Raw genomic sequence first — 57671 nt, 5'->3', positions numbered from 1 at the left:
CGGTCAGGAAGTTGCAGGCAATGCGCAGGCGAACCTGCAACAGATAGTCCGACGGCGTGACCTGCATTTCATGCTTGAAACGCCGCAGGAAATTGCGCTCGCTCATCGCCGCGACCTGCGCGGCGTCGGCCACCGAAACCGGACGGTCGCAATTGGCCTCCATCCAGCGAGCTGCAGCGCGGATCTTCTCGGCCACGCTGAGCGTGCCGCCTTCTGCCGGCAGCGGCACCCACGTAGCAGCCATGCCGGGCATCACACGGTCGGCGACGCTGCGGGCCAGCTCGGCACCGAGATCGCGTTTGATGAACATGAGCGCGCTGCGGGCGCAGTCATTACGGTCGTTGGACGCGTTGAGCGCGGACTCACCCGTAACACTGCTGAGATAGCGGTTCACCTGCGGTCCGTCGCTATCCGTCGGGCCGGCCGCTTCCAGCACGAGCCGCCCTTCACCGATCGTTTCGATCGCACGTGTGCGCGATTGCACCGAGCGCAGCCAGCCAAGCACCCGCTCGTCGCGCGCGGCCACATGCGCGCCGTAGCCGCCCGCGATGAACAGCACGTCGAAACCGCTGGCAAAGCGCGCGTCGATACGGTCAGTCCAGATGCGCGCGGAAGAGGAACTGGCGACGCTGCCGCCGTCCATGGAAAGGAATTGCACTTCGTAAGGCTGCTCTTCACCGGCGCGCGAACCCGAGAGTTCGTTCGCGGTCTGGAACATTTCCACCACCGTGCCTGGGCCGAGCAGCCAGAAGCCGTCGAACAGCAACACGCCGATGCGCCGCGTTGCACTACGCACATTCAGCGTGGGCGTATGTAACCAGGTGATCCTCGCAGTATCAAGGTGCATGTGCGGCATGATATTTCCCCAAACTGTCGTACATTGTGGACCCCGATCGCCGTTAGCGGCCGGTATGAGCGGAATGATTATTGCCAGCTGAAATCGCGGCACGCCACTTAACGGATTAAGCGTGATGGTAACGGAATGGATCGCTATAGTAAATTTGAAAAACAATTTACATCGAGAAACAGAATGTATGAAGAAAACCGTTATCTCGCGTTTGATATGAGAACAAACGGTTGCGTGCGCGCCACAGCAAATGATACCGGCGCGATTTCGCCTCTTTACCGCGAAGCGGCTACCAGCCTGCCTCTTCAGGCATCGACAGGTGGCATCCAGACGCGTCGGACGGCAGCCGATTTGTGACCTGCGTATGGCGAAGCAACATCCAAAAGTGTTTCAAACCTGAACTGCGAACCTCTCAGATAATGACCATTCAATAGCGGTTTTATTCGCAAATTGGGAATTTACCGAGTGCCCGATGCAATCAACCTCAATTTAACGAAGCAGTCTGCATTAAATCTTTCCAAACGCATTTCTCGAAGGTCTGAAAACGTTTCTATATTGAAACATTGGCGGATTTATACGTATGAACATTTAGTCGTTGCAGCGCACAATCAACGCAAACATCAGAGGATTGAATGCCGGTTGCGAGAAGTGCAACAGGCGCGTTTCTTAAACAAAGTTTCATCCATGGATCGTGCTCTTTAAGGATTCGCGAGGCGCGGCAGCGACATAATTTGTGCATCGTGATAGCCCCAAGGAGCCAGCACATGTCGCGCCCCATGAGCATCGAGAGAGTCAACGAATATGGTCAGCACGCGGTTCGTATCGCCATCGACGATAGCGCCGTGTTGCTCGAGGTGGCCGATCTGGACGCCGTGATCGAACACCTCAGCGCGCTGCGCGCCGGTATGCGCCCGGAGGTGCCCAAGGAGCCGCTGCGCACCCACCAGTACGTGATCGAGATCGACCCGTGCTGGCATGCGGAAAAGCATCCGCTGCACGATGGCGCCGTGCTGTTCCTGCGTCACTCCGGTCTCGGCTGGGCCGGTTTCGCACTGCCCACCGCAAGCCTCGCCAAACTGCACCGCGCGCTTACGCAGCAGCTCGAAGCCTCGCTGGAAGTGCATGGCATGCTCAACTGAAACACCGGCACGCGCGCTTGTTGCGTTTCACGCAGGACTGCGTTTCAGATCACACGCGCAACGCGCCAGGCAACGCACCTATACTTCAACCGCCGCGTAGCTGCGGTTACTTTCATTCAAGTCTCTTTCGCAAGCGCGGCTTTGGCCGCGCTCTTTTTTTGTCTATTGCTTAGCGTTGCTGATGGTTCGTCTGGAAACGGCAGGCAGTCCGCGCATACAGTTCATGAACATTGCACAAAATTAAAAAAGACTTAATGCACCTAGCAGCGCGGATTTATCCGTCATCGCCGATGATGCACCCATCGCACTTCTCTACTGTTCCAACATGAACCAGCTACAAGCGATGCGTGTCTTCACACGAGTAGTCGATCTCGCCAGCTTCAATCTCGCGGCGAGACAGTTAGGCATGTCCGCGGCCGCGGTTACGCGCAGCGTCGGCACGCTCGAAGCGCATCTGAACATGCGCCTCCTGAACCGCACCACGCGCAGTCTTTCGCTGACGGACGTGGGCCGCGAATATCTTGACGGCTGCCGCGCGATCATCGAAAAGCTCGACGAAATGGAATCGAATCTGCTGGAGACCACACGCGACCCGCAGGGCACGTTACGGATCGCCACGCCCATGACCTTCGCCACCGCGGGTCTGGGCGCACTGCTGGCCGCCTACCGCACGCTGCATCCGCGTGTGGACTTCGACGTGACGACGTTCGACACGCACATCGACCTCGTGGAAGGAGGCTTCGACGTGTGCTTCTGCGACGACCGGCGCCTCGCCAATTCCACGCTGGTGAGCCGCACGCTCACCAGCGTCGATGAACTCACGGTTGCGTCGCCGACCTATCTGGCACGCAACGGCACGCCGCGCGATCCCGCCGCCCTGAACCGCCATGGCCTGCTGACGGTGTCGGACGGTTCATCGCGCGCCTGGGAGTTCGCGGACGCCGACGGCATCTATCGCGTCAATACCGGCAGCGCGCTCACCGCGACCAGCAGCGCGATGGTGCGCGTGGCCGCGCTCAACCATATGGGCATTGCCTTGCTGCCCATGCCGATCATCGCGGACGATCTCGCGCGCGGCACGCTGCTCCCCGTGCTCGAACAGTTCGAGATCAACGGCGGCCCGCGTCAGGTGTCAATCCTGTACTCCGGCCGCAATTACCTGTCGATGCGCGTGCGCAGCTTCATCGACTTCGCGGTCAGCCAGTATCGCGCGCCGGACCGGCCGGTTGCACTGCGCGCGGTTGCGTGAAGCGGGCGCGCGCATCATGCCCAGGATATTGACGATTGAAGATGACGAGCTGATCGCTCACGACATCGTTCGCACGCTCAGCGCGAGCGGCTTTTCCGTCGATGTGGCGCACACCGGCCGCGAAGGCATGGCGAAGGTGATGGCGGGCGATTACGACGTCGTCACGCTCGACCGCATGCTGCCCGACCTCGACGGCCTGACGATCGTCGCGACCATGCGCGGCGTCGGCATGGAAACGCCCGTACTGGTGATGAGCGCGATGTCCGATGTCGATCAGCGCATTCAGGGCTTGCGGGCCGGCGGCGACGACTATCTGACCAAACCCTTCTCGCCAGAGGAAATGTTCGCGCGCGTCGAGGTGCTATTGCGGCGACGCCCGCGTCACGCGAAAGCCGAAACGATGCTGCGCAACGGCGCGCTCGAACTGGACCTGGTGCGCCGCAAAGTCACCCACCGGCAGCGCGAACTCGATCTGCAACCCACGGAATTCCGCGTGCTCGAATTCATGATGCGCCACACCGGCCAGGTGCTTACGCGCACCATGATCTTCGAAGCCGTATGGGGCTGCCGCTTCGATCCGGGCACGAATCTGATCGACGTCCACGTGGGGCGTTTGCGCAAGAAAGTCGAGATGCCCGGCGAGCGTCCGTTGATTCGCACGATTCGCGGCTCGGGCTACCTGTTCGGGTGACACAAGCGCGTTCGCGTGTCTGAACAACAAACTTTGGCGCCGCATGCGGCGCCAAAGCTGCTTGAGCACACCTATCGACGCAAGCGCACATCACACGCCGCTTCCTAAAACTAGTTTCATTTGTTTTGTCCGCGCCTGTTAGGACCCGCTCCCCAGAATGTCGTTACCGGACCGCGCCGCTGGCGCGAGTCCTCATTGCCACACGCCCGCGCAGATTCAACCGCGCCTCTGAACGGAGCAGCCTTCGATGTTAAAAATAGTCCGGTTAGCTTTGACCCGGCCCTACACGTTCATCGTGCTCGCGATGCTGATCCTGTTGATCGGCCCGCTTGCCGCGTTGCGCACGCCGACGGATATCTTTCCCGACATCCGCATTCCCGTGATCAGCGTGGTCTGGAATTACGCCGGCCTGCAACCGGACGACATGTCCGGGCGCATCGTCACTTACTACGAACGCACGCTCGGCACCACCGTCAACGACATCGCGCATATCGAGTCGCAATCGTTTCGCGGCTACGGCATCGTGAAGATTTTCTTTCAGCCGACGGTGGATATCCGCACCGCGACCGCCCAGGTGACTTCGGTTTCGCAGACGGTGCTCAAGCAGATGCCGCCCGGCACCACGCCGCCGCAGATCCTGAACTACAACGCGTCCACGGTGCCGGTGCTGCAATTGGCGCTGACCAGCAATACGCTGGACGAACAAAAGCTCGCCGATTACGCGACCAACTTCATTCGTCCGCAATTGCTGAGCGTGCCGGGCGTGGCGATTCCCACACCGTACGGCGGCAAGACCCGTGAGGTGCAGATCGATCTCGACCCGCAGGCCTTGCAGGCGAAAAAGCTCTCGGCGAACGATGTCGCCACCGCACTCGCGCAGCAGAATCAGATCATTCCGGCGGGCACGGAGAAGATTGGCCGCTTCGAATACAACATCAAGCTGAACAACAGTCCGCTCGCGCTCGACGAGCTGAACGCGCTGCCTATCAAAACCGTGGATGGCGCCACCATCTATATCCGCGATGTGGCGCACGTACGCGACGGCTATCCGCCGCAAGGCAACGTGGTGCGCGTGGACGGACACCGCGCGGTGCTGATGAGCATCCTGAAGAACGGCTCCGCCTCCACGCTCGACATCATCGCCGGCGTGAAGGCGCAACTGCCGCGTATCGAAGCGACCTTGCCGCCGGGGCTCAAGCTCGTCACGATGGGCGATCAATCGACCTTCGTAAAAGGCGCCGTCAGCGGCGTGGCGCGCGAGGGCGTGATCGCCGCCGCACTCACCTCGCTGATGATCCTGCTGTTCCTCGGCAGCTGGCGCTCCACGCTGATCATCGCGGCGTCCATTCCGCTCGCCGTGCTGGCCGCCATCGCCGGGCTCGCGGCGATGGGCGAAACGCTCAACGTGATGACGCTCGGCGGCCTCGCCCTGGCGGTGGGGATTCTGGTCGACGATGCCACCGTCACGATCGAGAACATCAACTGGCATCTGGAACAGGGCAAGGACGTAAAGAGCGCGATTCTCGACGGCGCCGCGCAGATCGTCGCGCCCGCGTTCGTGTCGCTGCTGTGCATCTGCATCGTGTTCGTGCCGATGCTGCTGCTCGACGGCATTGCGCGCTTCCTGTTCGTGCCGATGGCCGAGGCCGTCATCTTCGCGATGATCGCCTCGTTCATCCTCTCGCGCACCTTCGTGCCGATGATGGCGCAATATCTGCTGCGCGCCCATGCATCGGGCGGCCACGCATCCGGCGAACTGGCCGCGACGATGGACCCGCACGGTGGCCACACGAAAGCGGCGCCTTCGAGCAATCCGCTGGTGCGCTTCCAGCGCGGCTTCGAGCAGCGCTTCGAACGCGTGCGCGGCGTGTACCGCATCGTGCTCGGTCTCGCGCTCACACATCGCAAGCGCTTCGTGAGCGGCTTTCTGATCGTGGTCGGCGCGTCGTTCCTGCTCGCACCGTGGCTCGGCCGCAATTTCTTCCCCGATATCGACTCCGGCGAAATCGCGATCCACGTGCGCGCGCCGGTCGGCACGCGGATCGAAGATACCGCCGCGCAGTTCGATCTGATCGAGAACGCCGTGCGCCGCGCGATTCCGCCGAACCAGTTGCGCAGCATCGTCGACAACATCGGTTTGCCGAATAGCGGGATCAACCTTACGTATAACAATAGCGGCACGATTGGGCCGCAAGACGGCGACATTCTGATCTCGCTGAACGAAAAGCACCAGCCCACAGCGGGTTTCGTGCGGACATTGCGTGAAACGCTGCCACGCCAGTTTCCGGGTACGACGTTCGCGTTCCTGCCGGCGGATATCGTCAGCCAGATTCTGAATTTCGGTGCACCCGCGCCGATCGATCTGCAAGTGGCCGGCCCGAATCAGGCCGCCAATCACCAGTACGCGAACGATGTCATGCGCCGCATGCGCATGATTCCCGGCATTGCCGATACGCGCATGCAACAGGCGTCGACGTATCCGCAGTTCACCGTCTCCGTGGACCGCTCGCGCGCCGATCAGCTCGGCATCACCGAACAGGATGTCACCAACTCCGTGGTGGCGAGTCTGTCCGGCACGAGTCAGGTGTCGCCGACGTACTGGCTCAATCCGAAGAACGGCGTGTCGTATCCGATCGTCGCGCAGACCCCGCAATACCGCATGACGTCCCTGTCGGATCTGAACAACCTGCCCGTGACCGGCAAGAGCGGCCAGGCGCAGATTCTCGGCGGCATTGCGACGATCACGCGCGGCGTGGGCAATGCGGTGGTCTCGCACTACAACATCGAACCGCTCTACGACGTGTTCGCGACAACCCAGGGCCAGGATCTCGGCGCGGTGGCGGCGAAGATCCAGAACATCGTGCACGCGACTTCGAAGGATGTGCCCAAGGGTTCCATCGTCACGCTGCGCGGCCAGGTGCAAACCATGAATAGCGCGTTCCTCGGTTTGTCGCTCGGCCTGGTCGGCGCGATTCTGTTGATCTACCTGCTGATCGTCGTGAACTTCCATTCGTGGAGCGACGCGTTCGTGATCGTCACCGCATTGCCCGCTGCTTTGGCGGGCATCGTGTGGATGCTGTTCACCACGCACACGCCGCTTTCGGTGCCCGCGTTGACCGGCGCGATTCTCTGCATGGGTGTCGCGACCGCCAACAGCATTCTGGTGGTGAGCTTCGCGCGCGAACGGCTGGCGATTACCGGCAATGCCCTGGTGGCCGCGATGGAAGCGGGCTTCACGCGCTTTCGCCCCGTGTTGATGACCGCGCTCGCGATGATCATCGGCATGGCGCCGATGGCGCTCGGTCTCGGCGACGGCGGCGAGCAGAACGCGCCGCTCGGCCGCGCGGTGATCGGCGGACTGATCTGCGCGACCTTCGCCACGCTGCTGTTCGTCCCCGTCGTGTTCAGCATCGTGCACCGGCGCGACGCCGCGGCACACCGTTCTTCTCACGATCACTCATCTTCCGAATCCGGAGTCCATCATGTCCACTGAGATCGAGATCAATTCGCCGAAACGGCTGCGCCATCTGAAGCTCGCCGGCATCGTCGCGCTGCTGGCGGCAGCCGGCATCGTGGCGAGCGGCATGGCCAGCCGCGTGCATGCGAAACAGGAACTCACTACCTGGTCCGCTCAGCAAGCCGTGCCGACCGTGGTGGCGTACACGCCGAAGCACGACCTCGACGCTCAGGCGCTGGTGCTGCCCGGCCGCCTGTCCGCCTTCGTCAATGCGCCGATCTATGCGCGCGTGTCCGGCTATCTGCATGCGTGGTACGCGGATATCGGCACGCATGTCAAAGCCGGCCAGTTGCTCGGCGAGATCGACACGCCCGATCTCGATCAGCAATTGCAGCAGGCGCGCGCCGATTTGCAGAACTCGGTGGCCAACGAAAAACTCGCGGCTTCCACCGCGCGCCGCTGGACGCAGATGTTGCAACAGGACTCCGTCTCGCAGCAGGACGCCGATGAGAAGACCAGCGATCTCGTCGCCAAACAGGCCACCGTCGCCGCTAACGAAGCCAACGTGCGGCGCCTCGAAGCGCTCGAATCGTTCAAGCGCATTACCGCACCGTTCGACGGCGTCGTCACGGCACGCACTACGGACATCGGTGCGCTCATCAATGCGGGCGGCGGCAACGGGCCGGAATTGTTCTCGGTGTCCGACGCGCATCAGTTGCGCGTCTACGTGAGCGTGCCGCAGGATGAAGCGGCTGCGATCCAGCCCGGCATGAGCGCCACGCTCACGGTGCCCGAACGGCCGGGCGTGAAGTTCAATGCGAAGCTCGTCGATACCGACGACGCCATCACGCCGTCATCCGGCACCTTGCTGGTTCAACTCGCGGTCGACAATCACGACGGCTTGCTGATCCCCGGCGAGTACACCGAGGTGCATTTCGCGTTGCCCACCAACGAACACGCATTGTCGATTCCGGCAAGTTCGCTGATCTTCCGGCAGAACGGTTTGCAGGTCGCGGTCGTGGGCAAGGACAATCGCGCCGAACTCAAGCCCATATCGATAGCGACGGATCTCGGCACGCACGTCGAGATCGCCTCGGGTTTGAACGCGACGGATCGCGTGATCGACAACCCGCCCGACTCGCTCGCATCAGGCGACGAAGTGCGCCTGCAGGCCGGCGCAACCGGCACGAACGACACCGCGCTCGCCGGCCGGCGCGCGGCGGAGCGCACTCATGGATAAACGCCGCCTATGCATCGCGTTGGCGGCCGCGGCATTGCTGAACGGCTGCTCGTTCGCGCCGACCTATCATGCGCCGCCCACCAGCATCCCTACCGCGTTCAAGGAAAGCGGCCCCTGGCAGCTCGCCCGCCCCGCCGACCGCGTGCCACGCGATGCGTGGTGGCGCGTGTATCGCGATCCCGTGCTCGACCGCCTCGAAGAACAGGTGGCGGTCGCCAACCCCGACGTCGCCGCGGCCGTCGCGCGTCACGATGAAGCGACGGCCTATCTCTCGCAGGCGCGTGCGGGTTTGTTCCCGACGATCGGCGCCGAAGCGTCGGTCGAACGCCAGCGTCAATCGGATAACCGGCCACTGCGCGGCGCGGGACAGCCCGCGGTGTACGGCACCAATACCGTCGACGTCGGCATCGCCTACGACCTCGACCTGTGGGGCAAGATCCGCAATGAAGTGGCCGCCGGCCGTGCCGCGATGCAGGCAAGCGAAGCCGATCTCGAATCGGTACGCCTGAGTTTGCAGGCGAATCTCGCGAGCGCCTATTTCAACCTGCGCGGACTCGACGCCCAGCAACAACTGCTGAACGATACGATCGACACCTATCAGCGCGCCCTCACGCTCACACTGAGCCGTCACGCCGGCGGCATCGCGTCGGATCTCGACGTGTCACGCGCGCAGACGCAACTCGACACGGCGCGCGCTTCCGCCGACGACATCGCCGCGCAGCGCGCACTCTACGAACACGCGATCGCCAGCCTGACTGGCGCGCCCGCGTCGAACTTCACGCTCCGCGCCGTGACCGAATCGGCTTACCTGCCGTCCATCCCGGCCGGCGTGCCGGCGGCGCTGCTGCAACGGCGGCCCGACATCGCCGCCGCTGAACGGCGCGTGGCCGAGGCCAATGCGCAGATCGGCGTCGCCAAGGCGGCGTTCTTTCCGGACATTTCGCTCGGCCTCGACGGCGGTTATCAAAGCGACACGCTCTCGCCGTGGCTGATGGCGCCGAATGAAATCTGGTCGGTTGGGCCGAGCCTCGTGTTCACGCTGTTCGACGGCGGCCGCCGCGCCGCGATGACCGGGCAGGCCCGCGCCAGGCTCGCGGAGAATGGCGCGAAGTACAAGACCGCGGTGCTGCTCGCCTTCCAGCAAGTCGAGGACAATCTTGCGCAACTGCATCATCTCGGCGACGAAGCCACGAAACAGAACGAGGCGCTCATCGCCGCGCAGCGCACGTTGACGCTGTCGATGTCGCGCTACCGTGACGGCGTGGTCAGCTATCTGGACGTGGTGACGGCGCAAACCACCGAGCTCGATACGCAGATCGCCGCGTTGAACCTCAATACGCGGCGTTTGCTGGCCTCCGTGGGGTTGATCCAGGCATTGGGCGGCGGCTGGTCGGCCGAGGGCACCACGCGCGCGCCTGACGTCCAGGCGGCACAGTCGCAAGCGCCCGCTGTTAAGAACCATGTTGCCGACGCCGCGAGTTAAAGCGTCACACAATGCATAAACAAAGTCGCCGGCTCACCACCGGCGACTTTTGCGTATTGGCGTTTGTGCTGGCACCTGCGCCGAGCGGATAGTCCGCTCGCTTCGCTCAGAACCTGTGCCGGATCCCCACAGCCACCACGGCCTGGCGGTCGCTCGAAGAAGCCGCCAGCGAATAGATCGAAGCATTGTCGAGCACCGCGATGCCGTCCGCGCCCGACACGTGCTGATAAACGCCTTCGAGATACAGATCGGTGCGGCGCGACACGGCGTAGTCCGCTTGCAGCATGAACTGATTCCATTTCGGCGACACGCTCTTGCCCGCATCGCTGAAATGTCCGTCGGTAAATGTGTACGAACCGCCGAGTGTGAACGCGGGTGTCAAAGCGTAGCGCGCGTTCAGCTCGTAGTTATTGAAGGTCAGCAGGTCGCCGTCTAGTGTCGAATAAGCGCCGCCCTGCGTGATCTGATGCGGATCGTCGAGCATCGTACGCGTAAAGACGAGGCCTACCGTCGCCGCGCCGAACGTATAGCGTCCAGCCGCACCGAAGATGCGTTGACGCGCGCCGGTAAAGGTCGCATCGCCATCGCTGCTGCTCACTGCACCGCCCGAATTGGTGGGCTGATTGACGCCACCCGGCTGATCGATCTGCAGATACGCGACGGCCAGATTGAACGGACCACCTGCCCATTGCGCGCCGAGGCTATAGGCGTTGTTGTTGCTGAAGCCGCCCGCTGCGTTGCTGAACGCATAGGCGCCGCCGACCGTTAAACCGTCGTAGGTCGCGCTGCGGAATTTCAGCGCGTTGTTCATGCGCAGATCGTTGTTGAGGTTGTCGTTATCGAACGGATGATCGGCGATATTTCCGCCGAAGCCCGAACCGGTCGCCGACAGCGGTGCGACGAAATCCACCAGAAAGTCGTACTGCCGGCCCAAGGTCACGGTGCCCCACTGCTTGCTCGCGATCCCGACCCATGCTTGCCGGCCGAACTCGTCGCCGCCGTTGGAGAATTTGCCGCTGTCGATATTGAAGCCGTTCTCGAGATCGAAGACCGCGCTCAATCCGCCGCCCAGACCTTCGTTGCCGCGCAGGCCCCAGCGATCGGTGCTCAGGTTGCCGCTTTCCAGCATCGCGTTGCTTTTCCCGCCGGCGGCCGTTTTCTGATTGCTGATGTAATCGAGGCCCGTATCGAGCGTGCCGTAGAGCGTCACGCTGCTTTGCGCATGCGCTGCCGCGCAGCAAGTGCCCGCGAGCGCGACGAGTGTGGTTGCCAATGCTTTATTCATGTCTGATTCCGGGTAAGAGAAGGCGCCGGTCCGCGCATCGCCGGACCGATCCCGCACACCGTGCGGGTAGCCGCAATGTAGATAGACGCGGTGACACACCCGTGATCAAAACAGGCCGCTTCATGAAACGTTTTTTATCTTCGTGAAATGCATGCGGCGAGTGCCTGATTCATCGTCTCATCGACGCTTGAACGGATAAATATCTCTTCATGCACACACCGCCGATCCGCTAAAGCCGGTTGACTATCCTTCTCATCAACCGATCCACGAATGCAACGAGATTCGCGAATCGGCCCCATCCAATCTGATTTTTGAGGATTACGAATATGAAATCACTGACGCTCGCCATCGCTTTCATCGGCGCGACCGCAACGGCATCCGCCTTCGCTCAATCGAACGCGGCGCCGACTCAACAGACCGCCGCACCGTCAATGCAAGTCGCTGCGAACACCACTGCTGCCGTCAACGCCGCGGGCTCGTGGGTTCCGCCTTACGGCCAGGCCACCGGCGAAAAGACGCGCGCACAGGTTTATCGGGAGCTGGTGCATGCGGAGAAGGATGGCCAGCTTGCGTATCTGAATTCGACGATTTACGCGCACTGAGGCGCCGACGATGCATAAGCTTCGACAAAGCGCCGCTCTCACGCTGCTGCTCGCCACCGGCTTCGAGATCGCGGCCACATCGGCCGTCGCCGCGCCGCCGGTGGGCGGCACGCTCGACCGTTTCACGACGCTCTCATCGGCCGGCAAGTGGAATTCGCCGAAGGCTGCCGATGTTCATGGCAAGACGCGGGCTCAGGTCTATCGGGAACTGATCGAAGCCGAGGAAGATGGCCAGATGAACTATCTGAACCAGCTCTATCGCTAATCGCACCGCTCTCTTTCCCACCGGCGATATCGATGACACTTCGCTCCGCGATCAAACGCTCCGCCCGTTTCGCTGCCGCAGCAGTTGCCGCCGGACTGCTGCTATCCGGTTGCGCGACTACTCCTTCGAGCACTGCCGACAATTGCGTCGGCCCACCCAGTTACTGCAACGTCTACTTTGGTTCCTGAAAAAGAAGAGCGCGCTACCCTTGCGGATAGCGCGCTTTTTTGCTGATGCCTTCGTTCTAGAAAGAGTGCCGCACGCCGACCCGGCCGACCACTTGCTTACCGTCGGACGACGGATCGAACCCGGCAATCTGCGCGACCGCGCCACCGCTTGCTTTCTGAAGGGCGGCGAGTGCATACACGGCGGTGCGCTTCGACAGTTCGTATTCCGCGCTCAGGTTGAGTTGCTGATACTTCGGCTCCTGATTGGTCGCGTGATCCCGGCCATCCGTATAGGTGTAGCCGGCGGCGAGATTGAGCTGACTGGTTGCGGCGAAAGTGCCGGCGATTTCATAGTTCTGAAATTTGACGTCCTGACCCGCGTCGCCCTGTTGAAAATTGACGTTGGTGAAGTTGCCCATGACCTTGAACTTGCCGAGCTGATACGAGGCGCCCGCGGCAAAGATGCCCTGACTGCGAGCATTGGCGAGATAGTTGCCGTACACCGCATTGGTGAAGCCGGAGCCGTTCTGATAGCTCTGAATAGATGCCTCAGGATCGTTGACGCGCAAATAGCCCGCACCCATGGAGAACGGTCCATTGGTGTAAGAGGCCGCAGCGCTATAGGCCGCATTATTCGAGAACTGCCCTGCCTGGCCGCCGAACGAATAAAGCGCTTCACCGGTAAATCCGCCGATGGTGGGACTCGTGTATTTCACGGCATTGCTGATTGCGAAGCCGTTATCGAGGTTATCCATATCGTTGGGATGGGAGAAATACCATCCGCCATAGGTATCGTTGAGCGAGAACGGTTCGATGAGATCGACGAGTGGATCCCACTGCCGTCCCAGCGTGACCGTACCGGCCGTCTGACTGGCGATGCCCACATAGGCGTTACGAGAGAACGCGAGCCCGCTGCCGAGACTACCGTTAGTCGAATTGAAGCCGCTTTCGAGATCGAAAATAGCGGACAGCCCGCCACCGAGATCCTCTTTGCCCCTGAGTCCCCAACGGCTACCGGCGCTCACACCACTGGCCATTTGATAGAGATGGCTGCCATTGACGTTACTAGCGAAATCGATACCGGTATCGAGCAGACCATAGAGCGTGACACTACTTTGCGCGTGCGCCGACGACGCGATGCCGACGCAAAATAGTGCCCCGACAAGACGTGCCAGCTTCATCTTCTGATTCATGAATCACCTTCCATTTAATTGAGGATGCCTGATAACAGAAGCCGCATCGCAACGGATGCAGCCACGAACCGAATATATCGAGTTCAGAAAACAGCACCCCTGCAAGACAGACTTTCAAAAAATGCGTTGGATTTTCATGAACAGGACATTGACCCACGCCGCAAGAGCAGATTGAAGAAACGGAGAGCTCAAAAGACCAGACGAAGCGCGCACGTGCAGCACGTGACGCACGTGACGAACAAAAACAACTGGTTCTGAAGAAGTACCGCGGGGGCGCGCGCAGCGCCGCCGGAAGAATGACAGTCTTGTCACAGGAGTGGAATGTGCGAGAACACGGATTCCAGATGCACCACTACCGTGGCTGCGCGGGGGACCCGCTTATGGGCTAGCGGTGCAAAGCCGCTTTCTTTGCTTACTTTCTTTGCGGCGGCAAAGAAAGTAAGTGCCGCCCCGCACAGGGGCGACCCTAATAGACCACTAAAAACGTAAAAAAACCCCAACACAAACCCAAACTAAACACCAACAGAAACCTGATACCCAAACCGACTAACCGTCTCAATCCGAACCTCAGGCAAATCCCCCCCGAGTTTCCTTCTCAGCCGAGAAACAACAAGATTGACACTAGAAGGATCGACATCCTCCTTCTCCGGCCAGGCGTACCGAATAAGCTGATCCCGCGCCACAGGTGCATTAACCTGTTTGATGAGACATTCGAGCAGAAGAAACTCTCTTCGGGTGACCCCAACCCTACGCGCACCAAAAACCAGCTCCCGAGTAGCGGCATCGAGAGAAGGCCCATCGACCGAAGAAAACGCAGAAGAAGCAGAACCGCCAACACCTGCGCGCCCACCCCCAATACGTTGCAAAGCCTGCATCCGCTCATGCATTTCGATAAACGAATAAGGCTGACAGAAACAAGCATCCGCGCCGGCGCGCAAAACTTTGGTGCGATCCTGAGCGGTGGCCACCCCCAACACAGCCACAATCGCGGCCCCACCCCCACCCGCAGCAAACTCGCCAACAAACTCCGTCAAGGCGGAATAAAACCCCACCTCCAACACCATCAAAACAATCGCATCAAACGGTTCCTGAGCCGCGAGAAAGATCCCATCCCGCAGATCATCAGCCCGCTGCAGACTATGCGCGCTCTCCTGAAGCGCCTTGAAAAGCCAAGCCGCTTCCGGATGAGCAGGACCCACGAATAGAATGCGCATTCAATCCCCAGCAAGAACGAAAAAAGATCGCATGCTCATGCCAGCGTCCTCGACCAGCATTCAATAGAAATCCGCGTGCCCGGCTGCGCATTGCCGATCTTCATCGTGAAGTCATGCACCCGCATCACTGCGGAGACGATACTCAACCCCAGCCCCGACCCGGCGAGATGCCGCGTACTCTCCCCACGATAAAACCGCTGCAAAACCGCATCGCGCTCATCCGCGGCAATCCCGGGGCCGTTATCGACAATGTCCACCTGCGGCCCCGCCGCTGTCTGCCGCAACTCCATACGCACCACACCGCCTTCAGGCGTGAACTTGATCGCGTTATCCACCAGATTGCTCAACGCTTCAAAGAGCAACGCGCGGTCGCCATAGATCGCATCCACCGGCTGCGCATGAACGGAAAGCCGGATCGACCGGCTCTCAGCGAGCGGCTCGTAAAGTTCGCCGACTTCTTCGATCAGCGTCTCCAACTGCATCTCGCCGAAGCCGCCACGCCGCTGCAACGTACCAATCTCGGAGATCCGCAGCATTGCGCGAAAGCGATCGAGCAGCGCATCCGTCTCAGTACGCGCGCGCTCCAGCAGTTTCGCCAATTCGCCATCGTCGAGCGTTTCGGTGCGCTCGGCCGCGTGCGCAAGCAAGGTCCGCACATGCGCGAGCGGCGTACGCAAATCATGCGCGATACCATCGCACGCACCCTTCACTTCATTCATCAGACGCTCGACTTCGGCGAGCATATGATTCACGAGATGCGCGAGCATATCCACTTCGTCGCGTCCGCCTATCGGCAGACGTTGCGCAAGATCGCCCTGCGCGATGCGCTGCGTGACGCGCCGGATCGCTTTCAGCCGGCGCATCTGCCGCACGCTCAGCGCAAGTCCGCCCGCCACGCCGGCGAGCAGACAGAAAACACCGCCGCCCACCAGTGCGTTGATGATGGTTTCGCGAATCCGCAGAATGTGCGTGAGGTCGCGCGCGATCACGAGCGTCGAGCCGTCGTTGCGCCGCTCCGCCATGGCCCGCACCACCGGCGCCTGATCGTTGCGCCCGAGCGCAAGCGTCAGATCGAGCGTCTTGCCGGTGCGATTGGTGGGCAGCGCGGCGGGATAGGCGAGCACGTCGCCGGCGAGCAGACGGCCGTCGGCGGCAAACAGCCCGTAGTAATTGGTGTGCATGCGCTCATGCTCGATGCGCCGGTGAATCGCGTCCGCGAGACCCGAATCGGGCAGCGAATCGAAGTAGATCAGTTGCCAGTCCATTACCACATCGGTCTCGCGTTCCATGTCGCCGGTCACGGCCCAGCCGATGAAGCCCAGCAGCAGCATCACGGAAAACGAAAAGATAACGGCGTAGACAGAGAGCAGCCGAAAGGTGGTGGAATGCCAGCGCCGCCCGAGCGCAGATTGAGCGGGGAAGGTTGTGTCCATCAAAATGTGTCGCTCATGCAAGGATATAACCCGAGCCTCGCACGGTCTGGATCAGCGGCGTCACGCCGGGCGGGTCGATTTTCTTGCGCAAGCGCCCCATATGCACGTCGATCAGATTGGTGCCCGGATCGAAGTGATAACCCCACACGGCCTCGAACAGCATGGTGCGCGTAATGGTCTGTCCCGCATGGCGCATCATGAATTCGAGCACGCGGTACTCGGTGGGCAGCAGCACGATTTCCTCGCCGTCGCGCTGCACCTTGCGTGAAATGAGATCGAGTTCGAGCGGGCCGACGCGCAAGTGCGTTTCGAGTTGCGCGGCCGGCGTCTGACTGCGGCGCAGCAGCACTTCGAGGCGCGCAGTCATCTCTTCTGGGTCGAACGGTTTGGTCAGGTAATCGTCGCCACCGGCGCGCAGGCCGCGCACCCGCTCATCCACGTCGCCGAGCGCACTCAACATCAGCACCGGCGTCTGGATGCCGATGCTGCGCATGGTGGTCAATATCGTGAGGCCGTCCACGCCGGGCAGCATGCGGTCGAGCGTGATCACGTCGTAGTCTTCGCTGATCGCGCGCGCCATGCCGTCGCGGCCGTTGGCCACCCAGTCCACGGTGAAGCCGCGGCTTTTCAGTTCACCGACAATTTCATTCGCGGTAATTTCATCATCTTCGATCGTCAGTACTCGCGACATGATCATTGCATGCGCCGCAGCCTGCTCTACCGATGCAAGCGGCGGGCGCGACCGGTTATCAGTAGAAGGACATGATGCCATATTCGGCTTGCGCGTTCAGAGCACGGGCGTGCGGTTCGACGGATGCCGACGCTGCGCCGAGTGCCTGCGAGCAGGCTACACAGGGGTTGTTAGCGGAGGAATATCCGCTTCATGAAGAAAAATTTAAGTTCGCTGCAAGGCCACGAAATTGCGCAAAGCCGCGCCACCCTAAAACAAGTTTCATGTTCCCGACGCCGCCGCGGTAGGCGGCCTCCACTAGTCTGACGTCAACCCGCAGCCTTCAGCGCGGGACGACTCGAACCCTCTCGTGGATGACATCAACATGAAGCTTGCAACGAAAACCCTGCTCAGCGCCCTTCTTCTGATTGGCAGCGCATCGGCTATGGCCGCGCCGCATCTCACGCCGCAGCAATGCAACGACTATCCGTTCAAACCGTTGAAAGCCGAAGTCACGCACAAGCAATTGATGCGCGAGCTCGGGGAGCTCGAAGCAGTCGGCTATCAACCGGGCGGCGACGACGACAACTATCCGAGCGACCTGAATCACGCGGAAAAGTCATTGCAGGCCGAATATCGCGCGGACTGCCTGCCTGCCGCGCCGCATGTGTCGGCAAGCAATGCGCAGACCTCAGGGGGCGCGACATCGGTGCAAGCGGCAAATCAGCCGGCCGGCTGAACGCCGTGCGACACGCGGGCACGGCGCAGTCGGAGCACGCTCAGGCCGTCGGCGATTCGTCGAACGATTTGCGTTCTATCGCGGTCGCAGCACTGCGCGTGCGCCGCTCCGCGCGCATGCGATGCAGTTCCGCCAGCCGTCGCCGTCCGTGCGTGAGCGATGCGACCGCATGGAACGCGACCGGCGCGAACACCAGTCCGAACAGTGTGGCAGCCAGCACGCCGCCGAACACGCCCGTGCCGATCGAGCGGCGGCTTTCGGCACCCGCGCCGCTCGACACCACGAGTGGCACGACGCCCAGCAGAAACGCCGCCGAGGTCATCACGATCGGCCGGAAGCGCGCGCCCGCGGCTTCGGTCACCGCACGCGTCAGCGGCATGCCGCCCTGGTATAGATCGCGGGCGAACTGCACGATCAGAATCGCGTTTTTCGCCGCGAGGCCGATCACCGTGATCATGCCGACCTTGAAGTACACATCATTAGGCATGCCACGCAACAGCACCGCCGCAACCGCGCCGATCACACCGAGCGGCACGACCATCAGCACGGCAAGCGGAATCGTCCAGCTTTCGTAGAGCGCGGCCAGCGCCATGAACACCGCCAGCAACGAGAGGCCGATCAACAGCGGCGTGAGTTTCGCGGCCGCGGTTTCCTCGCGTGCCGCATCGACCCAGTCATAGCTCACGCCGACCGGCAACGAAGCGGCCAGCCGCTCAAGCTCCGCCATGGCCGCGCCGGAACTGTAGCCGGGCGCCGCGTGGCCGCTCACATCGAGCGACGGATAGCCGTTGTAGCGCGTCAGCATCACCGGGCCGATCGTCCATTGACGCGTTGCGATGGCCGAGAGCGGCACCATGCCGCCCGTCGAGTTAGGTACGGAGAGCGCGAGCAGATCGTCTTCGGTCATGCGCGTGGCGGCGTCGGCGGCGATCATCACGCGGCGCATGCGGCCGCCGGCCGGGAAATCGTCGATATAGGTCGAGCCAAAGGTGCTGCCCAGCACGTCCGCGATTCGATCGAACGACACACCGAGCGCGTACGCCTTCGCGCGATCGACGATCAGCTCGACGCGCGGCGCGTCAGGCAGATCTTCCGAGTGCACCGAGGCCAGCACCGGACTCGCCTTGGCTTGCGCGGACAGTTGCTCGCGCGCGGCCTTCAGCGCGTCGAGCCCCACTCCGCCGCGATCTTCGAGGCGGAACACGAAACCGTCGGAATGTCCGAGTCCCGGCACCGAAGGCGGCAATTGCGCCTCGACGTTACCGTCCAGAATCTTGTCGAACTTTGCGTTGAGCCGGTCGCGCAGGGCCAGTGCATCGATATCGCGCTTGCCCCAGTCCTTGAGTTCGACAAACCCCATCGCCACATTCTGACCGCTGCCCGAAAAGCTCCAGCCGATCACACTCGTGACGTTCGCGATAGCGGGCTCCGCATGGAGAATCTTCTCCGCGCTTTGCACCACGGCCAGCGTGCGTGCCTGGGTGGCGCCCGCGGGCAATTGCACCATGACCTGCAACTGGCCTTCGTCCTCGCCTGGCAGGAAACCGCCGGGCATCTGCCAATAGAGCACGCCGCACACGCCGACCAGCACCGCATAGACGGCCAGCATCGGGCCGATGCGGCGCAACGTGCGCGCGGTCAACCCCCGATAACCACGCGCGGCGCGATCGAAGCCGGACGTGAAGCGGCTTGCCGCGCGCGCCGCGAAACCCAGAATGCCACGGCGCGCCTCGCGTTGACGCACCGATTGCGTGTGCGCCTTCAGCAGATTCGCGCACAACGCGGGCGTCAACGACAAGGCCATGAACGACGACACCAGCATCGACGCGATCATCGCCACCGCGAATTGACGATAAATCCCGCCGACGCCGCCGGGAAAAAACGCCATCGGCACGAACACCGCCGTCAACACCGCCGTCACGCCGACAATCGCGCCGCCGATCTGCGACATCGCCTTGCGGGTGGCCTCACGTGGCGGCAAGCCCTCTTCTTCCATGACGCGATGCACGCTCTCCACCACCACGATCGCGTCGTCGACGAGAATGCCGATGGCGAGCACGAGGCCGAACATCGTGAACACGTTGATCGACAGACCGCACGCATACATGGCGAGGAACGCGCCCATCAGCGTGACCGGAATCACCACGGTGGGCACCAGCGTATAGCGCAGATCGCGCAGGAACAGCCACATCACGAAGAACACCAGCACCACCGCTTCCGCGAGCGTGACGAGCACCTCGTGAATGGCGATCTTCACGAAGTGCGCGTTGTCGAACGGGATTTCAATGGCGACGCCCGAGGGCAAACCTTTCGCCAACTCGGCAAGCCGTGCGCGAATCGCGTTCGACGTTTCGAGCGCGTTGCCACGCGGCCCGAGTTGAATCCCGACCGTTGCCGCAGCCTTGCCATTCAGGCGCGAATAGTACGAGTAGTTGTCACGCCCGAGTTCGACGCGCGCGACATCGCGCAAACGCACAGACGAGCCGTCCGGCCGCGCCTTCAGCACGATCTGGCCGAATTCGGCCGGCGAGATCAACTGGCCTTTCACGCTCACCGAGGCTGTCAATTGCTGGCCCGGCACGAACGGCGCGTCGCCGAGCGTGCCCGCCGTCACGGTCGCATTCTGTGCGGCGATGGCGGCGTTCACCTCGGCGGCGCCGAGGCCGTATTCGCGCAGCTTCATCGGATCGAGCCAGATGCGCAGCGCTTCGTCGGCGTCCCAGAGCTGGGCCGAGCCCACGCCCGGCGCGCGCTTCAACTCGCGCAACACGTAGCGGCTCAGATAGTCGCTCAATTGCACGGAGTCGCGCGTGCCGTCGGTGGAACTCAGCGCGACGAGCATCAGGAACGTGTTGGCCGCCTTGAACACGCTGATGCCCTGCTGCACCACCTGCTGAGGCAAACGCGGCTCGACCTGCTTGAGCCGGTTCTGGATATCGACCAGCGCGAGATCGGGATTGGTGCCCGGCGCGAAGGTCGCGTCGATTTCGAGTTCACCGAGGTTGTCGCTGGTCGTTTGGTAGTACAGCATATTGTCGGCGCCATCGAGACTCTCCTCGATGATGCTGCCCACGCTCTCGTCCACGACTTCAGTCGACGCTCCCGGATACATGGCGGATATCACGATGCGCGGCGGCGCAAGGCGCGGATACTGCGCCACCGGCAGTTGCGGAATAGCCAGCGCGCCCGCCACGACAATGGCGAGCGCGACGATCCATGCGAAGACCGGGCGGTCGATGAAGAAAAATGGCACTCAGTGAATCCGTTCAGATTGTCTGGAGGCGCGGTGCTTCGACGAGGCGGGCCATATGCAGCACGTCGGCCAGCACACCGTCACGCATGGCGAAACCGCGCGAACGGCCTTCTTCGACAAAGCCGAACTTGCGATACAGCGCGATGGCCGGTGCGTTGTCCGAGAACACCGTGAGGTCGATGCGGCGCAAACCGAGCGACGCATCCGCGCAATCGATCAACCCTTGCAAAAGCGCGGCGCCGACACCGCGGCCATGATACGCGTCGTGCACGGCGAGGCCTAAGTGTGCGCTGTGCGCACGGCTCGACCGGTGGACCTCGAGACTTGCGTGGCCGACCACGCGTCCATCGATAATCGCGCACACGTTCACGCCGCCTTTGAGGCGCCGCTCGTACCAGGCCGCGAGTTGCTCAGGACTGCGATAGCCGACCGACAGCGTGCCGCGCCGTACACCGGGCAAGCTCATGATCTCGGCGAACGCATCCATGTCCGACGATTCGAGCGCGCGCACCATAATACATTTGTAATGTGCGGCGTCGTCCGGCAACCTTGTTTCTTTCATGGTCTTATTCCGCTGCGAGATGGGCGGCCGAAGGCGGCGACATCCACGGCGCCGGTTCGCGCAGCCGCGCCATGAAATAACAGTCGATCAGCACGCCGCGACGCAATACGGCACCGCGCTGATGCGCTTCGATCTCGAAGCCGAACTTGCTGTATAGCGCGAGTGCCGCGTGGTTGTCGGTGTAGACATGCAACTCGACGCGGCGCAGGCCGAGCCAGTTGTCGGCGAGATCGAGCAGTTCGGCCATCAACGCACGACCGATGCCGCGCCGCTGCCACGCGTCGTGCACGCCAATGCCGAGCGATGCCGCATGCGCGCGGCGTCCCTTGAGAGGGCTGAGGCTCGCCTGACCGACCAGCGTGTCGCCGACCGTCGCCGCGATCGCGATGCCAGGGGCCTCGAATTTTTCCAGGTGCTCGCGTGTGCTGGCGACGGTCCGAAACGGCAGCTGCGGATTGCCGTTCATCGCCACGGGCAGTAGCAGCATGGCGTGAAATTGTTCCGCGTCGGCCACGCGCAAAGCGCGCAGCGTCAGGCCCTCGGGCAAGCTCTCAGGTTTTGATTTTGTTTTTTCGTGTTGATCCATAGGCTCATAACGTCAATTCGAATGACCTCACCAGAATGCCCGGCAATTGCATGCCGCCCGTGGCGCGCTCGCCCCATGTGGAATCGCTCAGTAGCAGTTCCGCTTGCGCGCCGAGTTGCTCCAGTTCGCTGCCGAGCAAACGGTACAGGCTGTCGTCGAAACGCATGGCTTCGAGCGGTGCGACGATTTCTCCGTCCTCGACCCAGAACGTCGCGAAGCGCGTCATGCCGGTGAGGCGGCAATTCATGCGGTCCGAGAAGTTCACGTACCAGAGGTTGCCGATGTAGAGCCCGGTATCGATCTTTGCGAGCACCTCTTCTTCCGGCAGATCGCCCGCTTGCATCGAGAGCGCGGCCGGTGACTCGCTGGCAAGCGCGCCGTTCGGCGTCAAACCGTATTCGCGTGCGCTGCGTGCGTTGGTCAGGCGTTCGGCACTGCGGCCGGCCTCGATCAACGGGACGCTGTCACGCAGATAGCCGTCGTCGTTAAAGCCTGGCGTGATGCCGAGACTCAGATCTTCGCTGATCGTCACGCGCGGGTCGACTACGACTTCTCCCACATGCAGCTTGTACAACTCGCTGCGGGAACTCGCCTGCGCGCGAGCGGAAAAGCCGCTCCATGCGGTGACGCTGAGTAGTTCCGCGAGCGCGGCGGGCGCCAGATAGGACCGATAGCGTCCCGGCGCCAATGTGCGCGGCGTGCGCGCGAGCACCGCAAGACGTGTCGCGGCCTGCTCGACTTTGTGCGCGAACACGGCATCGCTCCAGTCGTCGCCGGCGTAGGTGGTTTTGATCGCGCGGCCGCTCGGGTCGTACAGCGACCAGCTGAAATTGAAGTTGTCCACTTCATACCAGCCGCGGCTGCCGTTTGTCGATGCGAAGCCGCGCACGATTGTGCCGCCCGCATAGAAGCCCACGAAGTCGAGCCCTTGCGCGCATTCCGCGACGATGTGCGCGAGCCCATCAGGGTTCGGCAGCTTGCCGGAGCGCTGCGTAGTGCGCTCCCATTTCGTCGTGTCGAACAGTAGATGCGGATCGTCCGCCGCATCGCGCAGACCTTCGCGCAAGGTGGCGAGCGCGCCGCTCACTTCGTCGAGATCCTGTTGCAGATCGCCGCATACAGTCAGCGTGGAATAGGCCTGACGTGCGCCGTCGATCAGACGCAAGGTCAGCTTGCCTTGCGACACGCTGCCCGTCTGCCGCACCTTGCCCGCATTGAAACGGACGAAGTCGGACTGCTCGCCGGCAAAGGAACTGAGCGTGGTTTCGCCGCCTTGCTGCAGACGCTCGATCGCATCGGCGAGCGAAGTGAAATGCCGCTCCCAATCCACCGACGTAGCAGCGCGCGAAGAGATGAACTGGCTCATCATGCGCCTCCGAACACGTCGATGTTGCTGAACACGCAAGCCGGCGACGCATGGCCGACGCGGATGATCTGCGCCGGTTCGCCCTTGCCGCACATGGACGTGCCATACACTTCGCGCGTGGCCGCGTTGCCCACCGCACTCAGGCTGCGCCAGAAATTCGCGGAAATACCGCGGTAATTCGGCTGTTTGACGACCTGCGTGAGCTTGCCGTTTTCGATCAACTGGCCGAACTCGCAGCCGAACTGGAATTTGTTGCGATGGTCGTCGATCGACCAGGACGTGTTGGTGCGCATCAGAATGCCGTGTTCGATATTGCCGATCATCTCCTCCAGCGAACTCTCGCCGGGTTCGATATTCAGATTCGCCATGCGGTCGATCGGCGGCCGGTTCCAGTTCGACGCGCGCGAATTCGCGACGCCCGGCATGCGCGCGCGCTGCTGTGACAATGCGCCGCCGAGCGGACGTTCGAGCACGCCGTTGCGAATCAGATACTGCTTGTGCGCTTCGGTGCCGTCGTCGTCGAATGCGTAGGCTGCGGCTTCTTCGCGCAGCGACGGATCGAAGGTGACGTTCAGCAATTCCGAGCCGTAGCGATACGAACCGAACATGTCCTGCTTGACGAAGCTCCAACCCGCGAAGTTGCGTTCATCGCCGAGAATGCGATCCAGTTCGAGCGGATGACCGATCGATTCGTGAATCTGCAGCATCATCTGGTCGGGCATCAGCAACAGATCGCGCTTGCCCGATGGGCAATTCGGCGCGGCCAGCAATTGCAGTGCTTCGTTAGCGACACGCGCGCCCGAACCTTCAAAGCCGAAACGAGCCAACACTTCCATGCCGCCCTGGCCGAGCGTGCCGTAGTTGCCGCCCAAGGTGCGAACCTGAGTATCGCCGTTCGCATGCGCGGCGACGCTCAACTGCGGCATCACGAAACGGAACTGCTGATCGATGCGTACGCCGTCGCCGGTGATGTAGAGCTGATCGGTGTGCGTGATCTGCACCGCTGCGACACGTTCGACAATTTTCGCGTCGAGATTCGCGCCCGCGCATTCCGTGCTGAGAAGCTCGAGCCATTCGGCGCGGCTCGGCAACGCGCGGCGCGCATTCGGCGACACGTACTGCCCACTCGCAACTGGACGGGCGACTTCGCGATGGTCGATCAACGACAAGGCCGCGCTCGCCTCAGCGCGTGCGGTGGCCACATCGAGCGCCGCCTGCAAGCCAGCTGCCGAGAGATTCGCGGTCGCCGCATAACCCGCGCCCGCGCCCACCCAAGCGATCAGCATCGCGCCTCGATCTCGCACCGTGCGCAGCGGCTGCGCGATGTCGTTGCGGATCTCGTGGTCGTCGATCTGTTCATCGACAATGCGCAGCGACCAGAATGCCGCGCGGCTCTTCAGCGTTTGGGCAGCCTGCGCCCAACGTTCATCAATCATTGGCGTGTCCCGTATGAATCGCGCCGGTGCCCGGCTCCGGCACGTTGAGCGACGAGGCCAGCAGCGACTGGGTATAAGGATGCGTCGGCGCATGCAACACATCGAGTGTGTCGCCGGCTTCGACGATGCGTCCCGACTTCATCACGATCACGCGATGCGCCATGGCTCGCATCACCGCCAGATCGTGCGTAATGAACAAATAGCTTAGCTTGTACTTTTTCTGCAGATTTGTCAGCAGATTCAGCACCTGTTTCTGGATCGACACGTCGAGCGCGCTGGTCGGTTCATCGAGCACGATCAATTCCGGCTGGACGGCCAGTGCGCGCGCAATCGCAATACGTTGACGCTGGCCGCCGGAGAACTCATGGGGATAGCGCAGCATTGCGTCGGCGGACATGCCGACTTCTTCGAGCAGACTGCCGACGCGCGCGCGCCGAGCCTTCGCATCCACTTCCGGCCGATGCACGGCCAAACCCTCGCCGATGATCTGCTCCACCGTCATGCGTGGCGACAGCGAGCCGAACGGGTCCTGAAACACGACTTGCATGCGCGAATACAGCGCGCGGCGCGAGCTCGCCGTCTTGAGCGTGGAAAGCGGCAGGCCGTCAATATGGATATGACCTGCGGCCGGTTGTTGCAGGCCGAGCACGGTGGCCGCCAAGGTCGATTTCCCCGAACCCGATTCACCGACAATGCCGAGCGTTTCGCCGCGCCGCACGCTCAGGTCGACGTCATGCACCGCGCGAAACGTGGAGCGCCCGAACATGGACCGCCAGCCTTTCGCCGAGGTGCGGTAATCGACGGCCAGGCCTTGTACTTCGAGCAGCCGGCGCGCGCCCTGCTCGACCGGTTCGACCGCGCGTTGCGGATCGCTGTCGAGCAGCCGTCGCGTGTACGGATGCTGCGGACTCGCGAATAGCGCCTCGGTCGTATTGGTTTCGACCAGCACGCCCTTCTCCATCACCGCGACGCGCTGCGCGAAACGCTTCACCAGATTCAGATCGTGCGTGATCAACAGCACGGCCATGCCGCGGTCGGCCGCTTCCTGTTCCTGCAATGAGATCAAAAGATCGACGATCTGCTGACGGACGGTGACGTCGAGCGCGGTGGTCGGTTCGTCGGCGAGCAGCAAACGCGGTCGGCACGCGAGTGCCATGGCGATCATCGCGCGCTGCCGCTGGCCGCCGGACAATTGGTGCGGAAAACTGTCGATGCGTCGTTCCGGCTCGGGAATGCCGGTGCGTCTGAGCAACTCGATACCGCGTTCGCGCGCGGCATTCGGCCGCAAACCTTCGTGCAGACGCAGGCTCTCGGCGATCTGCTTGCCGATCGTGAAGAGCGGATTGAGCGCCGTCATCGGTTCCTGAAACACCATTGCGACGTCGGCGCCGCGCAGGCCACGCATCTGCTGCTCGGTTTTCTGCAGCAGATCCTCACCGTCGAGCAACATGCGGCCGCTCAACTCAGCATGCTCGACGAGCCGCAGAATGGACAGCGCTGTGACGCTCTTACCCGAACCCGATTCGCCGACAAGCGCCACGCGCTCGCCACGTGCGATGGAGAGGCTGAGTTCGTGCACGGCGACCTTGTCGCCGAAACGCACGGAGAAACGGTCGATTTCCAGTAACGGCCGAGCGATCGGCGCCTGAGTGGTGGTCATCGCGGACCTCCGCCGAAAGCCGAACCGCGTGAGCGCGTATCCAGCGCGTTGCGCAATGCGTCGCCCATGAAGGTCAGCAACAACAACGTGATCACCAGCGCGGCGAACGCCGACATCGAGATCCACCATGCGTCGAGGTTGTTCTTGCCCTCCTGCAGCAGTTCACCGAGGCTAGGCGTCGGCGGCGGCACGCCGAGGCCGAGAAAGTCGAGGCTGGTCAGCGAGAGAATCGCGGCACTCATGCGGAACGGCAGGAAGGTAATCACCGGTGTCAAACTATTCGGCAAAACATGACGCCACATGATCTGCCAATTAGTGAGGCCCATGGTGCGGGCCGCCTTTACGTAATCGAGCGAACGGTTGCGCAGGAATTCGGCGCGCACGTAATCGGACAGCACGAGCCAGCCGAACATCGACAGCAGAATGAAGAGCAGCCACAACGTGGGCTCGAAGATCGATGCGAAGATGATCAGCAGGTACAGGTCGGGCATCGAACTCCAGATTTCGATCAGGCGCTGGCCGATCAGATCGGTTCGTCCTCCGTAAAAGCCCTGCACCGCGCCCGTCAGCACGCCGACCACGACACCGGACACCGTGAGCGCCAGCGCCATCAGCACCGACAAGCGGAAGCCGTACAGCAGCCGCGCCAGCACGTCGCGCCCGAACTGATCCGTGCCGAGCCAGTTGCTCGCGGTGGGCGGCGCCGGATAGGGATGCGCGGCGAAATAGTCGATCGTGTCGTAGTGAAAATGATTCGGCGGATAAATCGCGAAGTTGCCGTTCGATTCGAGCCGCGAACGGATATACGGATCGAGGTAATTGGCACGCGCCGGGAAATCGCCGCCGAATAGCGTCTCCGGATAGTCCTTCACGATCGGGAAGTAGTAGTGCCCATCGTAACGAACGAGCAACGGCCGGTCGTTGGACAACACTTCGCCGAGCAGGCTGATGACGAACAGCGACACGAAGATCACGAGGCTCCAGTAGCCCAGACGCTGCTGCCTGAAACGCAGCCACGTACGCCGCCACGGAGACGGCGACGCCGCGTGCGCCGCGCCGGCCGCGTCAGCGGTCCAGGCGGTTGAATTGGATGCGGGGGTCGACGAGGACATAGCAGACGTCAGCAATGAGTTTGGTTACGAGAGCAATCAGCGTGAACAGAAACAGCGAGCCGAGCACGACCGGGTAGTCACGGCGAATCACGGAGTCGTACGACAGTTGGCCCATGCCGTCGAGCGAGAACAGCGTTTCGATCAGCAGATTGCCGTTCAGAAACGCGCCGACGAAGGCGGCCGGCAAACCGGTGAGCAGCGGAATCGCCGCATTGCGCAGTACGTGTTTCCACAGCACGTCGCGCTCCGGCGCGCCCTTGGCGCGCGCGGTCAGCACATACTGCCGGCCGATTTCCTCGAGGAACGTGTTCTTCGTCAGAATCGTGACGATCGCGAAGTTGCCGACCACCGAGGCCGTGACCGGCAGCACGATGTGCCACAGATAGTCGAGTACTTTGCCGAACGCACTGAGATCGTTGAAGTTATCCGACGTGAGGCCGCGCATCGGAAACACCTGCCAGAAGGTTCCGCCGCCGAACAACATCAGCAGCAGCACGCCCAGCACGAAACCAGGAATTGCATAGCCGGCGAGCACCAGCACGCTCGTGACGGTGTCGAAGCGCGAGCCGTTGCGCACCGCTTTCGCGATCCCCAACGGCACCGATATCAGATACGTGAGCAGCACCGTCCATAAGCCGAGCGTGATCGACACCGGCAGCTTCGATTTGATGACGTCCCACACACTGTCGTGCTGATAGTAGGACTGGCCGAGATCGAACGTCGCGTAGTGCTTGAGCATCAGCAGATAGCGCTCCAGCGGCGGCTTGTCGAAGCCGAACTGTTTCTTGATCTGCTCGATCTGTTGCGGATCGACGCCCTGGCTGCCGTGATAACCGCCGCCGCCCGCCCCCGCCTCTCCGCCACGGCCAGCGCCGTGGCGGAGTTGCGTCATCACCTGCTCGACCGGCCCACCCGGCACGAACTGCGTGACGACAAAGGTCAGCGTGACCACGCCGAGCAGCGTCGGCACCATCAATAACAATCGTCTGAGAATGTAGGCAAGCATGCTGTGCCTCAGTGAGCCGTAGCGGCGCTAGCCGCGGTGGAAGATGCGGTCTGGGCGGCCGGCGTTTTCCTGTACCAGTAGTCGATCACCCAGTCTTCGTATTGATACGACATCGGCACTTTGTCCGGATGGCCGAGCGTCGACTTGTAGCCGATCCGTGCGCCTGGTGCGTAATACTCCGGCACCAGGTAGAACGAATAGATCAGCACGCGATCCAGCGCGCGGGTTGCCGCTTCCAGGTCGTCGAGATTGTCGGCGGAGAGCGCCGAGTGAATCAGCGAGTCGACCGCTTTGGAGCGGATGCCCGAATAGTTTTCCGAACCGACTTCCGAGGCCGCCGCGCTGCCGAAGCGACGCGTCAATTCCGCGCCCGGAATCGTCACCGGCGGATAGATGAACGTGGTCATGTCGTACTCGAAGTTATCCAGCCGCTTCTGGTACAACGCGCTATCGATCTCGCGCATATGCGCCTGGATGCCGAGCATGCCGAGCGCCTGCATATACGGCAGGATCAGGCGGTCCATGCCGGGCTGATCGTCCATGATCTCGATGGTCATCGGCGTGCCGTTGGCATCGCGCAAGGCGCCGTCGCGATAGTGCCAGCCGGCTTGCGCCAGTAGATCGCGCGCCACGCGCAAGTTGCCGCGCAAGGAATCCGGGGCGATTGTCGTGGGTTGCTTGAGCATGGGGCCGAATACTTCCTGCGGCACGTCTGCTCTCAATGGTTCAAGCAAGGCCATTTCCTTCGGGCCGGGCATGCCGGTCGCGCCGAACGGACTCGCTGCGAAATAGCTGCTGGTGCGCCGGTATTGACCGTAGAACATCATGCGGTTCATCCAGTCGTAGTCGAAGGCCATCGTCAGCGCGTGGCGCACGCGCGGGTCCTGAAACATCGGCTTGCGCAGGTTCATCAGCATGCCTTGCATTTGCGCGGGGCCGTCGGCGAATTCGCCTTTCTTCAATAGTCCGTTGTCGAAGTTCTTGCCGACGTATTTGCGCGCCCATTGCGTTGCGCTGTATTCCACAAGCGCGTCGGCATCGCCGGCCTTGAATGCTTCCAGTTGCGTGTAATGGTCGCGATACAGTTTGAAGGTGATGCTCGCGAAACGGAACATGCCGCGCCGCGACGGCAAATTCGCGGCCCAGTACTCAGGATTGCGGCGATAGGTGATCTGCTTGTCGTTCTTGCGCGACTCGATCAGATACGCACCGCTCGCGATCGGCGGCTCGCTCGCGATCTGGTCGAACGGTAGACGTGTACCGTCCGCGCGCATGCCCCACTTCGGCGAGAAGATCGGCAAATCGCCGGCGATCAGCGGTGCGTCGCGTTCGGCGTGGTTGAAAACGAAGCGGATCGTGTTCTTGTCGATTACGGTCGCGCTCTTGATGACCGAGAACTGTGCATTGAAAAGCGGTGAGGCCTTCGGGCTCGTCAATGTGTCGAACGAGTATTTGACGTCGGCCGCGGTGATCGGATCGCCATTCGAAAAGCGCGCGGCAGGATTGATGTGGAAGGTGGCCGAACCGAGGTCCGGCGCGACTTCGACATCGTCGGCGATCAGCGGGTACTCGGAAGCGAGCTCGTCCCAGCTGCGTTGCATCAGCGTATCGAACATCAGATGCAGAATGTCCGGCGCGGGCGCACCGCGTACCAGAAACGGATTCAGCGAATCGTAAGTCTGCAATTCGTCGAAGTTCTGGAAGCTGAGCTTGCCGTCGCTCGGCGCGGTGGGATCCGCGTAGTCGAAGTGCGTGAAACCGACGGGATATTTAGGCTCGTCGTATTGCGCAATCGAGGGCCGCGCCTGCGCGCAGACCGCGCTCAATGCCAGACACGCCCCCGCGCACAGCGCGATTCGCGCGGCGGTGCCAGGCCGCCGCGCCGCCGCAGTTGCGGCCGTTGCCGCTGCAATCCGCACGGCGCGCGGCCAGCGAAACTTCACAAGTCTCATCTTCGGAATGCGTAAGAACGCGCGCCGGCTTCAGGCCGGCGCGCGGTAAATCGAATCGGCGCGAGCGACGGCCTGACGCCGTCGCTCCCGTAGCTTGCCCCGCTAGCGCTGCGCTGCGGCTGACTGGCCGCCTCCGCTCGCCGTGCTCCGGAACGAGCATTGTGCACGCGGGCACTCCAAAGTACATCGCTAACAAAATTGCGCCGCTCCGGAACCGATAATGGAAGCCGGAGCGGCCGACCGACTAGACAGACTGCGGGTGCATCACAAACATCAAGGACTTCAGAAGCGGTACGACGCGCCGACCTGGAAGAAACGGCCAATGTTGGTGTACAGCGACTGGTCGTAGCCCGTGATATCCGGGGTGGCCTGCCACTCCACGTCGAACGGCGGCTTGCGATCGAAGATGTTGTTGATGCCGCCGTAGATCGTCCAGTTCTTGAAGCCGCGATACGTGGCCATCAGGTTGAACTGGCTGTACGACGCCACCGACAGCGTGCCGCCGTCGCCGAACTCGGACGCCACCGCATTCGTGTACGGGCCGGTGTATTGCCACGTCAGCGTGGTGGTCAGCTTGCGGTAGTCCCAGGAAAGGCTGGTATTACCCTTCCAGCGCGGATTGGACGCACCGAACGGCTGCAACAGCGCGAGGTTGTTGCCGGCGAAGTCTTGCGTCGGCGCGCCCGGGCTATTCAGCTTGAAGTGCCATACGTAGGCCCAATCGCCTGCCAGCGTGAACGTGCCGTACTTCGTGCCCACCGACTTGCGGAAGTTCATGTCGAAGCCGTCGGTGTCGAGCGAACCGAGGTTGACGAACTGTTCCTTGATATAGGCCACCGTGCCGTCCGGATTGCGGATCACGCTCGACGGGTTGTTCGCATCCATCACCGCGTTCGGATCCTGCGTGCCGATCACACCGTCAATGTGGATCTTGTAGAACGCCGCACCGATATCCGTCGACGAGTCCGGAGAAAGCTGGAAGCCGATGTTGTAGTTCTTGGTGTGCTCAGGCTGCAGCGCCGGATTGCCGTTGACCTGTTCCGTCGTGAAGTGCTTGGTCGGCGTGCCGCTCGGGTCGTTCGGGTCCACCAGGTTCTGGTGAGCCAGATAGGTTGCCTGCGAGTTTTCGACCAGCGTCGGAGCACGGAAGCCGCGGCTATACGACGCGAAAGCCGTCAGAGCGCGCACCGGCTGGAAGCGCAATGCGAAGCTCGGCGAGAACGCGCCACCGAAGTCGCTGTAGTGGTCGTAACGGCCCGCCTGCGTGAACGTCAGGTTGTGGATGATCGGAATATCCACCTGATAGTAGACGGCGGCCACATTGCGCTCACCGTCGACCGTTTGCACGTTGGCCGGCGCCGTAATGCCGAGCGCGCTATACGTACGCGAGTTGATGATGTTGCTTTCGTGACGGAACTCCGTACCGAAACCGACACCGACCGGACCGCCCGGCAGAGTGAACAGGTTGGTCGTCGATGTCTTCGCCGTGACGCTGTCGAGCTTCGAGATCGCCTGCTCATAGTCGTTCTGGAAGACGCCGTTCAAACCGTTCGGCGTGGCCGACGGATTCGAAAAGTTGAACACGCCGTTCTGCAGAATGTTCTCGAGCCCCGCAACATTCAGCGCATTGCCGTAGGTCGTGTCGACCGTGCTCTGCGAATGGCCGTAATCCGCGGACCAATCCCAATCGCCGAATTTGGCGGTGGTGAACGAGCCCTTCACACCGGTCAATGCACGCCAGAACGTCGACACCGTATCCGCCGACACGGTATTCGGGAACGTATAGTTGATCAGCGTGGGTACGCCGAACGGGTTGTACGGGTTGGTGCCCGAGACCGTGCGCGACAGCGGCAACGCGGAACCGGTAGCCGGGTTGAACGCGTTGGTCTGGCTGCTCAGCACTGCCGGGCCTTCGTTCTGCACGGTTTCGTCGCGGCTCACCCAGAAGTCCGCGTAAGCCTGCACGTCGTCGTTGATCTTGAACGTGCCGCGCACTTTTGCGTTCAGGCGCGTGATTGCCGGCACCAGCGAGGTGGTGCTGGCCGGATTCGATTTACACGTGGACGCGCCGTTCGCCGACACGCTGCCCGGAGGACAGGGGCTGAGCGCCGTGTTGGTGCCGTCGGCCGTGGTCCAGTACGATTGCTGGTTCGGACCGAGCGGGCCCGCGAGACCGCCCGGGAACTGGCTGAAGTCCTGACCTGCGGTCATGTCGCGGTCGCCGAGCGACGAGCCGGTGTCGCGGTAGTAGCTCGCGGCGGCCGTCACGTTGAAGCGGTCGCCATTCAGATCGCCGATACCGCCGAGCACGCTGAAATTGCCCTGTGCGTCGCCCGGATGCTGTGCCTTGCCGAGCTGGCCATCGATCTGCAAGCCTTGAAAGTCTTTCTTCGTGATGATGTTGACCACGCCCGCAATTGCATCCGAACCATACACCGAGACCGCGCCGGTCTTCACGATGTCGATGTGGTCGATCATGTTGAGCGGGATCGAATTCACGTCGAAGAACGTGTCGGTGAAGTTCACCGCCTTGCCGTAATTCGCCACCCGTTGCCCGTCCACCAGCACCAGGGTGTACTTCTCGCTCAGACCGCGCAACGCAATACCGCCGCCGCCTTGCGCGGAGCTATTCATCGTCGTTTGGCCCCAGCTGCTCCCCGAGTTGGCGGACGTGCCGCGCAGGAAGTCGGCCACGGTCGTATAACCGCTTTGCTGGATGTCCTTGGTCGTGATGGTCTGAACTTCCGTGTTGCCGACCTTGTCCGACGTGCGGATCAGCGACCCGGTCACTTCAAATTTCTTGAGTTGCTGGACGCCTTTGTCCGTCGGCTTCGCGGTGGTGCTATCCGCGGACGGTGTGGCAGCCGTACCCGTTGCCGGGGTGCTTTCCGTCGTCGTCGCGCCTGCCGCGGTGCCGGTGGTGGCCGGCTGGCTTTGCGCAAACGCCGGTACGGCGATTACGGCCGACAACGCCAGTTCAGCCCAGACTATTCTTCTAATGGCCAGCGCCAATACCCTTTGTTTCATTTTTCCCCTTCTCGCTCGTCAGTAAGGCCACAGCAGTATGTGAAGAGTGGTCTCGTGAACCGCTCTACTCGATATACGGCGATCTTGCGCCGCGTTCCGTTAAAGCAACTTCAAATAAGTCAGCGTCGGACTACTAATTTATTGCAATCGGAATGCGCAGCGCTTTCCAATCGATGCCATTTCATTTCTTTTGCCACGCGAGCGGATTGCGCCATATGCCGGCATGGCTTCCCAAATCGCGGGTAAACACTTAAGTAATACTTACAAATATCGAGCGAGTGCTTTCTTCTAAAGCACAGCCTGCGGCACTAAAACAATCTTGGCGTCCCGACCCACACGACCACCGCCTCTTCACGCGCGGTATTGGACCAGGAGTGCGGCACGGTAGATTCATAGTGCGCGGTGTCGCCTGCCTGCAACACGAACGTCGTGCCTTCCAGCGTGAGCGAGATCTGGCCACTCATCACATACAAGAATTCTTCACCGGCATGCGTTGTGACTTCCGACGGGTTCTGCCCCACCGGCATCCTGACGAGGATCACTTCCAGCTTGCCGCCGACCGACAGGTTCGTCAGCCTTCCAAACAGATTGGCGGTTCCGTCAAATCCGAAGTACTTCAACTCACTTCCCCTACGCACCGACTTGTCTTCGGTCGGCGTGTCGACGAAGTACTGCACCGTGACACCCAAAGCTCGCGCAATACCGACTAGCGACGTGATCGAAGGTGTTGCATGACCCCGTTCCACCTGCGACAAAAACGGCTTGGAAATGCCTGCGGTGGTTGCCACTTCATCCAGCGTGCGACTGAGCCGTTGGCGCAGCGCGCGGATTTTGCTTCCTATAGAGATTGCAACATGTGCCTTGTTATTGAGTGGCAAGACCATAGCAAGACAGAATCCCGTAGTCAAAAATAGTTTGATATATGCAAATTATGTTTCATCGAGCGTAACGTTCTCCCTAAAACGTCCCTCATAGCTCTGCTGACAGTCCGCCACGGACAACCGCATCAATTTGTTATCCAGAAGACTTTGCCGATTCCCAATAACCGTTTTGATAGTTGCCACAGCGTCCGCACATCTACATAAGAGAAGGGCCTGCATTCATTGGGACGAGCGCACTCCCTCACGTCCGCCGCGAGGGGGCGCGCCTCACCTGAGAGAACATGACGGAAGCAGAGTGCTCTTATTTCGACGCCACCAGCACCCACAAACGCGCGAGATCGGCTGAACCATCAGTGCCTTTCACCGCACGGAAGGTTTGCACCGCGCGAGCCTTGTCGCCCGCAATGTAGTACGCCTCACCGAGATGCAGCTGCGCCTGGTCCGGATGGTCGAGTCCACCCTTGGCAATCGCGGCATCCATCGCCGCCAGACCCTGTTTCGCCTGCCCCGCGAAAACCTGGTTGAAACCCACATCGACGGGGGCAATGGGGTTTGCCGGATCGGCGGGCGCTTGCGCGCGTTTGGCCGCGAGTGCCTGCAGCCGTTTCTCGCGATCTGCCTGCGCGTCGCGTCCCAGAACGCCAGACGTAAAGCCCTGATCGATGACCTGCTTGCCTTCCGCGGTGGTGCCCGCCACGATCGCCAGTTGGGTCATTTCCATGTAGTCGTCGGCGGTCGACAGCGAGCCGGTCGCGCGGCGCAGGCGATACGTGTCGATATCGAGCTTCGACGAATAGCCCGGCTTGTTGCGGATCGCCGAGAACAGATCGTCCCAGTAAGACTGCTTCGGATGATAGGCAACCAGCTTTTCGAGCGCACTGCGGTACGTGGCATCGTCCTTCACGCGTTGCGCACACGTGCCGAGCAATTGCAGTTGCGATTCGTCAGGCGCGTGACCGGCATGCACCTGCGCATCGATGCCGGGCTTGAGCAGGCTCACCACGCTCGCACAATCGTTCGACAGGTAGTAAGACTGAACCAGCAGCGTGCGCATGTCCGGATCGCCGCCACCCGACTTCAGATAACGCTGCGCAACCTTCGCCGCCTGCGCATAGTTCTTCTGCTGGAAGTAGATGCCGGCCAATGCCGCCGACGTGCGTTGTTCGTCCGCGCCGCTCAACTTGCCGGAACTCAGCAACGTTTCGTAGGCTTGAGCAGCCACGCCGGTTTCACCCGCTGCCGCCGCTGCCGCGCCACGCATCTGTTCGATCATGGTGCTCTCGTACGGCGTCTTGCCGGGCACAGCCGCCGCCTGATCGATCTTCGTCAGCGCGTCCTTGTACTTGTGCGCGCGATACAGATCCTGGGCGGCATTCAATGGCTTCGCCACGTCCGGCCGCAACGTGTCGGCGGCGTGAACGGCGAGCGGCAGCACGAGAGCGGCCGCGATGACGGCGCGCTTGAACCGGTGATGAATCGTTTGCATTGCCCTTCCCTATTGCATGTACTGCTCATTGCCGATCAGGCCGATCTTGGTCGCGCCCAGTCGTTGCGCGGACGCCATGACCTCCGCGACATCCTTGTACGGCACCAGCTTGTTCGGCCGCAGATGGATCTCGGCTTGAACCGGTTCGGCGGCCACTTGCGCGAGTCTCGATTCGAGCGCCGCGCGGTTCGGCACCGGCTGGCCATTCCAGGTCGTGGTGCCGTCGAAGTCGATATCGATCTGCACCACTTCAGGCTGAGTGATCGGCGGCGGCGGATTGCCGACCGGCAGGTTCATCTTGATGGCGTGCGTCTGAATCGGGATCGTGATGATCAGCATGATCAGCAACACCAGCATCACGTCGATCAGCGGCGTGGTGTTGATGTCGACCATCACATCCGGTTCGCTGCCGCCGCCCGACGATACGTTCATTCCCATTTTCGGCTCCTGTCGGGCTCAAAATCAGCCGCCGCGCGCGGGCGGCTCAGTGATAAACGAAACCTTGGCAATACCGGCGCGCTCGCACTCGGTAATGACCCGGCCGATGAACTCATAACGCGCGCTCTGGTCGCCGCGTACATGCACTTCCGGTTGCGGTGTCATGACCGACACGGTCTTCAGGCGCGCCAGCAGCGTCGGCGCATCGACCTGCTTCTCGTTCCAGAAGAAGTCGCCGTCGCGGTTCACCGCGATGACGATACTTTTGGGCGTGGTCTGCAGCGGCTGGATCGTCTCCTTCGGCAATTGCACCGGCACCGTATGCGTCACGACCGGAATCGTGATCAGAAAGATGATCAGCAGAACCAGCATCACGTCGACGAGCGGCGTGGTGTTGATACTGGAGATGACCTCGTCGTTGTCGTCCTGCCCAACGCTCATTGCCATGACGGACTCCGCTTATTGAACCAGCGACGCTTCGCGAGCCACGGCGCGCGCCGGGCGACGGCTGCCGGCCAGCAACACGGTATGCAGCTGCGCGCCGAATGCACGAACACGCTCCATCACCGACTTGTTGCGACGAACCAGGAAGTTGTAGCCGAGCACCGCGGGCACCGCCACCGCGAGACCGATCGCCGTCATGATCAGCGCCTCGCCCACCGGACCCGCGACCTTGTCGATCGACGCCTGGCCAGCAATGCCGATGGCCGTCAGCGCGTGATAGATCCCCCACACCGTACCGAACAGGCCGACGAACGGCGCCGTCGAGCCCACCGTGCCGAGGAACGCCAAACCGTCTTGCAGACGATTCGACACGTTGGTGATCGCACGCTCAACCGAGGTGTCGATCCACGTGTTGCGGTCCACGGCTTCGAGCAGCGCTTCGTCGTGATGCTCGCCCGCTTCGATAGCCGTTTCGGCGATGAAGCGGAACGGCGACGTTTCATCGAGCAGCTTCGCGCCTTCGACCAGCGACGGCGCGGTCCACAACTGCTCGTCGGCGCTCTTCGCGCGGCGGTTCGCGCGGAACTGTTCGACGAACTTGGTGATCATGATGTACCAGCTGCCCATCGACATGAGCACCAGCAGAATCAGCACGAAGCGGGCGACGAAGTCGCCGTTATTCCAGAGGGCGCTGAGGCCGTAGGGGTTGCTGACCGTTTCAGACGTAGCCGGTGCCGGCGGCGGCACCGCTTCGTCGGCGGCTGCGCTCGCGGTTTGCGGCGCGGCAGTCGCCGGCGCGGCGGCGGCCGACGCCGTGGCGTCGCTGGCCTGCGCATGGGCCATTTGCGGTGCAACAAAATCCACCGTGGTCACGGCGATCAACATGCTTGCCGCCAGTGCGGCGAGAGTACGCTTCTTCATGCCTGCTCCAAGTTCATTAGTACAACTTCTAAACTAAGACTGATAAATCGCTACCGGTACCGAACAGCCTGTGAATTCAGTTCAAGTTAAAGGAGAACGGAACTTGCACACGGACAGGTTGGCCTTGGGAAACGCACGTGAACTGCTTGACTGCGTTGAATGCCGCACGATCCAGTGAGGAGTCGTCCGAGGATTTGGCAACGCGTTCATTCGTAATATGGCCCTGCGGGTCGACAACGAATTCAATGAGAACATCACCCGTCACGTTGTTTTCCTGCGCTTCCTTCGGGTAGCGGATCGACGAACGGATCTGATCCGAGTTCGGACACACCACTCCGACTTCGGTACTCACAGGCTTGGTCGGCGCGGGTGGCGCCGGCGGTGCGGGCGGCGCCACGGCAGGCGCCGACACGACCGGCGCGGCCTGATGCGTGATGGTCGGCTGCGGGGGCGCTTGCACCTGCACTTCCGGCGGCGGCACGAACGGCGGCGGCGGCGGCGCGAATTTCGGCGGCGGCAATTGCACCGTGGGCAACGGCGGCGGAGGCGGCGGCTTCACCGGTTCGATGATTTTCGTTTCGATAGGATGCTGAATGACCTGCACGACCTTGGTGGCGAGGCCATTGATCAGCGCATAAATTAGCACGATGTGCAAAAGCAGAACAACTGCAATGCCGCCAAAGCGGCGTACTGGGTTTTGCTGCTTGCGCCCAAACTCACGCGGGCGCCCCGGCCTCTCCATACGGGCCGCTGCTGCCGGAAAATGCCCTTCGACTTTCGTACCCACCTTTACTCCTCCGGCGTGAACCGTCCATTTCTGTAACTGCAGTGCGCTTACTTGCCGCAAAAAGCATTCACATCAACCATCTGGCGACCAGCGGTCTTTGATTCGGAGTCCAAAACGGACGTGACACTACCCGCCTCCGATCCGACGACACGGACGCGTCTCCGGGAGACGGTTGCCGTGTGTCACGCGAGCCGAATAATCAATCTAAGTAGAACTACTAATGGATTAAATCTGAGCCGTTCGCTTCTGCCTTGCATGAACGCTGGAGACAACCTCATCTCTATAACTCGTAGCGCCTGGAACTTTTTGCGCGTTCGTCACATGCGTTTCATGGGTGGCAACAATAGCAGGACAAAAAATGTACGGTCAAACTTTTTTTGATGACAACATACTTAGTTTAGAGAGGTCACTCTAACTCAAGTCGAATTCGCGCCGCTTTAAAAGAATAAGCGTATGTGAAGCAGATAAGCATTCAGATGTTTCTGCCCGACAATTGGGAATTTGCTGCACGTTCGGCGTGCATCGATGCACAAAAAACTGCTGGCCGCAGGCGTTTAGACGCCCTCGCAGCATGACTTGCGTGGATCGCGAGCAGGACAGTTGTCGTGGTGAGTGGGCGCCGGGGTGTGACCGCCGCCGAAGGCGAGACGATAGCAGAAGGCCAGAAGCCTTTAAAAATATTTTTAGCGGTATTTACGACACTCTATATACGCATCCCAATTACGCGTCGAATTGAATTACAAAACAATTCCAATAAATTACATTACGCTAACAATGTCAATGATGCCGGGCAGAATGACGTCGGCGCGACGTTGATGGGCTGTACAGCGCAATTTCGCGCGGACCCAATGGCTTGGCCAGAGTGACGTGAATCGTGCGCCGGCAAACTTCTCCGCGCTCAACAAATGAGCAAGCAGGAGCGGCGCAAGGTCGATCGCGCCGCTCTGTTGCATTAACCGTTCGTGCCCTCGCCTGCCACGACAGCACTGTTGTCACGCGATCGCGCGAGAACTGGACGCAACGCGGCGCCCGTGTGACTCGCCGCAACGCGCGACAGTCCTTCGGGATCCGTAGCAGCGACAATCGACCCGCCGCCTACGCCGCCTTCCGGACCGAGGTCGATGATCCAGTCCGCCTCGGCAATCACATCGAGATCATGCTCGATGACGACGACACTATGGCCACCGTCCGCGAGACGATGCAGCACGCGAATCAGCTTGGCGACGTCGGCCATATGCAGGCCCACGGTCGGTTCGTCCAACACATACAGCGTATGCGGCGGCTTCTGCCCGCGCCGCGTGATGTCGTCGCGCACCTTGCTCAGTTCGGTGACGAGCTTGATACGTTGCGCCTCGCCGCCGGACAAGGTGGGCGACGGTTGACCCAGCGTGAGATAGCCGAGCCCGACGTCTTTCATCAACTGCAATGGATGAGCAATGTTCGTGATGGGCGCAAAGAACTCGACAGCTTCGTCGATTTCCATGGTCAGCACGTCGCCGATATTCTTGCCGCGCCACGTGACCGCGAGCGTTTCCGGATTGAAGCGCTGCCCGTGACACACGTCGCAAGGCACCTTCACGTCGGGCAGGAAGCTCATGCCGATGGTACGCACGCCCTGCCCCTCGCAAGCGGGGCAACGCCCTTCGCCGGTATTGAACGAGAAACGCGAGGCCGTATAGCCACGCGCGCGCGCTTCGAGCGTGCCGGCGAACAGCTTGCGGATTGCGTCCCACACGCCGATGTAAGTGGCCGGACACGAACGCGGCGTCTTGCCGATCGGTGTTTGATCGACCTCGAGTACACGGTCGATGGTCTCCCAGCCGGTGATCGAATCGCAGCCTTGCCATGCATGCGTCACGTTCAGCGGCGCGCGCGGCGCCGTACGCGCCAGCACGCTGGAACGCCGGTTCGCTGCCGGTTTTTCTTCGGCCGCCGCACGCGCGCGCCGCGTGGCCGGCGACGACAACACCGAACGCCCGACGGCATCCAGCAGGTTGGCCATCAGCACATCGCGGGCGAGCGTCGACTTGCCGGAACCGCTGACGCCGGTGACCGCGATGAGTCGCGACAAAGGAATGCCGACCGTAACGTTGCGCAAGTTATGCAGCTTGCCGCCATGCACGGTCAGCCAGTTCTCCGGCACCGCGGCCGTGCGCTTGCCCGGCGCGACCACTTCGCGACGCGGCTGCAACGGATGCACGATGGGCTGCGCGAGAAACTGTCCGGTCAGCGAATCGGGCTGCGCCGACAGATCCGCCACACTGCCCTGTGCGACCAGCGTGCCGCCGCGTTTGCCGGCGCCCGGCCCAATGTCGATGATGTGATCAGCGCGCCGGATCGTGTCCTCGTCGTGCTCGACGACCACCAGCGTATTGCCCTTTTCACCGAGCTTGCGCAAAGCGTTCAGCAGAATCTGGTTGTCACGCGGATGCAGACCAATGGTCGGTTCGTCGAGCACATAGCAGACGCCTTGCAGGTTGCTGCCGAGCTGCGCGGCAAGCCGGATGCGCTGCGCCTCGCCGCCCGACAGGCTCGGCGCCGCACGATCGAGACTCAGATAGCCGAGTCCCACTTCTTCAAGAAACTGCAGACGGCTGCCAATTTCGCTCACCACGTCACGCGCGATTTCCGCGTCGCGACCGGTCATCTCCAGCGAGTCGACCCAGGCGCGCGTGTCGGACACGGTCCATTGCGCGACATCGACAATCGCCTGCGCGTCGAACGTGACCGCGCGCGCCGTGGGATTCAGACGCGTACCGGCGCAATCCGGACACGGTTCGTCCACGAGACCTTCGGGCTCCTGCTCTTCCGAAGGCAGGCTTTGCTCGCGGCCACGATTGTCCTCGACGACGATCGTATCGTCGTACACGGCGCGTTGTTCGCGCGTGAGCGCGAGGCCCGTGCCGACGCAGGTGGTACACCAGCCATGCTTGCTGTTGTACGAGAACATGCGCGGATCGAGTTCGGGATAACTCGTGCCGCACACCGGACACGCGCGCTTGGTGGACAGCACCTTCACCGCGCCGAGTTTCGCCGTGGCGCGGCCGCCGCTGATCGCGTCGTGCAAACCGTCCAAAGGCGCCAGCAGATGCATCACGCCCTTGCCGACTTCCAAAGTCTGATCGAGCGCCCGACGCAGTTCGGTTTCATTGTCCGGCGACACGACGAGATCGGCCACCGGCAACTCGATCGTATGTTCGCGGAAACGGTCGAGCTTCGGCCACGGGTCCACCGGCACGAATTCGCCATCCACGCGCAGATGGGTATTGCCGCGCGCCTTCGCCCACTTCGCCAGATCCGTGTAGACGCCTTTACGGTTCACGACCAGCGGCGCAAGGAAACCGACATGCTGCCCCTTGTGATCGCGCAGCAACTGCGCCGCGATCGATTCGACGCTTTGCGACGTGACCGGCGTGCCGTCGTGAATGCAATGCTGCAGACCGAGCTTCACGTACAGCAGACGCAGGAAGTGCCACACCTCGGACGTGGTCGCGACCGTACTCTTGCGGCCGCCGCGCGAGAGCCGCTGTTCGATTGCGACGGTCGGCGGAATACCGTACACCGCGTCGACCTCGGGACGCCCGGCCGGCTGCACGATGGAGCGCGCGTAGGCGTTCAGCGATTCGAGGTAACGGCGCTGCCCTTCGTGGAACAGAATGTCGAAAGCGAGCGTGGACTTGCCCGAACCGGACACGCCGGTAATCACGTTGAATTTGCCGTGCGGAATGTCCACGTCCAGCGATTTCAGGTTGTGCTCGCGCGCGTTGACGATGCGCACCACGTCCTCGCCTTCGATCGCGCGGCGCGCGCGCGCGGCGCTCAGCGCCTTTTGCAGCGGGATGCCTTGCGACGCCGGTTCGGCCGCCGCGCCCATGGCGCGGTCGTATTGCAGCAGCGCTTCGCCGGTATGCGACTCCGGACATGTTTTGACGTCTTCCGGCGTGCCGGCGCACAGCACGCGGCCGCCGCCGTCGCCGCCTTCGGGGCCGAGGTCGATCAGCCAGTCGGCCGCGCGGATCACGTCGAGATTGTGTTCGATCACGATCAGCGAATGGCCGCTTGCGAGCAGCTTGCCGAACGCCTGCATCAGCTTGGCGATGTCGTCGAAATGCAGGCCGGTGGTCGGTTCGTCGAACATGAACAGACGCTTCGCCACCGCTTGCTTTGCATTGCGCGCGGTCCGCGCCTGTGCAGATTCCGCGAGGAAACCGGCGAGCTTGAGGCGCTGCGCTTCGCCGCCCGACAACGTGGGCACCGGCTGGCCGAGCTTCACATATTCGAGGCCCACGTCGACGATCGGCTGCAGCACGCGCAATACTTCGGCATCTTTAGCGAAGTACGTGGTGGCTTCGCTCACCGTCAATTCCAGCACGTCGGCAATGCTCAGCGCGCGCGCCGGTTCGCCACGCTCGATCTTCACTTCGAGCAGTTCCGCGCGATAACGGCGCCCGTCGCAATCGGGGCAGCGCAGGTACACGTCGCTCAGAAACTGCATTTCGATATGTTCGAAACCCGAGCCGCCACACGTCGGGCAGCGGCCGTCGCCCGAATTGAAACTGAACATGCCGGGGCCGTAACCGCGTTGCTGCGCGAGCGGCGCCTTGGCGAACAGTTTGCGGATCTCGTCGAACGCGCCGACGTAACTCGCCGGATTCGAGCGCGCCGTCTTGCCGATCGGCGACTGGTCGACGAACACGACGTCGGTGACCTGATCGGCGCCGCTCAGGCTTCTGAATGCGCCGGGCGATTCAGTGGCGAGTCCGAAGTGCCGCGCCATGGCCGGATACAGCACGTCTTGCAGGAGCGTGGACTTACCGGAACCCGACACCCCCGTCACGCAGACGAGCCGCTCCAACGGAATCTCCACCGTGACATCGCGCAGATTGTGTTCGGTCGCGCCTTCGAGCACGATGCGCGGCGTGGTGGCATCCACGGGACGCTGCGTCCAGTGCGCCGCGTCGGCCACATGCCGGCGGCCGCCGAGGTATTCGCCGGTGAGCGTGCCTGACGAACGGATCGCCTCGGGCGCGCCGTCGTAAATGATCGAGCCGCCGCGCTCGCCCGGCCCCGGACCCATATCGATCAGACGATCCGCCGCGAGCATCACGGAGGGATCGTGTTCGACCACCACCAGGGTATTGCCTGCATCGCGCAAACGGTGCATGGCTTCGACAATGCGGTTCAGATCGCGCGGATGCAAGCCGATACTCGGTTCGTCGAGCACGAACAGCGTCTTGGTGAGCGAGGTGCCGAGCGCCGTGGTCAGGTTGATCCGTTGCACCTCGCCGCCCGACAAGGTGCGGCTCTGCCGGTCGAGCGTCAGATAACCGAGGCCGACGTCGCACAGATACTTGAGGCGCGTGCGCACTTCGGCGAGCAGCAGTTTGAGCGCGTCGTCGAGCAAGGCGCTCGGCAAGCTGATTTCGTCGAAGAAGCGCCGGATGCGCTCGATCGGCATCAGCGTCAAATCATGCACGGTCAGACCCGGCAACGCTTCGAGTTGCCCGCGCGTCCAGTCGACGCCGCGCGGCAGGAAGCGCTTCTCCGCCGGCAACACGTCGTCCGCATTCGCCTTGCTGCCGAGGCGCCACAACAGCGATTCCGTTTTCAGGCGCGCGCCGCCGCAGGTTTCGCACGGCGTGTAGCTGCGGTACTTGGACAGCAGCACGCGAATATGCATCTTGTACGCTTTCGATTCGAGATACTCGAAGAAGCGTTTGACGCCGTACCAGTGGCTTTGCCACTTGCCGTTCCAGTCAGGCGACCCGTTGATGACCCAGTCGCGCTCGGCGTCCGTCAACTCGCCCCACGGCGTGCCGCGACGGATATCGGCTTTCGCCGCGTAGCGCATCAGATCGTCCTGGCACTCCTTCCATGCGGGCGTTTGCATGGGCTTGATCGCGCCGTCGCGCAGCGTCTTGCGCGCGTCAGGAATCACCAGCCCGAGGTCGACGCCGATCACGCGGCCGAAGCCGCGGCAGACTTCGCACGCGCCGTAGGCCGAGTTGAACGAGAACAGCGCGGGCTGCGGATCGGCGTAGCGCAGGTCGCTATCCGGGCTGTGCAAGCCGGTGGAGAAACGCCAGATTTGCGGTGCGGCTTCCTGACTTTCCGGCCCTTCCGGCGAGGCCGGCAGCACATAAATATTGACGCGCCCGCCGCCGCGCTTGAGCGAAGCCTCGATTGCCTCGACCACCCGCTGCTTGTCCACCGAGCGCAGGCGGAAACGATCGGCCACCACGTCGAGCAACTTGCGCTTGCCGGTTGGCGAATCGACTTCGCGCTGCGCCTGCACGCGCGTGTAGCCGCTGGCCGACAGCCATTGCTCCACTTCCTGCTCCGACGCGGATTCCGGCAACTCGACCGGGAACGTGACGACGAGTCTCGGTTCGTTCTGCGCCGTGCGTTCGAGCAACTCCGCGTAGATCGTTTCCGGCGTGTCGTGCCGCACCTGATGAGCCGTCTTGCGGTCGAATAGCTCGGCGGCACGCGCGTAGAGCAGTTTCAGGTGATCGTTGAGCTCCGTCATGGTGCCGACGGTGGAACGCGAACTTCGCACCGGATTGGTCTGGTCGATCGCGATGGCCGGCGGCACGCCGTCGACGCGGTCGACTTGCGGCCGGTCCATACGATCGAGAAACTGCCGCGCGTAGGCGCTGAATGTTTCGACGTAGCGCCGTTGCCCTTCCGCATACAGCGTGTCGAACACGAGGCTCGACTTGCCGGAACCGGACGGGCCGGTGACGACCGTCATTTCGCCGGTTCGTACGTCGAGATCGACGTTCTTGAGGTTGTGCTGGCGTGCGCCGCGAATCCTGATAGTGCCGTTGGTACCGTTTGTACCGCCTGTGCCGTTTTTGCCGTTTTTGCCGTTAGATGCCAATTTTTCCGACCGTCTGAATGAGTGGACCACCTCTCACGGACGCCTCGCGACCGCGCAAGTTCGGTGCGGCTGGCTGGCGGAGACGCACGCCGGAGCCCTGCTCGCAACGGGATACTATACTGTATATTTATACAGTTTTCCACGACGCGAGACGGCGGTGCTTCGGAGGCGCGTCAGGCGGTGGTTGGCGGCGAAAAACGCGCGCCGCTGAGCACGGCAGCAAGCCATGTGCCGATCGTGACGAGAAGGGTTTAGCGCCGCTCGAAGCGGCGCGGGAGTGAGAGAGGCGTTATCGCGCTAGGCTTTTGCAAGCCGACGAGAGGTCGGGACGAGCGCATCGCTATTAACGGCAAACGCTTTTCGCGCTGATCGGCCGACTGACGGCATCGTAGCGGCCAGCGTCGAATCCAGCGCACCGCTTTGCCCCAGCGCATACGCCACACACCGCTTCGCCAGCACCTCGCTCGGATCGACCAGCCTGACGACCAATCCACCCGCGCACGTCAGCGTCGCATCGCGCAGCAACAGCGGCAACTCGGTACAGCCCAGCACGATCACCCGCACGCCTTGCGCAACCAGATCGTCGACGGCAGCGGCCAGATCGTCGCAGCACTCGCCCGAGGTGAAGCCCGCCTTCGCGCCTTTCGGCCCATAGATGGCGCTCATCAGCCGCGCCTGTGCCGCTTCGCCGGGCGCAATCTGCACGAAACCTCGCGCTTCGAGCGACCTTTCATAAACACGGCTCGCCAGCGTCCCCGAGGTGGCAAGCACGCCGATTTCGCGCAGCCCCGGAAAGCTCCCGGACAGATAATCCACGGTACAGGTCAGCATATTCACAATCGGAATGCTGAGCGACGGCTGGATCCGCTCGACGAACGCATGCGCCGTATTGCATGGAATCGCGATGACATCCGCGCCGCCGTCCTCGAGTGTCTTGCAGGCGGCATACAGCGCGAGCGTCGGATCGTCGCCGTTGCCGAGCAGCGCGGCCGTGCGATCCGGAATCTGCGGATTCTGCTCGACCATGATCTTGATGTGGTCCTGATCGCACGCGGCGGGCGTATTGCGCACCAGCTTGCCCAGGAAGTCGACCGTCGCCGCCGGCCCGACGCCGCCCAGCACGCCCACCTTGAAGCGCCGCTCCTGCTGCGAAAATTGAGCTGCCGCGACGTAGCGCGCGTAGACCCGATTGGCGTCGACGAGCGGCACGTCGAGCCGGCCGAGCGAGCGCGCGACCATTGCGATTTCGGCGAGTCCCGGCAGAATGATTTCCGCGCCCTGTGCGATGAGGTCCGCGCACGCCGCGCGTAACAACTCGACCGGGCGTCCATAGAGGCGGCCGTTCCGGATGCCTTCGTCGCTGTAGACGGCGCTCGTCACGCAATCGACGCCCGCTTCGTTGCGCGGATGCAGCACGTCGAAGCGCGTGGCGTCGAAGTAACGCTCGAAAAGACCGTTATCGCGGATGGCGTCCGAAGTCAGCACGCCGATCCGCCGCACCGCCGGAAACGCCAGGCGCACGTGCGCCGATAGCGCCGTCATGATGTTGGCGACCGGCACGGCGACGTTCGCCGCGAGTTCATCAATAAAAGTATGGCTCAGGAAACACGGCAGCACGATCGCCTCGACGCCGCGCTTCTCAAACGCGCGCATCGTGTCGAACACGTGAATCTTGAACCGGGCGTTCGCCTCGCTCTGCGAGGCCGGCCCATGCCAGGACTGCTGCTCGAGAATCAGATCGTAGGGCCGCGCCGCGTCCGGCCGGTCCCAGGCGGCGCTCAACCGGCACAGAACATCGGCGCTGGCGAACTGCGCCGCGCCGGTCACGACGCCCAGCGAACGATAGCGATTCATGATGGCTTCCCCCGTCGTTTTTTTGCCGCCAGCCTCGATGGTAGGCGGCTTTTGCGCGGTTGAGGATGACATTATGTGCGCCGACTATGACGTGGGGTTAACCACGAATCGCCAATTACTGCGTGTTTCCTTAAGTCGCTCGCGCCGGCCAGACGGCTAGGCCGCTTCGACGACACCATGCGCCGCGCCGCGCTTGCGACGCTCCAATGTGCCGATACACACCAGCGATACCCCGGCCAGAACACTATAGAACACGGCCAGCGGCCACCATGCCCCCGGATAACGATGCGCGAGCAACGTTCCGATCAGCGGCGTCAGACCGCCGGCCAGCGCGGCGCACACCTGATACGACAGCGAAATCGCCGAATACCTGACACGCACCGGGAACGCGGTCGACATGAACCCGGCCATCACTGCGTAAGAACTCGACATGCACATCACCGCCAGCGCAATGCCGATCACGATCGCCACCGGCCGCCCGGTCGAAACGAGCGCGAACATCGGATAAGGCGACAACATCGCCAACGCGGCCGCGCCCTTCAGAAACCGCCCCGTGCCGATGCGTTGCGCGAACCATCCCGAGCCCAGTTGCGTGAACAACTGGATGAACGCCACCACGAACAGACAATCGAGTATCAACGAACGATCGAGGCCGAGCGTTTGCGTCGTGTAATTGAGCATGAAGGTGTTGACGAACCATGCGCCGGCCACGCCGATCACGTTCGCGCCGAGGCACAGCAACAGCGTGCGCCACGCGTCGCGCACGACCTCGGCGACGGGCAGCGCGGCCACGCGCCGTTGCGCCTTGAGCGCCTTGAACTCCGGCGATTCGTCGACGCCCGCGCGGATCAGCAGGCCGACCACCAGCAGCACCGCGCTCGCGAGAAACGGCAGGCGCCATCCCCAGCTGAGAAACGCGTCCTTGTCCATCGAGGCCACCGCGCGGAACGCAAGCAGCGACAGGATCAAGCCCGCCGGACTGCCGAGTTGCGCGAACGATGCGAAGAACGTGCGCCGTCCTTGCGGTGCATGCTCGCTCGCCATCAGCACCGCGCCGCCCCACTCGCCGCCGATCGCAATGCCCTGCGCGACCCGCAGCAGCACGAGCAGCGCCGGCGCCCACACGCCGGCGCTCGCATAGGTCGGCAGGAAGCCGATGCCGACGGTGCCGATGCCCATGATCGCCAGCGTCGCCACGAGCGCTTTCTTGCGGCCGATGCGGTCGCCGAGGTGGCCGAACACCAGCCCGCCGAACGGTCGCGCGAAGAAGCCGACCGCGAAGGTGCCGAACGAAGCCAGCGTAGCGAAAAACGGATCGCTGCCGGGAAAGAACAGCTTGCCGAATATCAGCGCGGACGCCGTGGCGTAGATATAAAAGTCATACCACTCGATCGTGGTGCCGACAAAAGCCGCGGCTGCGGCGCGTGTCGGTTGCCGGCTGGCGGCGTGGGCGTCTTGCTCGCGATTCATGTCTCTGTCTCCAAGGTCTTTCTTCTGGATGTGGCGCGGCTTCTGCGTGCCGTCGCCGGGAACTGCGCTGTTTAGGCTTTGAGCACGCCCGCCTCCAGCAAACGCTGCTGGGTCGCGGCGTCGATGCCCAATTCATCGAGCACGTCGCGCGTATCGGCGCCGAGCGACGGCGGCGCGCTGCGATAAGTGGCCGGCGTGCGCGACAACTTGATCGGCGAAGCGGTGCCGCGATACTCGCCCATCTCGACCACCAGGCCGCGATGCAAGGTATGCGGATGGCGCGCCACGACATCGACCGTTTGCACCGGTCCGCATGGCACGCCCGCGTTGATGAGCGCATGCGCGAGCGGCTCGCACTCATGCGCGGCGAGCAGGCTTTCGAGCGCGGCTTTCAGCGGCTCGCGATGCGCGCAGCGGCTGCGGTTGTCGACGTAACGCGGATCGTCGGCGAGTTCGGGCGCGCCGAGATGCGCGCATAGCTTCGCGAACTGCCGGTCGTTGCCGACCGCGAGAAAGATCGGCGCGGTCGCGGTGCGATAGCTGTCGTACGGCGTGATGTTGGGATGCGCGTTGCCGCTGCGCTGCGGCGTGCGGCCCGAGCCGAAATAGTTCGGCAGATGCGGATGCAGCAGCGAGACGCCGCAGTCATACAAGGCGATATCGATCGACTGGCCACGGCCGCTCTTCGCGCGTTCGGCGAGCGCGAGCAGAATGCCGGCGAGCGCGTTCAGTCCGGTGACCATGTCGACGACCGGCAAGCCGACGCGCGTGGCAGGACCGTCGCGCTCGCCGTTCACGCTCATCAGACCGGTCATCGCCTGAATCGCGGCGTCGTAGCCGGGCAAGCCGCCGAGCGGACCGTCGGGACCGAAGCCCGACACGGCGCAATGAATCAGCTTCGGGAAACGTTCGCGTAGATCGCGCTCGTAGTCCATACCCCAGCGCGCGAGCGTGCCGGGTTTGAAGTTTTCGACCAGTACGTCGGCGTCTTCCAGCAGCTTCCACAGGATCGCGCGGCCTTCTTCCCGCGAGAGATCGACGGCGATGCCCTGCTTGTTGCGATTCACGCCCGCGAAGTACCACGCGGTGTCGCCGTAGAACGGCGGTCCCCAGCCGCGCGTTTCGTCGCCGTTGGGCGGTTCGAGCTTGATCACCTGCGCGCCGTGATCGGCGAGCGCCTGTGTGCAATATGGGCCGCCGAGCACGCGGCTCAGGTCGATGACCTTGAGGCCTTGCAATGCGCCTTTTGCGCCGTCATTTTGAAGCGGCGCGGTCATCGCACGCTCCCTGCCGGCAGCAGTCGCAGCGCCTGGTCGAGCGTGACGCTGCGGCCGTTGACCAGTGCGTCGATCACGTCGCTTTCATCCGTTTCCGAATGCAATGCCAACGGATCGGATGGCAGCAGCTTGTGCCGCACCACCAGATGAGCGAGTGCGAGACGCCGGTAATCCGGCGCGAGACGTACGCCTTCACACGCCATCAACACGGCGGTGCTCGCGTGATACAACGCGGTGCCCGCTTGTCGCACCCACTCGTCGCGGCCCGAATCCGCGACGCTCGCCAGCGCATCGCACGCACGCGCGAGTGTTGCGCGCAGCAATGCGAGACTGGCCGCCGGCAATCCCGCCGCGCCGAGCAGATCCTGCAGATACGCACGCAACGGTTCCAGCGCGCCGTCGCGTTTCGCGGCTCGCGCGATGTCGAGCGCGACGATGTTGCTGGTGCCTTCCCAGATCGAGCCGAGATGCGCGTCGCGCACGAGCCGCGCGTCGCTCCATTCTTCGATATAGCCGGTGCCGCCACGCACCTCCATCGCATCGCCGGTCACGCGACGCGCGTCGCGGCACGCGCGAAACTTGATGAGCGGCGTGAGGATGCGCACGCACTTCGCCGCTTGCCGGTCGCCGGCGTCGGCCTGCTCCAGCAGCAGCGCGATACGCATGAACATCGAGCGCGCCTGCTCGGCGGGCAGCATCATCTTGAGCAGCTGACGCTGCATCAACGGCATGTCGATCAGCTTGCGGCCGAACGCTTCGCGATTTCGCGCGATGTGCAGCGCCTCGGTCAGCGCGCGGCGCATCAAACCCGCCGCCCGCACGCCGTTCGACAGACGCGACATGTTGATCATGTCGGCCATCTGATGAAAACCGCGCCCCACTTCACCGATCAGATACGCGAGCGCGCCTTCCAGCACGATCTCGCCGCTCGCCATCGAACGGCTGCCGAGCTTGTCCTTCAAACGCACGATCCGGTAGCTGTTGCGCGAGCCGTCCGGCAGCGTCTTCGGCAGCAGGAACAGTCCGAGTCCGTTGATGCCGGCGGGCGCCGTGTCGGGGCGCGCGAGCACCATCGCGAGATCGGCGTCGGCGTTCGAACAGAACCATTTGTCGCCATACAGACGCCACGATTCGTCACCGTTCGCATCGGTTTCGAGCGACGCGCGCGTGGCAATGCGCGCGACGTCCGAGCCCGCCGCCTGCTCCGTCATGAACATCGCGCCCTGAAACAGCGTGTCGAAATCGCGCGAGGCGAGCATCGGCAGAAAACGCGCGACCAGTTCCGGCGCGCCGAATTTGCGCAGCGTGCGCGTGAGCGAATCGGTCATGCTCACGGGGCAGCACAGGCCGAATTCCGCCTGCACGAACAGGAAGGTCAGCGCGTATTTCACGAGCGGTGGCGGCGATTTCTTGCCGTCGCGAGTCTCGTGGCTCATTGCGGCGAGTCCCAACTCCGCGTAAGCCACCCGTTCAAGCGCGACGTAATCCGGATGCTTGTCGATGCTTTGCAGCGCTTCGCCGCGCCGCGTGCGGTGGTGCAATTGCGGCGGATTCTTGTCGGCGGACAGCGCCCACACGTCGAGTTCGTCGGAAGCGCGCTGGCCCAGCGAGACGAGCTGGCTTTCGAGTTCGTCAAACAGCGTGTCGCCGAGATGCAGTTTCAGCAGCCGCTCGAAGTCGGGATCGCTGGTGAAGAAGTTGATGCCCCGGCTATCGGGAATGTTCGACGAGCCGTGTGCCGGCTGCGCGGTGATTTCGCTCATGCGTGTCTCCTTTGTTGAAGCAGCATATGAGCGCCGTCGATAATCGTCTAATACAACTTATATCCGGTACGATAGACATAGCTTATCGATAAAGAATCGGGAGACAGCCGTGGACCTGAAGCAATTGCGCTATTTCGTGGCCGTCGCCGAAGAGCTGCATTTCGGCCGCGCTGCCAAGCGGCTGTTCATTTCGCAGCCGGCGCTCAGTTTCGACATTCGCAAGTTCGAGGAGCAACTCGGCGTGCAATTGCTCGCGCGCACCAACAAAACGGTGTCGCTGACCAATGCCGGCCAGGTGCTGCTCGGTGAAGCGCGCCGCCTGCTATTGCAGGCGAACGAGGCGGAACGCATGACGGTTCGCTCGGCGAATGGCCTCGCCGGCCGCTTGCGGATCGGCTTCGTGAACTCGATGCTGTATCGCGGCATGCCGCAGGCGGTGAAGCGCTTCGAGGCCGATTACCCGGGCGTCGAAATCGTCCTGAAGGAGATGAACACCAGCGAACAGGTGCACGCGATCCAGCGCATGCAGATCGACATGGGCTGCGCGCATTGGGGCAATTTTCCGACCGACGTCATTTCCACGCCGATCTTTTCCGAGCCTTTCCTGTGCTGTCTGCCTGCCGCTCATCCGCTGGCGCGCAAACGCAAGGTCGATCTGCGCGCGTTGGCGCAGGAGCCGTTCATTCTGTTTCCGCGCACCGTGTCGCCGCATTATCACGATCTGATCATTGCGCAGTGCGTGGGAGCGGGATTCAGTCCGTTGATCCGCCATGAGGCGCGCTTGTGGCAGACCGTCGTGACGATGGTGGGCTTCGGCATGGGTGTGGCGCTCGTGCCGTACACGTTGCGTCAGATGCAGGATCCGCGCGTCTGCTTTTTGCCGCTAATGAGCGAGACGCTCATGTCGCAAGTGCTGTTGTTGCGCCGGAGCGGCGACGCGGAACCTGTGGCGGACCGCTTCGTCGAGTATCTTAGGGACGCCGGCGCCAAGCCGCCGGGCACCGCTCATTCATCCGCTTCGCGGCGGCCTTCGTAAGCCGTCAATAGCTTGTGCGCGACCATGTCCACGGCCGGTTTGACGAGCCCGTTCTTGTCGGTCCAGACTTTCGGCGTCAAGGTGCCGCTCAGCGCGACACTGTCCGCGTCGCTCAATGCGAGCAGCGCGGTTTGCACGTCGTCGTCGAAGGCGATTACGTTGACGAAAATCGTGTCGCCGTCGTTGGTGGCCGCGCGCACCTTGCAGGTCACGAAACGCCTGCCGTTCTGCCCCGTGCGAATCTGCGCCTCGCCGTACAACCGCCCGCCCACCAGTCCATCGATCATCGCCCTGCTCCTCTTGTTTCGTACCGTGCGCCAAGCAGAATCGCCCCGCACGGCGCGTATGATCCCACGAGAAGCGGCTGTGGCTGCATAAAAAACGCCGCTCAGGCGCGAACCAACGGCATGAGCATCACGCGCCGATCGTCATATCCACGCCGCGCACGAGGCGCTTCGCCAGCCGCGGTTGCCGCAATTGTTCGAGCCACCACTGCAATGCGCGCCCTTCGTGATCGCCGCGCCACGCGACGTACAGCACGTTCGGTTCGCGCGGGTCGGCCGTCGCCTTCTCGATCAACTCGCCCTGCTTCAACAGCGACGCGACGCGCTGACGCGGCAACCAGCCCACGCCCAGGCCGTCGCGCTGCGCCAGGATTTTTGCGCGCATCGACGGCACGGCCAGCGACGCCTGTCCGCCGATCAAACCATAAGCACGCCCCGCCGTCGTACGCGATGAATCCGCCACCACTACCGCGCGATGTTCGAGGATCCGTTCGCGGCCGAGCGGCCCCTCGACGGCCGCCAGCGGATGACGCGGCGACACCGCGAACACCCATTCCATCACGCCGAGTTCGAACCAGCGCAGGCCGGGAATTGCCGGCGGCTCGTTGGTCGCACCCACGATCAGATCCGCGCGGCCGTCGCGCAGCGCCTCCCAGGTGCCGCTCAAGACTTCGTGCGTGAAGCGCAGCTTGACGCCGGAGTCGAGCGCATCGAATGTGCGCACCACCGGCATCAGCAGTTCGAATTCGATGATCTCGTCCGTGACGATCCAGAGGCGGTCTTCCCAGCCGCTCGCGATCTGCTTCACGCGCTGCGTCATGCGCGACATGTCGAGCATCAGACGCGCGGCTTCATCGGCGAGCAACTGGCCGGCGGGCGTGAGTTGCAAGCGGTAGCGGCGCCGGTCGAACAGCAGCGCGTCGAAGCGCGTCTCCAGTTGCCGGGCGGCGTGTGAGACCGTGGACGGCGCCTTGCCGAGGCGCGCCGCCGCGCGCGACAGGCTGCCGGTCTCGCGAATCGCGTCGAGTAAAGCCAGTTCGTCTTCCGACAACATGTTCCATTCCTTCGAACGAGTTCGACGAAACGATGGTACGGCAAAGCGCCAATGCTAGTCCACTATGGCGATATGGCGGCAGTGTTGGCTGCGAGAACAGTTGGCGTGTGCTTTCGGAAATGCCGCACAAGCCACTAGTGAATCACTGCCAACGCGGCCGGCGCCACGTCTGGAACATTCATTGCGCACGCTCGTGGCACAGCACGCGCAAGCAAAAGGAGCAGCGAGATGGGACTTTTAGTGGACGGGCAATGGCAGGACCGCTGGTACGACACCAAGTCGACCGGCGGCCGTTTCGTGCGCAAGGACGCGGCGTTCCGCAACTGGGTCACCGCCGATGGCTCGCCCGGTCCGAGCGGCAGCGGCGGCTTCGAAGCGCAAGCGGGACGCTACCATCTGTACGTGAGCCTCGCCTGCCCGTGGGCGCATCGCACCTTGATCGTGCGGGCGCTTAAAGGCCTCGAAGCGATGATCGACGTCTCGGTCGTGCACTGGCTGATGCTGGAAAACGGCTGGACCTTCGCGGACGGCCCCGGCGTCGTGCCCGACCGCGTCAATCACGCGAAGCTGCTCCACCAGGTCTACACCGCCGCCGATCCTCACTACAGCGGCCGCGTCACGGTGCCGATCCTGTGGGACAAGCAACGGGCCACGATCGTCAGCAACGAATCGTCGGAAATCATTCGCATGCTGAATTCGGCGTTCGACGGCATCGGCGCGAAGCCCGGCGATTTTTATCCGGCGCCGTTGCGTCCGCAAATCGATGCGATCAATGCGCGCGTCTACGACACGCTGAACAACGGCGTCTACAAGGCAGGCTTTTCCACCACGCAGCAAGCCTACGAAGAAGCCGTCACGCCGCTCTTCGAAACGCTCGACTGGCTCGACGCGCAACTCGCGACGCGGCGTTATCTGACCGGTGCGCAACTCACCGAAGCCGATATCCGGCTGTTCACGACGCTGATCCGCTTCGACGCCGTGTATGTCGGCCACTTCAAGTGCAATCTGCGCCGCATCGCCGATTACCCGAATCTGTCCGCCTACACGCGCGACATTTACCAGTTGCCCGGCATTGCGCAGACGGTCGATTTCACGCACATCAAGCGGCATTACTACGAGAGCCATCGCGGCATCAATCCGACCGGCATCGTGCCGCTCGGTCCGGTTCAGGATTTCTCCGCGCCGCACGATCGGGCTCGCTTCGGGAATCCGGCTCATTAAACGCCGCTGTTAGTTAGCAGCCGCATTCTGTTCAGGAGTAGAAGACATCATGCAAAACAGTTCCGGCACACGGCCGCCCGTTCAAGGTCTGCGCCTCGACAACGTGGCGCTTGCCACCGGCGATCTGAATGCGTCGATCGCCTGGTACGAAACGGTGTTGGGCTTCACGTTGATCGAGCGCGGCCGCTTCGACGCGGTCGGCGCGGACTTCGCGATGATCGAAGCGGCGGGCGTGCGCATCGAACTGGTGTCGCGTCCTTACGCCGAGCATCTACGGGTGGATCGCACGGCGCCGCCCCATCATCTGGACGTGCTCGGCTACAAGGCCATCGTGTTCGAGACCGACGACCTGGCGGCCGCGACGGCCACGCTCAGGCGACACGGCGTGGAATTGCTGTGGGCCGACCAGCCGCTCAACGCCGAACGCAGTTCGACCATGTTGCGCGATCCCGAGGGCAATCTGATCAACATCTTCGGCCCGCGCCGCGCGGCGGCCTGAGAGCGCTTTCACGACGCGCCGCCTGTCGTGGCCGCAGCCGCCTCGAAAATATCGCGCAGCCACTGCGCGAACACCCGCACCCGCGACGACAACTGACGGTTCTGCGGATACAGCACGGACACCGGCATGGGCGGCGGCGGAAAGTCGGCGAGGATGATTTTCAGCCGCCCCGTCGCCAGCTCGGCCGCCACGCGGTATTGCGGCACCTGCACGATGCCGAGCCCGGCGAGCGCCGAGCCTGTATAGAGTTCGGTGCCGGTCACCGACACCGCCGAGGGCAGGACCATCGCCACCTCGCGGCCCGCCACGTTGAATTCGAGCGGCACGGCCTTGCCCGTCGCGCTCGACACGTAATTAACCGCCCGATGCGTGGACAGCGCCGACGGCTCGGCCGGCTCGCCATAGGCGGCGAGATACGCCGGACTCGCGACCGTCACTTGCGGCAATTGCGCGACGCGGCGCCCCACCATCGACGAATCCTGCAGATTGCCCGCGCGCAGCACGCAGTCGACACCCTCCCGCACCAGATCGACGAGCCGGTCGTCTTCGCCGATGGTCAGCTCGATTTCCGGATAGCGCGCGAGAAATGCCGGCAGCGCCGGCACGACAAAGTGCCGCGCCAGCGTGCCCTGCAAATTCACCCGCAACAAACCCTTCGGCGCGAGGTTCGAAAACGAGCCCTCGGCCTCCTCCATGTCGGCGATCAGACGCACGCAGCGGCGGTAGTACGCCTCGCCGTCGTGCGTGAGACGCACCGTGCGCGTGGTGCGTTCGAGCAGCCGCGCGCCGAGCCGCTGCTCCATGCGCTTCATCAGATTGGTGACGGTGGCGCGCGGAATCTGCAAATCGTCCGAGGCACGCGTGAAGCTTTGCCGCTCGGCGATCCGGATGAAAACCCGCATTTCCTCGAAACGATCCATGGTTGGTGCCTGGCGTTGCCTGTTTTTATGACGCCGGGCAGGTGGCCGGCGTGCTAATTGTTAAAGTAAATGGAATGATGATGCTCAGTCTAACCCGATTATCTAGGCGCCGAAAGCGTCCATGATTCACCTCACTCATCCACCCGTCACGAGGAAACGAATCATGAACACGCTCAACAACGCCAAGGTAGCGATCGTCACCGGCGCATCGCGCGGCATCGGCGCGGCGGTCGCACAACGTCTGGCCAAGGACGGTTTCGCCGTCGCGGTCAATTACGCATCCAGTTCCGCCGAAGCCGATCGGCTCGTCGCTGAACTCACGGCAGCCGGCGCCAAAGCCATCGCGGTGAAAGCCGACGTGTCGAACGCCGACGACGTGCGCCGCCTGTTCGAGATCGCCGAACAGCAGCTCGGCAAGGTGGACGTGCTGGTCAACAACGCGGGCGTGCTCAAGACCGTGCCGCTCGCCGACACCAGCGACGCGCTCTACAACCAGACCTTCGACATCAACGTGCGCGGCACTTTCAACACTTTGCGTGAAGCAGCCGCGCGCATGAACGACGGCGGCCGCATCGTCAATTTTTCGAGCACCACGCTCGCGCTGAACATGCCGGGCTACGCGATCTACAACGCGACGAAGGCTGCCGTCGAAGCGTTCACGCACGTGTTCGCCAAGGAACTGCGCGGCCGCGACATCACCGTCAATGCCGTGGCGCCGGGTCCGATCGCGACGTCGCTGTTCCTCGACGGCAAGACCGAAGAACAGATCCAGACCTTCGCGAAGATGCCGCCGCTGCAACGCCTCGGCCAGCCGGACGA

Annotated in this window: 45 protein-coding genes (2 of these 45 running past the window's edge); 15 read left to right on the top strand and 30 right to left on the bottom strand. The window is 62.6% G+C overall.

Translation table 11 applies throughout. The features are described 5' to 3' along the window. Window positions 1-856: the 5' portion of a GlxA family transcriptional regulator gene (locus PQR54_RS18810; protein ID WP_106312152.1), read on the bottom strand. 140 nt of this gene lie to the left of the window's left edge; the window shows 856 of its 996 coding nt (coding positions 1-856); its start codon is at window positions 854-856; its stop codon lies beyond the left edge, outside the window. 126 nt (window positions 857-982) lie between these two features. On the opposite strand from PQR54_RS18810, the gene PQR54_RS18805 reads away from it, so the two are divergent. The 7 genes from PQR54_RS18805 (at window position 983) to PQR54_RS18775 (ending at window position 10106) form a co-directional block, all read left to right on the top strand. Next, window positions 983-1204, top strand: coding sequence for a hypothetical protein (locus PQR54_RS18805; protein WP_408248257.1), 222 nt, complete (start codon window positions 983-985; stop codon window positions 1202-1204). Window positions 1205-1611: 407 nt separating this feature from the next. Beyond that, a complete protein-coding gene (locus PQR54_RS18800) occupies window positions 1612-1986 on the top strand; it encodes a hypothetical protein (protein WP_408248255.1) in 375 nt (124 codons plus the stop codon). A 325-nt stretch (window positions 1987-2311) separates the two neighbouring features. Then, window positions 2312-3235, top strand: coding sequence for a LysR family transcriptional regulator (locus PQR54_RS18795; protein ID WP_408248253.1), 924 nt, complete (start codon window positions 2312-2314; stop codon window positions 3233-3235). A 16-nt stretch (window positions 3236-3251) separates the two neighbouring features. Further along, window positions 3252-3926: a response regulator transcription factor gene (locus tag PQR54_RS18790; RefSeq protein ID WP_408248252.1), complete on the top strand. Its 675-nt coding sequence runs from the start codon at window positions 3252-3254 to the stop codon at window positions 3924-3926. A 247-nt stretch (window positions 3927-4173) separates the two neighbouring features. Continuing rightward, window positions 4174-7419: an efflux RND transporter permease subunit gene (locus PQR54_RS18785; RefSeq protein ID WP_408248250.1), complete on the top strand. Its 3246-nt coding sequence runs from the start codon at window positions 4174-4176 to the stop codon at window positions 7417-7419. Beyond that, entirely contained in the window at window positions 7409-8623 is a 1215-nt protein-coding gene (locus PQR54_RS18780) for an efflux RND transporter periplasmic adaptor subunit (protein ID WP_408248248.1), read from the top strand. The genes PQR54_RS18785 and PQR54_RS18780 overlap by 11 nt, the downstream gene beginning before the upstream one ends. Continuing rightward, window positions 8616-10106, top strand: a complete 1491-nt coding sequence (locus tag PQR54_RS18775; RefSeq protein ID WP_408248246.1) for an efflux transporter outer membrane subunit — start codon at window positions 8616-8618, stop codon at window positions 10104-10106. The genes PQR54_RS18780 and PQR54_RS18775 overlap by 8 nt, the downstream gene beginning before the upstream one ends. Window positions 10107-10212: 106 nt before the next feature. On the opposite strand, the gene PQR54_RS18770 is transcribed toward PQR54_RS18775, so the two are convergent. Beyond that, window positions 10213-11391 (bottom strand): porin, encoded by a 1179-nt coding sequence (locus tag PQR54_RS18770; RefSeq protein ID WP_408248244.1) that lies wholly within the window; start codon window positions 11389-11391, stop codon window positions 10213-10215. Between the two features lie 326 nt (window positions 11392-11717). Here PQR54_RS18770 and PQR54_RS18765 point away from each other — a divergent pair, with 326 nt between their 5' ends. Then, window positions 11718-11993: a DUF4148 domain-containing protein gene (locus PQR54_RS18765; RefSeq protein WP_408248242.1), complete on the top strand. Its 276-nt coding sequence runs from the start codon at window positions 11718-11720 to the stop codon at window positions 11991-11993. A gap of 10 nt (window positions 11994-12003) precedes the next feature. Next, window positions 12004-12258 carry a DUF4148 domain-containing protein gene (locus PQR54_RS18760; RefSeq protein ID WP_408248240.1) on the top strand — a complete coding sequence of 85 codons (255 nt, stop codon included), beginning with the start codon at window positions 12004-12006 and terminating at the stop codon, window positions 12256-12258. Between the two features lie 244 nt (window positions 12259-12502). Here the strand turns inward: PQR54_RS18760 and PQR54_RS18755 are convergent, their stop codons facing one another. The 4 genes from PQR54_RS18755 to PQR54_RS18740 all read right to left on the bottom strand — a co-directional run bounded on the left by PQR54_RS18755 (window position 12503) and on the right by PQR54_RS18740 (window position 16956). After that, on the bottom strand, window positions 12503-13600 hold the full coding sequence (locus PQR54_RS18755) for a porin (RefSeq protein ID WP_408248677.1): 1098 nt from the start codon (window positions 13598-13600) through the stop codon (window positions 12503-12505). 530 nt (window positions 13601-14130) lie between these two features. Then, complete coding sequence (locus PQR54_RS18750; RefSeq protein WP_408248238.1) at window positions 14131-14832, bottom strand: winged helix-turn-helix transcriptional regulator; 702 nt, start codon at window positions 14830-14832, stop codon at window positions 14131-14133. 35 nt (window positions 14833-14867) lie between these two features. Then, complete coding sequence (locus PQR54_RS18745; protein ID WP_408248236.1) at window positions 14868-16265, bottom strand: HAMP domain-containing sensor histidine kinase; 1398 nt, start codon at window positions 16263-16265, stop codon at window positions 14868-14870. A gap of 13 nt (window positions 16266-16278) precedes the next feature. Further along, a complete protein-coding gene (locus PQR54_RS18740; RefSeq protein WP_408248234.1) occupies window positions 16279-16956 on the bottom strand; it encodes a response regulator transcription factor in 678 nt (225 codons plus the stop codon). Window positions 16957-17320: 364 nt separating this feature from the next. Between PQR54_RS18740 and PQR54_RS18735 the strand changes: the two genes are divergently transcribed. Further along, window positions 17321-17674 (top strand): DUF4148 domain-containing protein, encoded by a 354-nt coding sequence (locus PQR54_RS18735; protein ID WP_408248232.1) that lies wholly within the window; start codon window positions 17321-17323, stop codon window positions 17672-17674. A gap of 40 nt (window positions 17675-17714) precedes the next feature. Here PQR54_RS18735 and PQR54_RS18730 read toward each other — a convergent pair whose 3' ends face one another. From PQR54_RS18730 to PQR54_RS18655, 16 genes are all read right to left on the bottom strand, one after another. Further along, window positions 17715-20927, bottom strand: coding sequence for a multidrug efflux RND transporter permease subunit (locus tag PQR54_RS18730; protein ID WP_408248230.1), 3213 nt, complete (start codon window positions 20925-20927; stop codon window positions 17715-17717). Between the two features lie 13 nt (window positions 20928-20940). Beyond that, the gene (locus PQR54_RS18725) at window positions 20941-21489 is read right to left on the bottom strand and encodes a GNAT family N-acetyltransferase (RefSeq protein WP_408248228.1); all 549 of its coding nucleotides are present in this window, start codon (window positions 21487-21489) and stop codon (window positions 20941-20943) included. 4 nt (window positions 21490-21493) lie between these two features. Continuing rightward, the gene (locus PQR54_RS18720) at window positions 21494-22075 is read right to left on the bottom strand and encodes a GNAT family N-acetyltransferase (protein WP_408248226.1); all 582 of its coding nucleotides are present in this window, start codon (window positions 22073-22075) and stop codon (window positions 21494-21496) included. Window positions 22076-22079: 4 nt separating this feature from the next. Beyond that, window positions 22080-23441: a TldD/PmbA family protein gene (locus PQR54_RS18715; RefSeq protein WP_408248675.1), complete on the bottom strand. Its 1362-nt coding sequence runs from the start codon at window positions 23439-23441 to the stop codon at window positions 22080-22082. Then, window positions 23441-24877 carry a TldD/PmbA family protein gene (locus tag PQR54_RS18710; RefSeq protein ID WP_408248224.1) on the bottom strand — a complete coding sequence of 479 codons (1437 nt, stop codon included), beginning with the start codon at window positions 24875-24877 and terminating at the stop codon, window positions 23441-23443. The genes PQR54_RS18715 and PQR54_RS18710 overlap by 1 nt, the downstream gene beginning before the upstream one ends. Further along, window positions 24870-26537: an ABC transporter ATP-binding protein gene (locus tag PQR54_RS18705; protein WP_408248222.1), complete on the bottom strand. Its 1668-nt coding sequence runs from the start codon at window positions 26535-26537 to the stop codon at window positions 24870-24872. The genes PQR54_RS18710 and PQR54_RS18705 overlap by 8 nt, the downstream gene beginning before the upstream one ends. After that, window positions 26534-27649 carry an ABC transporter permease gene (locus PQR54_RS18700; protein WP_408248220.1) on the bottom strand — a complete coding sequence of 372 codons (1116 nt, stop codon included), beginning with the start codon at window positions 27647-27649 and terminating at the stop codon, window positions 26534-26536. The genes PQR54_RS18705 and PQR54_RS18700 overlap by 4 nt, the downstream gene beginning before the upstream one ends. Next, a complete protein-coding gene (locus PQR54_RS18695; protein ID WP_116116488.1) occupies window positions 27603-28655 on the bottom strand; it encodes a microcin C ABC transporter permease YejB in 1053 nt (350 codons plus the stop codon). The genes PQR54_RS18700 and PQR54_RS18695 overlap by 47 nt, the downstream gene beginning before the upstream one ends. 8 nt (window positions 28656-28663) lie before the next feature. Beyond that, window positions 28664-30607, bottom strand: a complete 1944-nt coding sequence (locus PQR54_RS18690) for an extracellular solute-binding protein (RefSeq protein WP_408248218.1) — start codon at window positions 30605-30607, stop codon at window positions 28664-28666. Between the two features lie 282 nt (window positions 30608-30889). After that, on the bottom strand, window positions 30890-33634 hold the full coding sequence (locus tag PQR54_RS18685; RefSeq protein WP_408248216.1) for a TonB-dependent receptor plug domain-containing protein: 2745 nt from the start codon (window positions 33632-33634) through the stop codon (window positions 30890-30892). A gap of 308 nt (window positions 33635-33942) precedes the next feature. Then, a complete protein-coding gene (locus PQR54_RS18680; RefSeq protein WP_012432476.1) occupies window positions 33943-34518 on the bottom strand; it encodes a helix-turn-helix domain-containing protein in 576 nt (191 codons plus the stop codon). A gap of 298 nt (window positions 34519-34816) precedes the next feature. Beyond that, window positions 34817-36001, bottom strand: coding sequence for a tetratricopeptide repeat protein (locus PQR54_RS18675; RefSeq protein ID WP_408248214.1), 1185 nt, complete (start codon window positions 35999-36001; stop codon window positions 34817-34819). 9 nt (window positions 36002-36010) lie between these two features. Next, window positions 36011-36439 (bottom strand): ExbD/TolR family protein, encoded by a 429-nt coding sequence (locus PQR54_RS18670; protein ID WP_011487696.1) that lies wholly within the window; start codon window positions 36437-36439, stop codon window positions 36011-36013. A 24-nt stretch (window positions 36440-36463) separates the two neighbouring features. Next, window positions 36464-36886: an ExbD/TolR family protein gene (locus tag PQR54_RS18665; RefSeq protein WP_012432473.1), complete on the bottom strand. Its 423-nt coding sequence runs from the start codon at window positions 36884-36886 to the stop codon at window positions 36464-36466. A gap of 12 nt (window positions 36887-36898) precedes the next feature. After that, window positions 36899-37804, bottom strand: a complete 906-nt coding sequence (locus tag PQR54_RS18660) for a MotA/TolQ/ExbB proton channel family protein (RefSeq protein ID WP_106312116.1) — start codon at window positions 37802-37804, stop codon at window positions 36899-36901. 76 nt (window positions 37805-37880) lie between these two features. Next, window positions 37881-38546 (bottom strand): energy transducer TonB, encoded by a 666-nt coding sequence (locus PQR54_RS18655; RefSeq protein ID WP_408248673.1) that lies wholly within the window; start codon window positions 38544-38546, stop codon window positions 37881-37883. A gap of 671 nt (window positions 38547-39217) precedes the next feature. Here PQR54_RS18655 and PQR54_RS18650 point away from each other — a divergent pair. Further along, the gene (locus PQR54_RS18650) at window positions 39218-39457 is read left to right on the top strand and encodes a hypothetical protein (RefSeq protein ID WP_408248211.1); all 240 of its coding nucleotides are present in this window, start codon (window positions 39218-39220) and stop codon (window positions 39455-39457) included. An 86-nt stretch (window positions 39458-39543) separates the two neighbouring features. Here PQR54_RS18650 and uvrA read toward each other — a convergent pair whose 3' ends face one another. From uvrA to PQR54_RS18625, 5 genes are all read right to left on the bottom strand, one after another. Further along, window positions 39544-45474: an excinuclease ABC subunit UvrA gene (gene uvrA / locus PQR54_RS18645; RefSeq protein WP_408248209.1), complete on the bottom strand. Its 5931-nt coding sequence runs from the start codon at window positions 45472-45474 to the stop codon at window positions 39544-39546. Window positions 45475-45771: 297 nt separating this feature from the next. Next, a complete protein-coding gene (cuyB, locus tag PQR54_RS18640; RefSeq protein WP_408248207.1) occupies window positions 45772-47328 on the bottom strand; it encodes a cysteate racemase in 1557 nt (518 codons plus the stop codon). Between the two features lie 156 nt (window positions 47329-47484). Beyond that, window positions 47485-48798, bottom strand: a complete 1314-nt coding sequence (locus PQR54_RS18635; protein ID WP_408248206.1) for an MFS transporter — start codon at window positions 48796-48798, stop codon at window positions 47485-47487. Window positions 48799-48869: 71 nt separating this feature from the next. Further along, window positions 48870-50075 (bottom strand): CaiB/BaiF CoA transferase family protein, encoded by a 1206-nt coding sequence (locus PQR54_RS18630; protein ID WP_408248204.1) that lies wholly within the window; start codon window positions 50073-50075, stop codon window positions 48870-48872. Then, window positions 50072-51838 carry an acyl-CoA dehydrogenase family protein gene (locus PQR54_RS18625; protein WP_408248202.1) on the bottom strand — a complete coding sequence of 589 codons (1767 nt, stop codon included), beginning with the start codon at window positions 51836-51838 and terminating at the stop codon, window positions 50072-50074. The genes PQR54_RS18630 and PQR54_RS18625 overlap by 4 nt, the downstream gene beginning before the upstream one ends. Before the next feature lie 109 nt (window positions 51839-51947). On the opposite strand from PQR54_RS18625, the gene PQR54_RS18620 reads away from it, so the two are divergent. Beyond that, window positions 51948-52874, top strand: coding sequence for a LysR family transcriptional regulator (locus PQR54_RS18620; protein WP_408248200.1), 927 nt, complete (start codon window positions 51948-51950; stop codon window positions 52872-52874). Here the strand turns inward: PQR54_RS18620 and PQR54_RS18615 are convergent. Both PQR54_RS18615 and PQR54_RS18610 read right to left on the bottom strand, forming a co-directional pair. After that, window positions 52844-53161 carry a single-stranded DNA-binding protein gene (locus PQR54_RS18615; protein WP_106285001.1) on the bottom strand — a complete coding sequence of 106 codons (318 nt, stop codon included), beginning with the start codon at window positions 53159-53161 and terminating at the stop codon, window positions 52844-52846. The genes PQR54_RS18620 and PQR54_RS18615 overlap by 31 nt on opposite strands. Before the next feature lie 127 nt (window positions 53162-53288). Continuing rightward, window positions 53289-54212, bottom strand: a complete 924-nt coding sequence (locus PQR54_RS18610; RefSeq protein WP_106312092.1) for a LysR family transcriptional regulator — start codon at window positions 54210-54212, stop codon at window positions 53289-53291. Window positions 54213-54440: 228 nt separating this feature from the next. Here PQR54_RS18610 and PQR54_RS18605 point away from each other — a divergent pair, with 228 nt between their 5' ends. Then, window positions 54441-55433 (top strand): glutathione S-transferase family protein, encoded by a 993-nt coding sequence (locus PQR54_RS18605; protein WP_408248198.1) that lies wholly within the window; start codon window positions 54441-54443, stop codon window positions 55431-55433. 49 nt (window positions 55434-55482) lie between these two features. Further along, the gene (locus PQR54_RS18600; RefSeq protein WP_408248196.1) at window positions 55483-55932 is read left to right on the top strand and encodes a VOC family protein; all 450 of its coding nucleotides are present in this window, start codon (window positions 55483-55485) and stop codon (window positions 55930-55932) included. A gap of 8 nt (window positions 55933-55940) precedes the next feature. On the opposite strand, the gene PQR54_RS18595 is transcribed toward PQR54_RS18600, so the two are convergent. Then, a complete protein-coding gene (locus PQR54_RS18595; protein ID WP_408248194.1) occupies window positions 55941-56852 on the bottom strand; it encodes a LysR family transcriptional regulator in 912 nt (303 codons plus the stop codon). Between the two features lie 163 nt (window positions 56853-57015). Between PQR54_RS18595 and PQR54_RS18590 the strand changes: the two genes are divergently transcribed. Then, window positions 57016-57671 carry the 5' portion of an SDR family oxidoreductase gene (locus PQR54_RS18590; RefSeq protein WP_408248192.1) on the top strand. It continues 88 nt past the right edge of the window, so only the first 656 of its 744 coding nucleotides appear in the window; its start codon is at window positions 57016-57018; its stop codon lies off the right edge, out of view.

Origin of the sequence: Paraburkholderia phytofirmans, from assembly GCF_046028095.1 — a bacterium.
Classification (GTDB): Bacteria; Pseudomonadota; Gammaproteobacteria; order Burkholderiales; family Burkholderiaceae; genus Paraburkholderia; species Paraburkholderia phytofirmans_A.
Note: the sequence above shows the minus strand (reverse complement) of the source record. Positions and strands in the feature narration are given on the sequence as shown.

Bases quoted from the DNA above. Each gene is read 5' to 3' on its own strand.
- PQR54_RS18805 (WP_408248257.1), top strand. From the start codon at position 983: ATGGATCGCTATAGTAAATTTGAAAAACAATTTACATCGAGAAACAGA.
- PQR54_RS18800 (WP_408248255.1), top strand. From the start codon at position 1,612: ATGTCGCGCCCCATGAGCATCGAGAGAGTCAACGAATATGGTCAGCAC.
- PQR54_RS18795 (WP_408248253.1), top strand. From the start codon at position 2,312: ATGAACCAGCTACAAGCGATGCGTGTCTTCACACGAGTAGTCGATCTC.
- PQR54_RS18790 (WP_408248252.1), top strand. From the start codon at position 3,252: ATGCCCAGGATATTGACGATTGAAGATGACGAGCTGATCGCTCACGAC.
- PQR54_RS18785 (WP_408248250.1), top strand. From the start codon at position 4,174: ATGTTAAAAATAGTCCGGTTAGCTTTGACCCGGCCCTACACGTTCATC.
- PQR54_RS18780 (WP_408248248.1), top strand. From the start codon at position 7,409: ATGTCCACTGAGATCGAGATCAATTCGCCGAAACGGCTGCGCCATCTG.
- PQR54_RS18775 (WP_408248246.1), top strand. From the start codon at position 8,616: ATGGATAAACGCCGCCTATGCATCGCGTTGGCGGCCGCGGCATTGCTG.
- PQR54_RS18770 (WP_408248244.1), bottom strand. From the start codon at position 11,391: ATGAATAAAGCATTGGCAACCACACTCGTCGCGCTCGCGGGCACTTGC.
- PQR54_RS18765 (WP_408248242.1), top strand. From the start codon at position 11,718: ATGAAATCACTGACGCTCGCCATCGCTTTCATCGGCGCGACCGCAACG.
- PQR54_RS18760 (WP_408248240.1), top strand. From the start codon at position 12,004: ATGCATAAGCTTCGACAAAGCGCCGCTCTCACGCTGCTGCTCGCCACC.
- PQR54_RS18750 (WP_408248238.1), bottom strand. From the start codon at position 14,832: ATGCGCATTCTATTCGTGGGTCCTGCTCATCCGGAAGCGGCTTGGCTT.
- PQR54_RS18745 (WP_408248236.1), bottom strand. From the start codon at position 16,265: ATGGACACAACCTTCCCCGCTCAATCTGCGCTCGGGCGGCGCTGGCAT.
- PQR54_RS18740 (WP_408248234.1), bottom strand. From the start codon at position 16,956: ATGTCGCGAGTACTGACGATCGAAGATGATGAAATTACCGCGAATGAA.
- PQR54_RS18735 (WP_408248232.1), top strand. From the start codon at position 17,321: ATGAAGCTTGCAACGAAAACCCTGCTCAGCGCCCTTCTTCTGATTGGC.
- PQR54_RS18725 (WP_408248228.1), bottom strand. From the start codon at position 21,489: ATGAAAGAAACAAGGTTGCCGGACGACGCCGCACATTACAAATGTATT.
- PQR54_RS18720 (WP_408248226.1), bottom strand. From the start codon at position 22,075: ATGGATCAACACGAAAAAACAAAATCAAAACCTGAGAGCTTGCCCGAG.
- PQR54_RS18715 (WP_408248675.1), bottom strand. From the start codon at position 23,441: ATGAGCCAGTTCATCTCTTCGCGCGCTGCTACGTCGGTGGATTGGGAG.
- PQR54_RS18710 (WP_408248224.1), bottom strand. From the start codon at position 24,877: ATGATTGATGAACGTTGGGCGCAGGCTGCCCAAACGCTGAAGAGCCGC.
- PQR54_RS18705 (WP_408248222.1), bottom strand. From the start codon at position 26,537: ATGACCACCACTCAGGCGCCGATCGCTCGGCCGTTACTGGAAATCGAC.
- PQR54_RS18700 (WP_408248220.1), bottom strand. From the start codon at position 27,649: ATGTCCTCGTCGACCCCCGCATCCAATTCAACCGCCTGGACCGCTGAC.
- PQR54_RS18695 (WP_116116488.1), bottom strand. From the start codon at position 28,655: ATGCTTGCCTACATTCTCAGACGATTGTTATTGATGGTGCCGACGCTG.
- PQR54_RS18690 (WP_408248218.1), bottom strand. From the start codon at position 30,607: ATGAGACTTGTGAAGTTTCGCTGGCCGCGCGCCGTGCGGATTGCAGCG.
- PQR54_RS18685 (WP_408248216.1), bottom strand. From the start codon at position 33,634: ATGAAACAAAGGGTATTGGCGCTGGCCATTAGAAGAATAGTCTGGGCT.
- PQR54_RS18680 (WP_012432476.1), bottom strand. From the start codon at position 34,518: ATGGTCTTGCCACTCAATAACAAGGCACATGTTGCAATCTCTATAGGA.
- PQR54_RS18675 (WP_408248214.1), bottom strand. From the start codon at position 36,001: ATGCAAACGATTCATCACCGGTTCAAGCGCGCCGTCATCGCGGCCGCT.
- PQR54_RS18670 (WP_011487696.1), bottom strand. From the start codon at position 36,439: ATGGGAATGAACGTATCGTCGGGCGGCGGCAGCGAACCGGATGTGATG.
- PQR54_RS18665 (WP_012432473.1), bottom strand. From the start codon at position 36,886: ATGGCAATGAGCGTTGGGCAGGACGACAACGACGAGGTCATCTCCAGT.
- PQR54_RS18660 (WP_106312116.1), bottom strand. From the start codon at position 37,804: ATGAAGAAGCGTACTCTCGCCGCACTGGCGGCAAGCATGTTGATCGCC.
- PQR54_RS18655 (WP_408248673.1), bottom strand. From the start codon at position 38,546: ATGGAGAGGCCGGGGCGCCCGCGTGAGTTTGGGCGCAAGCAGCAAAAC.
- cuyB (WP_408248207.1), bottom strand. From the start codon at position 47,328: ATGAATCGCTATCGTTCGCTGGGCGTCGTGACCGGCGCGGCGCAGTTC.
- PQR54_RS18635 (WP_408248206.1), bottom strand. From the start codon at position 48,798: ATGAATCGCGAGCAAGACGCCCACGCCGCCAGCCGGCAACCGACACGC.
- PQR54_RS18630 (WP_408248204.1), bottom strand. From the start codon at position 50,075: ATGACCGCGCCGCTTCAAAATGACGGCGCAAAAGGCGCATTGCAAGGC.
- PQR54_RS18625 (WP_408248202.1), bottom strand. From the start codon at position 51,838: ATGAGCGAAATCACCGCGCAGCCGGCACACGGCTCGTCGAACATTCCC.
- PQR54_RS18615 (WP_106285001.1), bottom strand. From the start codon at position 53,161: ATGATCGATGGACTGGTGGGCGGGCGGTTGTACGGCGAGGCGCAGATT.
- PQR54_RS18610 (WP_106312092.1), bottom strand. From the start codon at position 54,212: ATGTTGTCGGAAGACGAACTGGCTTTACTCGACGCGATTCGCGAGACC.
- PQR54_RS18605 (WP_408248198.1), top strand. From the start codon at position 54,441: ATGGGACTTTTAGTGGACGGGCAATGGCAGGACCGCTGGTACGACACC.
- PQR54_RS18600 (WP_408248196.1), top strand. From the start codon at position 55,483: ATGCAAAACAGTTCCGGCACACGGCCGCCCGTTCAAGGTCTGCGCCTC.
- PQR54_RS18595 (WP_408248194.1), bottom strand. From the start codon at position 56,852: ATGGATCGTTTCGAGGAAATGCGGGTTTTCATCCGGATCGCCGAGCGG.